Annotated in this window: 58 protein-coding genes and 4 tRNA genes (2 of these 62 running past the window's edge); 50 read left to right on the forward strand and 12 right to left on the reverse strand. The window is 69.1% G+C overall.

What is annotated here, in order from left to right:
• The 5 genes from IG84_RS0102640 to IG84_RS0102660 form a co-directional block, all read right to left on the reverse strand.
• A protein-coding gene (locus IG84_RS0102640) for a 2-oxoacid:ferredoxin oxidoreductase subunit beta (RefSeq protein WP_031050854.1) crosses the window boundary here: on the reverse strand, positions 1–630 show its 5' portion. 465 nt of this gene lie to the left of the window's left edge; 630 of the gene's 1095 nt are visible here — the first part of the coding sequence; the start codon lies at positions 628–630; the stop codon falls past the left edge of the window.
• Positions 623–2590 carry a 2-oxoacid:acceptor oxidoreductase subunit alpha gene (locus IG84_RS0102645; protein ID WP_031050857.1) on the reverse strand — a complete coding sequence of 656 codons (1968 nt, stop codon included), beginning with the start codon at positions 2588–2590 and terminating at the stop codon, positions 623–625. The genes IG84_RS0102640 and IG84_RS0102645 overlap by 8 nt, the downstream gene beginning before the upstream one ends.
• 332 nt (positions 2591–2922) lie before the next feature.
• Entirely contained in the window at positions 2923–3582 is a 660-nt protein-coding gene (locus IG84_RS0102650) for a response regulator transcription factor (protein ID WP_031050860.1), read from the reverse strand.
• A 353-nt stretch (positions 3583–3935) separates the two neighbouring features.
• Positions 3936–5282 (reverse strand): sensor histidine kinase, encoded by a 1347-nt coding sequence (locus tag IG84_RS0102655; protein WP_031050861.1) that lies wholly within the window; start codon positions 5280–5282, stop codon positions 3936–3938.
• 132 nt (positions 5283–5414) lie between these two features.
• The gene (locus IG84_RS0102660) at positions 5415–6608 is read right to left on the reverse strand and encodes a sensor histidine kinase (protein ID WP_078648566.1); all 1194 of its coding nucleotides are present in this window, start codon (positions 6606–6608) and stop codon (positions 5415–5417) included.
• A 242-nt stretch (positions 6609–6850) separates the two neighbouring features.
• Between IG84_RS0102660 and IG84_RS0102665 the strand changes: the two genes are divergently transcribed.
• The 12 genes from IG84_RS0102665 to IG84_RS0102720 all read left to right on the forward strand — a co-directional run bounded on the left by IG84_RS0102665 (position 6851) and on the right by IG84_RS0102720 (position 18546).
• Positions 6851–7252 (forward strand): NADH-quinone oxidoreductase subunit A, encoded by a 402-nt coding sequence (locus IG84_RS0102665; protein WP_031050865.1) that lies wholly within the window; start codon positions 6851–6853, stop codon positions 7250–7252.
• Positions 7243–7938: an NADH-quinone oxidoreductase subunit B gene (locus IG84_RS0102670; RefSeq protein WP_031050868.1), complete on the forward strand. Its 696-nt coding sequence runs from the start codon at positions 7243–7245 to the stop codon at positions 7936–7938. The genes IG84_RS0102665 and IG84_RS0102670 overlap by 10 nt, the downstream gene beginning before the upstream one ends.
• Positions 7935–9290, forward strand: a complete 1356-nt coding sequence (locus IG84_RS0102675) for an NADH-quinone oxidoreductase subunit C (RefSeq protein ID WP_051861313.1) — start codon at positions 7935–7937, stop codon at positions 9288–9290. The genes IG84_RS0102670 and IG84_RS0102675 overlap by 4 nt, the downstream gene beginning before the upstream one ends.
• Entirely contained in the window at positions 9287–10252 is a 966-nt protein-coding gene (locus IG84_RS0102680; RefSeq protein WP_031050874.1) for a complex I subunit 1/NuoH family protein, read from the forward strand. The genes IG84_RS0102675 and IG84_RS0102680 overlap by 4 nt, the downstream gene beginning before the upstream one ends.
• Entirely contained in the window at positions 10252–10884 is a 633-nt protein-coding gene (locus IG84_RS0102685) for a NuoI/complex I 23 kDa subunit family protein (RefSeq protein WP_031050877.1), read from the forward strand. Before IG84_RS0102680 ends, IG84_RS0102685 begins: the two co-directional genes overlap by 1 nt.
• Positions 10881–11474 carry an NADH-quinone oxidoreductase subunit J family protein gene (locus tag IG84_RS0102690; protein ID WP_031050880.1) on the forward strand — a complete coding sequence of 198 codons (594 nt, stop codon included), beginning with the start codon at positions 10881–10883 and terminating at the stop codon, positions 11472–11474. Before IG84_RS0102685 ends, IG84_RS0102690 begins: the two co-directional genes overlap by 4 nt.
• Entirely contained in the window at positions 11474–11839 is a 366-nt protein-coding gene (gene nuoK, locus IG84_RS0102695; RefSeq protein WP_031050882.1) for an NADH-quinone oxidoreductase subunit NuoK, read from the forward strand. The genes IG84_RS0102690 and nuoK overlap by 1 nt, the downstream gene beginning before the upstream one ends.
• Entirely contained in the window at positions 11836–13869 is a 2034-nt protein-coding gene (locus tag IG84_RS0102700; protein WP_031050884.1) for an NADH-quinone oxidoreductase subunit 5 family protein, read from the forward strand. Before nuoK ends, IG84_RS0102700 begins: the two co-directional genes overlap by 4 nt.
• Positions 13870–13886: 17 nt before the next feature.
• Positions 13887–15551: a complex I subunit 4 family protein gene (locus IG84_RS0102705; protein ID WP_031050887.1), complete on the forward strand. Its 1665-nt coding sequence runs from the start codon at positions 13887–13889 to the stop codon at positions 15549–15551.
• Positions 15551–17134, forward strand: coding sequence for an NADH-quinone oxidoreductase subunit N (locus tag IG84_RS0102710; protein ID WP_051861314.1), 1584 nt, complete (start codon positions 15551–15553; stop codon positions 17132–17134). The genes IG84_RS0102705 and IG84_RS0102710 overlap by 1 nt, the downstream gene beginning before the upstream one ends.
• Positions 17135–17293: 159 nt before the next feature.
• Complete coding sequence (gene htpX / locus IG84_RS0102715; protein ID WP_031050893.1) at positions 17294–18157, forward strand: zinc metalloprotease HtpX; 864 nt, start codon at positions 17294–17296, stop codon at positions 18155–18157.
• On the forward strand, positions 18154–18546 hold the full coding sequence (locus tag IG84_RS0102720; RefSeq protein ID WP_031050896.1) for a YccF domain-containing protein: 393 nt from the start codon (positions 18154–18156) through the stop codon (positions 18544–18546). Before htpX ends, IG84_RS0102720 begins: the two co-directional genes overlap by 4 nt.
• A 112-nt stretch (positions 18547–18658) precedes the next feature.
• Here the strand turns inward: IG84_RS0102720 and IG84_RS0102725 are convergent, their stop codons facing one another.
• The gene (locus tag IG84_RS0102725) at positions 18659–19147 is read right to left on the reverse strand and encodes a YajQ family cyclic di-GMP-binding protein (protein ID WP_030620005.1); all 489 of its coding nucleotides are present in this window, start codon (positions 19145–19147) and stop codon (positions 18659–18661) included.
• A 199-nt stretch (positions 19148–19346) separates the two neighbouring features.
• Here IG84_RS0102725 and IG84_RS0102730 point away from each other — a divergent pair.
• Positions 19347–19428: transfer RNA gene (locus IG84_RS0102730), tRNA-Tyr, on the forward strand.
• 67 nt (positions 19429–19495) lie between these two features.
• Here the strand turns inward: IG84_RS0102730 and IG84_RS0102735 are convergent.
• Together IG84_RS0102735 and IG84_RS0102740 are read right to left on the reverse strand one after the other, a co-directional pair.
• On the reverse strand, positions 19496–20158 hold the full coding sequence (locus tag IG84_RS0102735; RefSeq protein WP_031050899.1) for an NAD(P)H-binding protein: 663 nt from the start codon (positions 20156–20158) through the stop codon (positions 19496–19498).
• A gap of 192 nt (positions 20159–20350) precedes the next feature.
• Positions 20351–21610 carry an amidohydrolase family protein gene (locus IG84_RS0102740; RefSeq protein WP_031050900.1) on the reverse strand — a complete coding sequence of 420 codons (1260 nt, stop codon included), beginning with the start codon at positions 21608–21610 and terminating at the stop codon, positions 20351–20353.
• Positions 21611–21783: 173 nt separating this feature from the next.
• On the opposite strand from IG84_RS0102740, the gene IG84_RS0102745 reads away from it, so the two are divergent.
• From IG84_RS0102745 to IG84_RS0102770, 6 genes are all read left to right on the forward strand, one after another.
• Positions 21784–21856: transfer RNA gene (locus IG84_RS0102745), tRNA-Thr, on the forward strand.
• 46 nt (positions 21857–21902) lie between these two features.
• Positions 21903–21975: transfer RNA gene (locus tag IG84_RS0102750), tRNA-Met, on the forward strand.
• A gap of 88 nt (positions 21976–22063) precedes the next feature.
• Positions 22064–22228 carry a 50S ribosomal protein L33 gene (rpmG, locus tag IG84_RS0102755; protein ID WP_006604855.1) on the forward strand — a complete coding sequence of 55 codons (165 nt, stop codon included), beginning with the start codon at positions 22064–22066 and terminating at the stop codon, positions 22226–22228.
• Between the two features lie 106 nt (positions 22229–22334).
• Positions 22335–22790: a MaoC family dehydratase N-terminal domain-containing protein gene (locus tag IG84_RS0102760; RefSeq protein ID WP_031050905.1), complete on the forward strand. Its 456-nt coding sequence runs from the start codon at positions 22335–22337 to the stop codon at positions 22788–22790.
• A gap of 5 nt (positions 22791–22795) precedes the next feature.
• Entirely contained in the window at positions 22796–23230 is a 435-nt protein-coding gene (locus IG84_RS0102765; RefSeq protein ID WP_030262731.1) for a MaoC family dehydratase, read from the forward strand.
• Between the two features lie 63 nt (positions 23231–23293).
• On the forward strand, positions 23294–24349 hold the full coding sequence (locus IG84_RS0102770) for a UDP-N-acetylmuramate dehydrogenase (RefSeq protein WP_031050909.1): 1056 nt from the start codon (positions 23294–23296) through the stop codon (positions 24347–24349).
• Between the two features lie 59 nt (positions 24350–24408).
• Here the strand turns inward: IG84_RS0102770 and IG84_RS0102775 are convergent, their stop codons facing one another.
• A complete protein-coding gene (locus IG84_RS0102775; protein WP_031050912.1) occupies positions 24409–25041 on the reverse strand; it encodes an NAD(P)-dependent oxidoreductase in 633 nt (210 codons plus the stop codon).
• Between the two features lie 61 nt (positions 25042–25102).
• Here IG84_RS0102775 and IG84_RS0102780 point away from each other — a divergent pair, with 61 nt between their 5' ends.
• Positions 25103–25699, forward strand: coding sequence for a TetR/AcrR family transcriptional regulator (locus tag IG84_RS0102780; protein ID WP_031050915.1), 597 nt, complete (start codon positions 25103–25105; stop codon positions 25697–25699).
• Positions 25700–25742: 43 nt separating this feature from the next.
• On the opposite strand, the gene IG84_RS0102785 is transcribed toward IG84_RS0102780, so the two are convergent.
• A complete protein-coding gene (locus IG84_RS0102785) occupies positions 25743–26762 on the reverse strand; it encodes an adenosine deaminase (RefSeq protein WP_031050918.1) in 1020 nt (339 codons plus the stop codon).
• Between the two features lie 156 nt (positions 26763–26918).
• Entirely contained in the window at positions 26919–28154 is a 1236-nt protein-coding gene (locus tag IG84_RS0102790; RefSeq protein WP_031050920.1) for a pyridoxal phosphate-dependent aminotransferase, read from the reverse strand.
• A 183-nt stretch (positions 28155–28337) separates the two neighbouring features.
• On the opposite strand from IG84_RS0102790, the gene IG84_RS0102795 reads away from it, so the two are divergent.
• The 14 genes from IG84_RS0102795 to tuf all read left to right on the forward strand — a co-directional run bounded on the left by IG84_RS0102795 (position 28338) and on the right by tuf (position 46237).
• Positions 28338–28410 (forward strand) — tRNA-Trp (locus tag IG84_RS0102795).
• Between the two features lie 111 nt (positions 28411–28521).
• On the forward strand, positions 28522–28815 hold the full coding sequence (secE, locus tag IG84_RS0102800; protein ID WP_030262752.1) for a preprotein translocase subunit SecE: 294 nt from the start codon (positions 28522–28524) through the stop codon (positions 28813–28815).
• Positions 28816–28888: 73 nt separating this feature from the next.
• Complete coding sequence (gene nusG, locus IG84_RS0102805) at positions 28889–29749, forward strand: transcription termination/antitermination protein NusG (RefSeq protein WP_031050922.1); 861 nt, start codon at positions 28889–28891, stop codon at positions 29747–29749.
• Between the two features lie 228 nt (positions 29750–29977).
• Positions 29978–30412, forward strand: a complete 435-nt coding sequence (gene rplK / locus IG84_RS0102810) for a 50S ribosomal protein L11 (RefSeq protein WP_030262765.1) — start codon at positions 29978–29980, stop codon at positions 30410–30412.
• A gap of 106 nt (positions 30413–30518) precedes the next feature.
• Positions 30519–31241, forward strand: coding sequence for a 50S ribosomal protein L1 (rplA, locus tag IG84_RS0102815; RefSeq protein ID WP_031050924.1), 723 nt, complete (start codon positions 30519–30521; stop codon positions 31239–31241).
• Positions 31242–31663: 422 nt separating this feature from the next.
• A complete protein-coding gene (gene rplJ, locus IG84_RS0102820; RefSeq protein WP_030262771.1) occupies positions 31664–32191 on the forward strand; it encodes a 50S ribosomal protein L10 in 528 nt (175 codons plus the stop codon).
• A gap of 123 nt (positions 32192–32314) precedes the next feature.
• Entirely contained in the window at positions 32315–32701 is a 387-nt protein-coding gene (rplL, locus tag IG84_RS0102825; protein ID WP_030262775.1) for a 50S ribosomal protein L7/L12, read from the forward strand.
• A gap of 614 nt (positions 32702–33315) precedes the next feature.
• Positions 33316–36798 (forward strand): DNA-directed RNA polymerase subunit beta, encoded by a 3483-nt coding sequence (rpoB, locus tag IG84_RS0102830; RefSeq protein ID WP_030262779.1) that lies wholly within the window; start codon positions 33316–33318, stop codon positions 36796–36798.
• 96 nt (positions 36799–36894) lie between these two features.
• Positions 36895–40794: a DNA-directed RNA polymerase subunit beta' gene (locus IG84_RS0102835; RefSeq protein WP_031050927.1), complete on the forward strand. Its 3900-nt coding sequence runs from the start codon at positions 36895–36897 to the stop codon at positions 40792–40794.
• A 207-nt stretch (positions 40795–41001) separates the two neighbouring features.
• Positions 41002–41475 (forward strand): DUF1707 and DUF4190 domain-containing protein, encoded by a 474-nt coding sequence (locus tag IG84_RS0102840; protein ID WP_037799179.1) that lies wholly within the window; start codon positions 41002–41004, stop codon positions 41473–41475.
• Between the two features lie 399 nt (positions 41476–41874).
• Positions 41875–42246: a 30S ribosomal protein S12 gene (gene rpsL / locus IG84_RS0102845; RefSeq protein WP_003948652.1), complete on the forward strand. Its 372-nt coding sequence runs from the start codon at positions 41875–41877 to the stop codon at positions 42244–42246.
• Between the two features lie 2 nt (positions 42247–42248).
• Entirely contained in the window at positions 42249–42719 is a 471-nt protein-coding gene (gene rpsG, locus IG84_RS0102850; protein ID WP_030262788.1) for a 30S ribosomal protein S7, read from the forward strand.
• 39 nt (positions 42720–42758) lie between these two features.
• A complete protein-coding gene (gene fusA / locus IG84_RS0102855; RefSeq protein ID WP_031050934.1) occupies positions 42759–44879 on the forward strand; it encodes an elongation factor G in 2121 nt (706 codons plus the stop codon).
• Between the two features lie 164 nt (positions 44880–45043).
• Complete coding sequence (gene tuf, locus IG84_RS0102860; protein ID WP_030262794.1) at positions 45044–46237, forward strand: elongation factor Tu; 1194 nt, start codon at positions 45044–45046, stop codon at positions 46235–46237.
• Positions 46238–46353: 116 nt separating this feature from the next.
• Here tuf and IG84_RS0102865 read toward each other — a convergent pair whose 3' ends face one another.
• Positions 46354–46668, reverse strand: coding sequence for an RpnC/YadD family protein (locus tag IG84_RS0102865; protein ID WP_051861316.1), 315 nt, complete (start codon positions 46666–46668; stop codon positions 46354–46356).
• 200 nt (positions 46669–46868) lie between these two features.
• Between IG84_RS0102865 and IG84_RS0102870 the strand changes: the two genes are divergently transcribed.
• The 16 genes from IG84_RS0102870 to rplE all read left to right on the forward strand — a co-directional run.
• A complete protein-coding gene (locus IG84_RS0102870) occupies positions 46869–47465 on the forward strand; it encodes a Uma2 family endonuclease (protein ID WP_031050941.1) in 597 nt (198 codons plus the stop codon).
• Between the two features lie 107 nt (positions 47466–47572).
• Entirely contained in the window at positions 47573–47998 is a 426-nt protein-coding gene (gene panD, locus IG84_RS0102875; RefSeq protein WP_031050943.1) for an aspartate 1-decarboxylase, read from the forward strand.
• Positions 47999–48443: 445 nt separating this feature from the next.
• Positions 48444–48752, forward strand: coding sequence for a 30S ribosomal protein S10 (gene rpsJ, locus IG84_RS0102880; protein WP_014054162.1), 309 nt, complete (start codon positions 48444–48446; stop codon positions 48750–48752).
• 17 nt (positions 48753–48769) lie between these two features.
• Positions 48770–49414, forward strand: coding sequence for a 50S ribosomal protein L3 (gene rplC / locus IG84_RS0102885; RefSeq protein ID WP_030262803.1), 645 nt, complete (start codon positions 48770–48772; stop codon positions 49412–49414).
• Between the two features lie 8 nt (positions 49415–49422).
• Positions 49423–50073, forward strand: a complete 651-nt coding sequence (gene rplD / locus IG84_RS0102890) for a 50S ribosomal protein L4 (protein ID WP_030262805.1) — start codon at positions 49423–49425, stop codon at positions 50071–50073.
• Entirely contained in the window at positions 50073–50396 is a 324-nt protein-coding gene (gene rplW, locus IG84_RS0102895) for a 50S ribosomal protein L23 (protein WP_030262807.1), read from the forward strand. The genes rplD and rplW overlap by 1 nt, the downstream gene beginning before the upstream one ends.
• A gap of 40 nt (positions 50397–50436) precedes the next feature.
• Complete coding sequence (gene rplB, locus IG84_RS0102900) at positions 50437–51273, forward strand: 50S ribosomal protein L2 (protein ID WP_030262808.1); 837 nt, start codon at positions 50437–50439, stop codon at positions 51271–51273.
• 12 nt (positions 51274–51285) lie between these two features.
• The gene (rpsS, locus tag IG84_RS0102905) at positions 51286–51567 is read left to right on the forward strand and encodes a 30S ribosomal protein S19 (protein ID WP_030262810.1); all 282 of its coding nucleotides are present in this window, start codon (positions 51286–51288) and stop codon (positions 51565–51567) included.
• A gap of 44 nt (positions 51568–51611) precedes the next feature.
• Positions 51612–51959: a 50S ribosomal protein L22 gene (gene rplV / locus IG84_RS0102910; RefSeq protein ID WP_037799123.1), complete on the forward strand. Its 348-nt coding sequence runs from the start codon at positions 51612–51614 to the stop codon at positions 51957–51959.
• Entirely contained in the window at positions 51959–52780 is an 822-nt protein-coding gene (rpsC, locus tag IG84_RS0102915) for a 30S ribosomal protein S3 (protein WP_030262814.1), read from the forward strand. Before rplV ends, rpsC begins: the two co-directional genes overlap by 1 nt.
• A 5-nt stretch (positions 52781–52785) precedes the next feature.
• The gene (gene rplP, locus IG84_RS0102920) at positions 52786–53205 is read left to right on the forward strand and encodes a 50S ribosomal protein L16 (protein WP_004571829.1); all 420 of its coding nucleotides are present in this window, start codon (positions 52786–52788) and stop codon (positions 53203–53205) included.
• Positions 53205–53429: a 50S ribosomal protein L29 gene (gene rpmC / locus IG84_RS0102925; protein ID WP_004950453.1), complete on the forward strand. Its 225-nt coding sequence runs from the start codon at positions 53205–53207 to the stop codon at positions 53427–53429. Before rplP ends, rpmC begins: the two co-directional genes overlap by 1 nt.
• Positions 53429–53710 carry a 30S ribosomal protein S17 gene (gene rpsQ, locus IG84_RS0102930; RefSeq protein WP_030262818.1) on the forward strand — a complete coding sequence of 94 codons (282 nt, stop codon included), beginning with the start codon at positions 53429–53431 and terminating at the stop codon, positions 53708–53710. Before rpmC ends, rpsQ begins: the two co-directional genes overlap by 1 nt.
• A 127-nt stretch (positions 53711–53837) precedes the next feature.
• Positions 53838–54206, forward strand: a complete 369-nt coding sequence (rplN, locus tag IG84_RS0102935) for a 50S ribosomal protein L14 (RefSeq protein ID WP_003974257.1) — start codon at positions 53838–53840, stop codon at positions 54204–54206.
• 3 nt (positions 54207–54209) lie between these two features.
• Complete coding sequence (rplX, locus tag IG84_RS0102940) at positions 54210–54533, forward strand: 50S ribosomal protein L24 (RefSeq protein ID WP_019888758.1); 324 nt, start codon at positions 54210–54212, stop codon at positions 54531–54533.
• On the forward strand, positions 54533–54621 hold the 5' end (the start) of the coding sequence (gene rplE / locus IG84_RS0102945) for a 50S ribosomal protein L5 (protein WP_030262823.1). It continues 472 nt past the right edge of the window; 89 of the gene's 561 nt are visible here — the first part of the coding sequence; the start codon lies at positions 54533–54535; its stop codon lies off the right edge, out of view. The genes rplX and rplE overlap by 1 nt, the downstream gene beginning before the upstream one ends.

A 54621-nucleotide genomic window follows, 5' to 3' on the forward strand; every position in this document is an offset into this window, starting at 1 on the left:
GTGCGCCGCGGCCTGGCGCAGCACGCTCGTCAGGTGCTTGCGGTCGGAGTCGACGGTGCGCGCGACGAAGGACGCCTCGGCGCCGATCGCCAGCGAGACCGGGTTGAAGGGCGCGTCCAGCGAACCCATCGGCGTCGACTTGGTGATCTTGCCGACCTCGGAGGTGGGCGAGTACTGGCCCTTGGTCAGCCCGTAGATCCGGTTGTTGAACAGCAGGATCTTGAGGTTGACGTTGCGGCGCAGGGCGTGGATGAGGTGGTTGCCGCCGATGGAGAGCGCGTCGCCGTCACCGGTGACCACCCACACCGACAGGTCGCGCCGCGAGGAGGCCAGGCCCGTGGCGATGGCCGGGGCGCGGCCGTGGATGGAGTGCATCCCGTAGGTGTTCATGTAGTACGGGAAGCGGGAGGAACAGCCGATGCCGGAGACGAAGACGATGTTCTCCTTCGCCAGGCCGAGCTCGGGCATGAAGCCCTGCACGGCGGCGAGGACGGCATAGTCGCCGCAGCCGGGGCACCAGCGCACTTCCTGATCGGACTTGAAGTCCTTCATGGACTGCTTGGCCTCGGCCTTGGGCACCAGGGAAAGCGCCTCGATCTGCGCCGCACCCTCCGCGATCGTCTCAGTCATTGATGGCCTCCTTCGGGCCCTGCTTCATTACCTCTTCGAGGTGGGCGGCGAGCTGCTCTGCCTTGAAGGGCATCCCGCTGACCTGGGTGTGCGACTGGGCGTCCACGAGGAACTTCGCCCGCAGCAGCGTCGCGAGCTGGCCCAGGTTCATCTCGGGGACGACCACCTTGTCGTAACGCCCCAGCACCGCACCGAGATTCCCCGGGAAGGGATTGAGGTGGCGCAGATGCGCCTGGGCGATCTGCCCGCCCGCGCGGCGCACCCGGCGCACGGCCGCGGTGATCGGGCCGTACGTCGAACCCCAGCCGATGACCAGCGTGTCGGCGTCCCCTGACGGGTCGTCGACCTCCAGGTCGGGCACCTCGATGCCGTCGATCTTGGCCTGCCGGGTGCGGACCATGAAGTCGTGGTTGGCCGGGTCGTAGGAGATATTGCCCGTGCCGTCCTGCTTCTCGATGCCGCCGATGCGGTGCTCCAGACCCGGAGTGCCGGGAACCGCCCAGGGGCGGGCCAGGGTCTGCGCATCGCGCTTGTACGGCCAGAAGGCCTCGGTGCCGTCCGCCAGCTCATGGTTGGCCGAGGTGGCGAACTGCACGCGCAGGTCCGGCAGTTCGTCGACCTCCGGGATGCGCCAGGGCTCGGAGCCGTTGGCCAGGTAACCGTCGGAGAGCAGGAAGACCGGCGTGCGGTACGACAGCGCGATACGGGCCGCGTCCAGCGCCGCGTCGAAGCAGTCCGCCGGGGTCTTCGGCGCGACGATCGGCACCGGCGCCTCGCCGTTTCGCCCGTACATCGCCTGCAGCAGGTCGGCCTGCTCGGTCTTGGTCGGCAGACCCGTCGACGGGCCGCCGCGCTGGATGTCCACGATCAGCAGCGGCAGTTCCAGGGAGACGGCCAGACCGATCGTCTCCGACTTCAGCGCCACGCCGGGGCCGGAGGTGGTGGTCACCGCGAGCGAGCCGCCGAACGCCGCGCCCAGCGCCGCGCCGATGCCCGCGATCTCGTCCTCCGCCTGGAAGGTCCGCACGCCGAAGTTCTTGTGCTTGGACAGCTCGTGCAGGATGTCGGAGGCCGGGGTGATCGGGTACGAGCCGAGGTAGACCGGCAGGTCCGCCTGGCGGCCCGCGGCCACCAGGCCGTAGGACAGCGCCAGATTGCCCGAGATGTTGCGGTACGTGCCCGTCGGGAACGCCTTGGTCGCCGGCGCCACCTCGTAGGAGACCGCGAAGTCCTCGGTGGTCTCGCCGAAGTTCCAGCCCGCCCGGAAGGCGGCCACATTCGCCTCGGCGATGTCCGGCTTCTTGGCGAACTTCTGCCGCAGGAACGCCTCGGTGCTCTCCGTCGGACGGTGGTACATCCACGACAGCAGGCCCAGCGCGAACATGTTCTTGGAGCGCTCGGCCTCCTTCCGGGACAGGCCGAAGTCCTTCAGCGCCTCGATCGTCAGCGTTGTCAGCGGGACCGGATGGACGTTGTACGCCTCCAGCGAGCCGTCCTCCAGCGGGCTGGTGACGTAACCGACCTTCGCCATCGGGCGCTTGGTGAACTCGTCGGTGTTCACGATGATGTCCGCGCCGCGCGGCACGTCCGCGAGGTTGGCCTTCAGCGCCGCCGGGTTCATCGCGACCAGGACGTTGGGCGCGTCGCCGGGCGTGAGGATGTCGTGGTCGGCGAAGTGCAGCTGGAAGCTGGACACACCGGGCAGCGTGCCGGCGGGGGCCCGGATCTCGGCGGGGAAGTTCGGCAGGGTCGACAGGTCGTTGCCGAACGAGGCCGTCTCGGAAGTAAAACGGTCACCCGTGAGCTGCATGCCGTCACCGGAGTCGCCCGCGAACCGGATGATCACCCGGTCCAGCCTGCGGACCTCCTTGCCGGCGCCGTTCTCCGTGGCAGGGGTACACGGTTCCCCTGCGAGCGCACCGTCGGTCTTGTCGGCTGGGCTACTGACCTGGCTGGTCACTGCTTCGGACCTCCCTCGGGGCCTGGGGTGTCCCCGCCGTGGGCAGGGAATCCGGGACGCAACGTGCGGACCTGTCGTCCCATGGCCATCGTACGTGGGTAAGGGTCGCCTTCCTTGAGGCGATCACATGCTGGACGTGAACGTGAGACGCTGCGCTCACATGGTGGACGCAGGAGCGAGACGCCGCTCTGTCGTATTTCGCCATGAATCATCCGCCCCCCGCGGCTTCTTCTGTAGGACGCTCCGTGCTTCAACGGTTGATCAGCGCTCCGTACTCCCGTGCCGGAGTGACGCCCCGCACCGGCACCGTCGGCTGACAGCCTGTCAGGTGGTCAGGAGTTGAGGTAGGTGAGCACTGCTAGTACGCGACGGTGATCCCCGTCACTCGGGGCGAGGCCAAGCTTGTGGAAGATGTTGCTGACGTGCTTCTCCACCGCACCGTCACTCACCACCAACTGCCGGGCTATCGCGGAGTTCGTCCGTCCCTCGGCCATCAGTCCCAGCACCTCGCGCTCCCGCGGGGTGAGGCCGGCCAGTACGTCCTGCCGACGGCTGCGGCCCAGCAACTGGGCGACGACCTCCGGGTCGAGCGCCGTGCCGCCTTCGGCGACCCGCACCACCGCATCGACGAACTCACGGACTTCTGCTACCCGGTCCTTGAGCAGATAGCCGACGCCCCGGCTCGAACCGGCCAGCAGCTCCGTCGCGTACTCCTCCTCGACGTACTGCGACAGCACCAGTACGCCCAGGTCGGGGTGGTCCCGGCGCAGCCGGACCGCGGCGCGCACCCCCTCGTCCGTGTGCGTCGGCGGCATGCGGACGTCCGCGACGACCACATCCGGCAACGCCCCCTCCTCGGCCAGCTCCCCGATGGCCTTGATCAGCGTCTCCCCGTCGCCGACTCCGGCGACGACCTCATGCCCCCGATCGGTCAGCAGCCGCGTCAGGCCCTCTCTCAGCAGCACTGAATCCTCGGCGATGACCACCCGCACGCTGTTCTCCACGATCTTCGGCTCCCCCACCCGTTCTCGGTTCGACGCTCTTCAGCATCCCAGGATTCGGACGCGCGCGTCGGATCACCGTGCGGGTTGTGGATAACTCGGAATGGCCGATTGCGGACGGCCGCGGAAGTGCCGCGCGGACCTGCAGGATCTCCGCGCGGTAGGCGCGGTACGACGATCGGCGGAGGCGCCGGCGGCACCGCCCCGGCCGCCTCCGCCGCGCCCCGCTCGCCGCCTCCGCCGCGCCCTGTCCGTCGGCCACCGGTCGGCCCCGTCGGCCGTCTACGCCGCGCCCGCCCGCCGGTCCGTCGGTCGCGCTCCGCCCGCCGTCCGCCCGTCGGCCGTCAGTCGCGCCAGGGCAGCTCCGCCGTGATCGCCGTCGGGCCGCCCGCCGGTGAGTCGATGACCAGCAGCCCGTCCACCGCGTCCAGCCGCTCGGCCAGGCCGGCCAGTCCGCTGCCCGGCCCGGTGTGCGCCCCGCCCCGGCCGTTGTCGGAGACCAGCACCATCAGCCGGTCCCCGGACCGCCACACGTCCACCGACGCGCTGCTCGCCCGCGCGTGCTCGGAGACGTTCCGCAGCAGCTCGGAGACCGTGAAGTACGCGATCCCCTCGATCGCGGCGGCGGGCCGCGCCGCCAGGTCCACGCTGACCCGCACCGGCACCTCGCAGCGCGCGGCGAGCGCGGAGAGCGCCGGGCCCAGGCCGCGGTCGGTGAGGATCGCCGGGTGGATGCCGCGGGCCAGGTCGCGCAGCTCCTGGAGCGCGATCTTCACCTCGCCGTGCGCCTCGTCCACCATCCGGGCGGCGGCCTCCGGGTCCTCCCGCAGCCTCTCCTTGGCGAGCCCCAGGTCCATGGCGAGCGCGACGAGCCGGGCCTGGGCCCCGTCGTGCAGATCGCGCTCTATCCGCCGCAGGTCCGCGGCCGCGGTCTCGGACACCGCCGTACGGTCCGACTCCAGCTCCGTCACCCGGCCGGCCAGCCGGGACGGGCCCAGCAGCCCGCGCACCAGCAGCCGGTCCACCTGGCTGAGACCGCGCACGGCCCCGCCCCAGACCAGGACGAACAGCAGCCCGACGACGCAGGACACGGCTATCTCGAAGGGGGTGTCCAGGTAGAAGCCGTGCGTCTCGTCCCCGTACAGCTGGATGCCGTCCTGGCCGAGGTACATCGGGAAGGTCCAGCGCCACAGCGGATACGTGAGCAGGCCCCAGCCGAGCGACCACAGCGTCACCGAGACGGTGAACGCGAAGACCGCCCACGGGAAGTGCAGCAGGCAGTACAGGAGATGGCGCCAGGACGCGCCGCTCTTCAGGATCCCGCCGACCCGGCCCATCAGGCTCGGCTTGGCGGCGCCGACCGGTTCGGGGGCGCGCACCTCCAGGCCGAGCAGGGCGCGCGCCCGTACCCGCTCCAGTGCGCCGAGACCGCGGCAGCCGACGAGGCCGGCGGCCAGCACGGGTATGCCGAGGAACGTGATCAGCAAGCCGGCGCCGAGCGACGTCATCGTGACGGCACAGGTGAACATCACGATGGCGATCGGCAGGCCGATCAGCAGATGGAGGAACTCCCGCCAGGTCCGGCCGGAGAACGGGGCGCGCAGCACGAAGGGGACGCGGTGCGGGCCGGGGCCCTCGGAAGCGTGCGGGGCACGCGGCGCAGGGGACGGCGAACCGTATGCGGTGTCCATGGTGTCCAGCCTGTCCGCTCCGGGCCGTACCGGACATGGAGCCGGTCGGCGTCTTGACCCTCGGGTTTTCCCCACCTCTTTCGAGTGACCGCCCCCGTCAGGCAGCGCGCCCGCCCCCGGAGGCAGCGCCCGCTACGGCGCGCTGCGCCACGGCAGCTCGGCCGTGATCTGCGTCGGCCCGCCCGCGGGCGAGTCGAGGACGAACAGCCCGTCGACCGAGCCCAGGCGTTCGGAGAGCCCGGCCAGCCCGCTGCCCGCGGCCGGCCGCGCGCCGCCGCACCCGTCGTCGCGCACCTGTATGAGCAGCCGGTCCTCGGCCCGCCACACGTCCACCGAAGCGCTGCGCGCCTGCGCGTGCTTGGAGACGTTCTGCAGCAGCTCGGAGACCGTGAAGTACGCGATGCCCTCGATGGCCGGCGCGGGCCGGGTGCCGAGGTCCGCGGTCACGGTGACGGGCACCGTGCAGCGCGCGGCCAGCGCCGAGAGCGCCGGGCCCAGGCCGCGGTCGGTGAGGATCGCCGGATGGATGCCGCGGGCCAGGTCGCGCAGCTCCTGGAGAGCCAGCTTCACCTCGCCGTGCGCCTCGTCCACCATCCGCGCCGCCGCGTCCGGGTCCTCCAGCAGCTTCTCCTTGGCCAGCCCCAGCCCCATGGCGAGCGCCACGAGCCGGGCCTGTGCGCCGTCGTGCAGATCACGCTCGATGCGCCGCAGGTCGGCCGCCGCGGTGTCCACGACCGTGCCGCGCCCCGACTCCAGCTCGGCGATCCGCCGCTCCAGCTCGTCCGAGGGCGACAGCAGCCCCCGTACCAGCGCGCGGTCCACGTTCGTCAGCCCGCGCGCCACCCAGGGCAGCGCAGGCCAGGCCACGAAGAGCGACACGAAGGTGAGCGCGAAGCTGAGGATGCCCCAGGGCAGCCGCACGAAGACGTAGAGCGCGTGTCGCCACCCGACCGGGTCCTTCAGACGCGCCCACAGCCAGGGGAAGAAGCCCCGTTCGAGGGCGCGCGGCGGACTGGGCTCGTCGACGCGTACCCCGAGGAGCGCGCGGGCCCTGGCCCGCTCCAGCTTCCCGTACTGCCGGCAGCCCCCGAGGACCAGCGCGAGCAGCGGCAGTCCGATGACTGTGACCGACAGGCCCAGGCTCGCCGCCAGCCAGCTCACCAGCAGCGCGAAGGCCACCACGTCCAGCGGGAAGTTGCACAGCAGGTGCGTGATCTCGCGCCAGGTCCCGGCGCTCAAGGGGGAGCGGGGCGGGGGAGGAACCGGGACGATTCCGTCGTCGTGGCCGTCGTGGGCGCGCCTGCCCGGGGCGGAGGTCACCGTCATGGAGGCCAGCTTGCCGGGCCGCGCGGCCCGCGGCCATGGGGTGGATAGGTGGGGCGAAGTGGGGATATCCCCACCTCCCAGCCGGTGGGACTGCTCGGTCCCACCCCTGCAGGGCCTAGACTCCCGTCCGTACAGATCGTCGAAAAATTTCGGCGAAAGCGGTTGCAGAGGGGTGGCCCTGCGCGTACGGCGCGTACGAGGCGGCCCGCTGCACACGAGCAGTCAGGGAGCGAGGGGCGGACGTGCCGGACGCGACCGTACGCACCATCAGCGCCGCGGACTATTTCCAGGGCTATTCGGCCGTCGGGCTCATCGCCGTGATCGGCGTGCTCTTCGTGGCCGTCGCCTTCGGGTCCGCACGCCTGATGCGGCCTGTGGTGCCCACACCCGAGAAACTGCTCACGTACGAATGCGGAGTGGATCCCGTAGGGGAGGGCTGGGCGCACACCCAGGTCCGCTACTACGTATACGCGTTTCTGTACGTCATCTTTGCCGTCGACTCGATCTTCCTGTTCCCTTGGGCGACGGTCTTCGCCGCACCCGGTTTCGGCGGCATCACGCTGGTGGAGATGTTCATCTTCCTCGGCTTCCTCGCTGTCGGCCTGCTCTACGCATGGAAGAAGGGCGTCCTGGAATGGACGTGACCCCCGCCTCCGCGGCCAACGGAGCCTCGCCGGGCCCCGAGCTCCTGCCCGAGCCGCGCCGCCTCGGCCCGCTGGCCCGCCTCGCCCCCGAACCGATGAAGGTGGTCCTGAACTGGGGCCGCCGCTACAGCCTGTGGGTCTTCAACTTCGGGCTCGCCTGCTGCGCGATCGAGTTCATCGCCGCGTCCATGGCGCGGCACGACTTCATCCGGCTCGGTGTGATCCCCTTCGCGCCCGGCCCGCGCCAGGCCGACCTGATGGTCGTGTCCGGCACGGTCACGGACAAGATGGCGCCCGCCGTGAAGCGGCTGTACGAACAGATGCCCGAGCCGAAGTACGTGATCTCCTTCGGGGCCTGCTCCAACTGCGGCGGCCCCTACTGGGACTCGTACTCCGTCACGAAGGGCGTCGACCAGATCATCCCGGTGGACGTGTACGTACCGGGCTGCCCGCCGCGCCCCGAAGCGCTGCTGCAGGGCATCCTCAAGCTCCAAGAGAAGATCGCCCAGGAGTCGCTGGCGGAGCGGTACGGCCGCGGCGCCGAGTCCGGCAAGGGCGCGGGCCGGCCGTCGGCCAAGGCGCTGCGGAGCGGGCTGGTGACCCCGCCGGCGCCGCCCGCCGCCGGGTCCGGGCAGTCGTCCACCGAGCAGCCGCCGTCCGAGCAGACCGGGGAGGACACCCGATGACGGCCCAGCCGCCCGAGCCGGGTACGCCCGAGGAAGCGACGCCCGCTGCACCCGAAGGTGCGGCCGCAGCACCTGAAGCGGCGTCCGCAGCATCTGAAGGCGCGCCCGCAGCACCTGAAGGGGCGACCGCCGCCGTTTCTGAGACCGCGTCCGAGGCCGCTCCCGAGGCCGAGCCCGCGGCACCCGTGGGGTGGCTGCCGGAGCCGGCCGAGCAGATCTTCGGTGTCGGGGCCACGGCCGAGGAGGCGTACGGCCTGCTCACCGTGGACGTACCGGCCACGGCCTGGACCGACGCCCTGACCGCTGCCCGGGACGTCCTGGGCTGCACGTATTTCGACTGGCTGAGCGCCGTCGACGAGCCCGGCACCGGGTTCCGCGTCTGCGCGCACGTCGCCGACGTGTCCCGTACCGGTGACATCCGGCGGCTCCTCGTACGGACCACCGTGCCGCACGAGGCGGCCGCGCTGCCCACCGCCGTCGGCGTGTACGCGGGCGCGGGCTGGCACGAGCGCGAGACGCACGAGATGTTCGGCGTCGACTTCACCGGCCACCCGGGCCTCACACCGCTGCTGCTGCCCGAGGGCTTCGAAGGGCACCCGCTGCGCAAGGACTTCGTGCTCGCCGCGCGGGTCGCCAAGGCGTGGCCGGGCGCGAAGGAGCCGGGCGAGTCCGAGCACGGCGGTCCCAAGCGACGCCAGATGCTGCCGCCGGGCGTGCCCGACCCGAACGAGTGGGGCCCGCTCAAGGGCCAGCTTCCGCCCGTTCCGGCCCGTCCTGCGCGCGGAGCGGCCCGGGGTGCCCGGGCTGCCGGTGCGGCGGGGCGTGCTGCCGGGGCCGGCCGCGCGGCCGGCGCGGGTCGTGAGGCCGCGGCAGGCGCGGCGGGTGCCGCCGGGGAGCGTCCGGCCCGCCGGACGCGGAGCGTGAGCGCCGGGTCCGCGAGCCAGCAGGCCGCTGCGGACGCCGAGAAGCCCGAGTCCAAGGGCGTCGAACCGCCGAAGGACACGGAGGCCCCGAAGGCCGCCGAGGCCGCCAAGGAGGCGGCCGCCGACACGGCTGGTAAGACGGCGCCGACGGGACCGGACACCACGGCGTCCGCCCCGCGGACCGCGCCGCGCTCTTCGGACGCACCGTGGCACCATGCGCGTCCCGCGTTCGACGGCGAGCCGTCACCCGAGGGCTCCGGGGACAAACCGTCCCCCGAGGGCGAGACCCCGAAGGCGCAGCGCGACCAGAAGGCCGAGCCCACCCCGAAGGCCGAGGACGGCGCCCGTGAGGACGCACCGGCCGACGCCAACGGACGTACCGACGACACCGAACGCACCGACGACGAGACAGGAGGCGGCACCGCATGAGTGACACGCTCGCGATCGTCCTCCGCGTCCTCGCCGTCTTCGTGATCTTCCTGGTCTTCCCGCTCGTCATCGGCCAGACCGAGCACAAGGTCATGGCGCACATGCAGGGCCGGCTCGGCCCGATGTACGCGGGCGGCTTCCACGGCTGGGCGCAGCTGGTCGCCGACGGCGTGAAGTTCGCGCAGAAGGAGGACATCGTCCCGGCGGGCGCCGACCGGCGGATCTTCCAGCTCGCGCCGGCCGTCGCCCTGCTGCCGTACCTGCTCGTCCTGATCGCCATCCCGGTCGGCCCGGGCAACGCGGTCGGCCAGGCGCTCGACGCGGGCGTCTTCTTCGTGCTCGCCGTGATGGGCGTCGGCGTCCTCGGCTCCCTGATGGCGGGCTGGGCCTCGGCGAACAAGTTCTCCCTGCTCGGTGGTCTCCGTACGGCCGCGCAGCTGCTGGCGTACGAGCTGCCGATGCTGCTCGCCGCCGCGTCCGTCGCGATGGCCGCCGGCACGCTCTCGCTGCCCGGCATCCTCGACGCCTTCCACTGGTGGTGGGTGCCGTGGCAGATCGTCGGCGGGCTGGTGTTCTTCACGGCCGGGCTCGCGGAGCTGCAGCGGCCGCCGTTCGACATGCCGGTGGCCGACTCCGAGATCATCTTCGGCGCGTACACCGAGTACACCGGACTGCGCTTCGCGCTCTTCCTGCTGGCCGAGTACGCCGGCATCGTCGTCCTCTGCGCGCTGACCGCCGTCCTCTTCCTGGGCGGCTGGCACGGCCCCTTCGGCGCCGACGGGCTGGGCTGGCTCTGGATGCTCCTGAAGACCGTCGTACTGGCCTTTGGCGTCATCTGGCTGCGGGTCAGCTACCCGCGGCTCCGCGAGGACCAGCTGCAGAAGCTCGCCTGGACCTGCCTCATCCCGCTCGCTCTCGCCCAGATCGCCCTCACCGGCGTCATCAAGGTGGTGATCTCCTGATGGGCATCCCCGGTTCCGGCCTCGCCAAGGGCCTGGCCGTCACGCTCCGGACCATGACGAAGCGCACGGTCACCGAGCAGTACCCGGACGTCCAGCCCGAGCTGCCGTCCCGCACCCGTGGAGTCATCGGGTTGTTCGAGGAGAACTGCACGGTCTGCATGCTGTGCGCCCGCGAGTGCCCGGACTGGTGCATCTACATCGACTCCCACAAGGAGACGGTGCCGCCGGCCGCGCCCGGAGGCCGCGAGCGCAGCCGTAACGTGCTCGACCGCTTCGCCATCGACTTCTCGCTGTGCATGTACTGCGGCATCTGCATCGAGGTGTGTCCGTTCGACGCCCTCTTCTGGTCGCCGGAATTCGAGTACGCCGAGACCGACATCCACGAACTGACCCACGAGCGCGACAAGCTGCGCGAGTGGATGTGGACGGTGCCTGAGCCGCCCCCGCTCGACCCGGGCGCGGAGCAGCCCAAGGAGATCGCCGCCGCCCAGAAGGCCGCCGACAAGCTGGCAGCCCAGCAGGCCAAGGAGGCCGAAGAGGCCGCGGCGGCCCAGCAGGCCGAATCGGCGCAGGCCGAATCCGGGCAGGCCGGGGAAGCCCCGCAGGCCAAGGACGCAGGGGAGGAAGCGTGACGCTCGCCGCCGCAAGCCACGGCTTCCTGACGCCCAGCGGCGTGGAGATCGCGTTCCTCCTCGTCGGCCTGGTCACCCTCGGCGCGGCCGTGGTCACCGTCACCACCAAGCAGCTGGTGCACGCCGCGCTGTGGCTGGTGGTCGCCCTCGGCGGGATCGCCGTGGAGTACCTCCTGCTCACCGCGGAGTTCATCGCCTGGGTGCAGGTGCTCATCTATGTCGGTTCCGTGGTCGTCCTCCTTCTCTTCGGACTGATGCTGACCAAGGCGCCCATCGGCCGCTCGCCGGACGCCGACTCCGGCAACCGCTGGGCCGCGCTCCTGGTGGCCGTGGCCTCCGCCGCGGTCCTCGTCTGGGTCGTCGTCGACGCCTTCCGCGCGTCCTGGATCGACCTCGACGGCGCCGCCCAAGGCTCCACCGAGGTCTCCGGACGCAGCCTCTTCCAGCACTGGGTGCTGCCCTTCGAGGCGCTGTCCGTACTCCTGCTGGCCGCGCTGGTCGGCGCGATCGTGCTCTCCCGCAGGAACGGGGAGGGCCCCCAGGAGACCGGCCGCGCCGCGGCCCCCGTAAGCCGAGAGGGACAGCGCTGATGCATCTCGCCTACCCCGCCGTCCTCGCCGTCCTCCTCTTCTGCGTCGGCCTCTACGGCGTCCTCGCCCGGCGCAACGCGATCCTGGTCCTGATGTCCGTCGAGCTGATGCTCAACGCCGTCAATCTCAACCTCGTCGCCTTCGACGTCTGGCTGCGCGACACGCTCCACGCAGGCCAGGCGCTCACCCTCTTCACGATCGCCGTCGCCGCCGCCGAGATCGGCATCGGCCTCGCGATCGTCCTGCTCGTCTACCGCAACCGCGGCAGCTCCGACGTCGACAAGCTCACCGACCTCGCCGAGCGCTCCGCGGAGGACGAGCAGGCGCACCCGCAGTCCCAGCAGCAGGCGGAGGCCGCCGCGTGACGACCACGACCACCGCCGTCCTCGTCCCCCTCCTGCCGTTCCTCGGCGCCGCCTTCGGCCTCCTCCTGGGGCGGCGTGCACCCGGCTTCGTACGGCCGCTCGCCGTCCTGCCGACCCTCGCCGCGGCCGTACTGGCCGTCGTCGTGGCCGCACGGCAGGGCGGGGGAGCGGCGCTCGACGCGGCGACGGAGCTGACCCCGACCGGCTCGGTCCCCATCGAGCTGGCCCTGCACATCGACGGCTTCGCCGCCCTGGTCGCGGTGCTCGTCGGCGTCGTCGCCACATGCGTGCAGCTCTACTCCACCGGCTATTTGCGCGACGACCCGCGCTACGCCTCGTACGCCGCGCTGGTCTCCCTCTTCACCTCCGCGATGCTGCTCGTCGTCTACTCCGGCGACCTGATGGTGCTGCTGGTCGGCTGGGAGATCATGGGCATCTGCTCGTACTTCCTGGTCGGCCACTACTGGGAGACCGAGGCCGCCCGGTCCGCGTCCCTCAAGGCGTTCCTGGTCACCAAGCTCGGCGACGTCCCCTTCCTGTTCGGTCTCTTCGCGCTCGCCGCGGACGCCGGCACCTTCCGCATCACCGGCGTACTGAACGCCGTCACCAGCGGCGACCTGCACCACCCGACGCTGATCGCGCTGCTCCTGCTCGCCGGTGTGGCGGGCAAGTCCGCGCAGTTCCCGCTGCACACGTGGCTGCCCGACGCGATGGCCGGCCCCACGCCGGTCTCCGCGCTGATCCACGCCGCCACGATGGTCGCGGCCGGTGTCTACTTCATCGCCCGGCTCCTCCCGGTCTTCGCGGCCTCCGCCGCCGCGCTGGTCGTACTCGCCGTGATGGCCGCCGTGACCATGGTCGGCTCGGCGCTCGCGGCCCTCGCCCAGGACGACATCAAGCGCGTCCTGGCGTACTCCACGGTCGGCCAGCTCGGCTACATGACCGGCGCGCTGGCCGTCGGCGACCGCAGTGCGGCCGTCTTCCACCTCCTCTCGCACGGCGCCTTCAAGGCGCTGCTCTTCCTCGGCGCCGGCGTGATCATCCACGCCGCCGGCACCAACTCGCTCGCCGCCATGTCGCGGATGCGCGGTCTGTCCAAGCGCATCCCCGACGCCTTCTGGACGGTGACGGTCGCGCTCCTCGCGCTCGCCGCCATCCCGCCGTTCGCCGGCTTCTTCTCCAAGGAAGCCGTCCTCGGCGCCGCCGAGCACGCCGCCGTCGGCGAGGCCCACCTCGCGCTCGGCGGAGCCCACGGCCACCTCGGCTCCGTACCGTCCGCCGCCGGCTGGACCGTCCTGATCGCCGGCCTGCTCACCGCCCTCCTCACGGCCGCCTACGCGACCCGCCTGTGGCTGCTCGCCTTCTTCGGCCGCGGCCCCGAGGAGGCCCCCGACCACGGCAAGCAACCGTTCGCGATGAACGCCGTGCTGTGGGTGCTGTTCATCCCCACCGCCGCGTTCGGCATCGCCGCGCCCGTCCTCCCGGACTGGTTCGACGGCAACGAACTGACGCCGACCCTGGTCACCTCCGTCCTCGGCACCGGCCTCGCACTGGCCGGCGCGCTGATCATGTACGGCGCCTGGCGGCATACGACCGCCGTGGCCGCCCGCGCCCCCCTCGGCGCGGTCGCGGTGGACCCGGACGCGGCACCCGCGGTCTCCGAGGAAGAGGCCATCGCCACGCACGCCGCTGCCTACGGCGACAACGCCGGAGCGCCGGACCCGGCCGACCCTGGCCGTCTGCTGCTCGGCCCGCTGCACGCCCCGGCGACCTGCGGCTTCCACCTGGACGCCGTGTACGCCGCGCTCTTCGTCCGGCCCGTACGCGCCGCCGCCCGGCTCGTCCGCTTCCTCGACCGCGAGGTCGTCGACACGTACGTGCACGGCGCCGGTACCGGAGCCCGCTGGCTGGGCTCGGCCGTCCGCCGGGCACAGACCGGCAACGTGCAGACCTACCTCGGCGCGCTGCTCGCGGGCTCACTCGTGCTGGCCGTCGCCGCCGTCCTCGTCGCTACGGGCACGGGAGCCTGATCGTGAACCACACCGTCATGCAGATCCTCCTCGCGGGCGTCGTCGTCCTCCCGCTGATCGGAGCCCTCGCGGCGCTGCTCCCGGCGCCGCCCGGTCTGAAGGGCCGCAACCCGGACCAGGCCGTGCTCCGCCACGGCGTGACCGTCACCGGCGTCGTCCTGGCCGCGTCCATCGCGCTCGCGGCCGGCTTCGACCACGGCGCCCCCGCCCGGATGCAGGCTCAGACCGATATCGGCTGGATCTCGGCGCTCGGCATCCGTATCCACCTCGGCATCGACGGCATCTCGCTCCCCCTCGTCGTCCTGACCGCGCTGCTGACGTTCCTCTGCGCGCTCTACAGCTACTTCAAAATGCCGGCGGGCCCGTCCCCCAAGGCATTCGTCGCGCTGATCCTCGTGCTCGAGTCCGGCACCCTCGCCACCTTCGCCGTCCTCGACCTGATGCTCTTCTTCCTCGCCTTCGAGATGGTCCTCATCCCGATGTACTTCCTGATCAACCGCTGGGGCGGCGAGAACAGGCAGTACGCCGCTTGGAAGTTCATCCTCTACACGCTGCTCGGATCCGTCGTGATGCTGCTGGGCCTCCTCCTCATCGGCCTGAAGTCCGGCACTTTCGACATGGTGGCACTCGCCACTGACAACGGCCCGAAATCCCAGCTCAGCCACACGGTTCAGCTCGTGGCGGTGCTCGCGATCGGCATCGGCCTGGCGGTCAAGGCGCCGATGTGGCCGCTGCACAGCTGGCTGCCCGACGCCCACACCGCGGCCCCCACCGTCGGCTCGGTCCTGCTCGCCGGCGTCCTGCTGAAGATGGGCACGTACGGGTTCGTCCGCATCGCGCTGCCCATCGCGCCGGACGGCATGCACACCTTCGCGCCGTACCTCGCCGCCTTCGCCGCGGTCGGGATCGTCTACGGCTCGCTCGCCTGCCTCGCGCTCGCCCGCCGCGGCGCCAAGGGCGACCTCAAGCGCCTGATCGCGTACAGCTCGGTCGGCCACATGGGCTTCGTGCTGCTCGGCATCGCGTCCATGACGCCCACCGGCATCAACGGCGCGCTCTTCGCCAACATCGCCCACGGCCTCATCACCGGCCTCCTCTTCTTCCTGGTCGGCGCGCTCAAGGACCGCTACGGAACCACCGACCTGGACCGGCTCGCCGGCCGGACCGGCGCCGCGCTCTACGGACGCGCGCCCCGCTTCGGCGGCCTGCTCGCCTTCGCCGCGATCGCCTCGCTCGGCCTGCCCGGCCTGGCCGGCTTCTGGGGCGAGATGCTCGCGATGTTCGGTGCCTTCAAGCCCGCCGACGGCCTCAGCCGCCCCGCCTTCCTGACCTTCATGGCGCTGGCGGGCCTCGGCACCCTGCTGACCGCCGCGTACCTCCTCGTCGTCGTCCGCCGGGTCTGCATGGGGAGCAAGGAGACCGCCGAGCAGGACGCGCTGGCCGCCACCGCCCACGAGGGCGCGACCGCCGGGGTCACCCCCGGTCCGGCCGGCGCGACCACCGCCGCCACGGCCCCCACCGCGGTCAAGGAGAAGGCCCCCGCCATCCCCGACATCGCCCCCTACGAGTACGTGGCCTGGACCCCGCTGGCCGCCCTCACCGTCCTCGCCGGTCTCTGGCCCGCGGCCCTGCTGGGCCTCACCGACCCGGCCGTGCAGAACCTCCTCGGAGGCGGTAGCTGATGTTGACTGTCCTCGCAGCGAGCGCCGGGAGCGCAGCGGCCGGCGGGACCGCCACGCCTGCGGCGGGCGGCGTGACGAGCCTCGTCCAGTCCGTGGACTGGCTCGCCATCGCCCCGCCCACCCTCGCCGCCGTCTTCGCCCTGATCGTCCTCGTCGCCGATCTCTTCCTCTCGGAGCGCCGCAAGCCGCTCCTCGGGTGGCTCAGCGTCGTGGGCCTCGTCCTGGCCGGTCTGTCGCTGCTGCCGCTCCTGAAGGGCGACCGCACCACCTTCTGCCTCACCGCGCACCCCGAGGTGTGCAGCTACGAGGCCGACCACTTCGCGATCGTCGTCCAACTGCTGGTCCTCGGTGGCGCGCTGCTCACCGCCCTGCTCTCGGTCAACCCGGTCAAGGACGAGAAGCTGCCCGGCGGGGAGTTCTGGTTCCTGCTGCTGTCCTCGGCGGCCGGTGCCGCCCTGCTGCCGGCCTCCCGGGACCTCGCCACGCTGGTCATCGCCCTCGAAGTGGCCTCGCTGCCCGCGTTCGCCCTCGTGGGCATCAGGCGTGGCGACCGGCTCTCCTCCGAAGCGGCGCTGAAGTTCTTCCTCTCCTCGGTCACCGCGACCGCCGTCATGCTGCTCGGCGTCAGCTTCGTGTACGCCGCCACCGGCAGCCTGCACCTCGCCCAGGTGGCCGAGGCCCTCACCCACCCGGACCCGCAACTGGACGTGCTGGCCAAGGCGGGTGTCGCGCTCACCCTCGTGGGCTTCGCCTTCAAGACGGCCGCCGCGCCGTTCCACTTCTGGGTGCCCGACACGTATGTGGGCGCGCCGCTCCCGGTGGCCGCGTACCTCTCCGTGGTCGGCAAGGCCGTCGGCTTCTCCGGCCTGATCGTCGTCACTGTGAAGGCGTTCCCCTCGTACAGCGAGGTCTGGGGTCCGGTCCTCGCCGTACTGGCCGCGCTCACCATGACGGTCGGCAACGTCGCCGCGCTGCGCCAGCGCCCCGACCGTGCGCACAGTGCCGTACGCCTGCTGGCCTGGTCCTCCGTAGGCCAGGCCGGGTATCTCCTGGTGCCGATCGCGTCCGCCGCGTACTCCGATGACGCCGCACACGCCATCGGGTCGACGGTGGCGTACGCCCTCATGTACGCGGCGGTGAACCTCGGGGCCTTCGCGGTCGCCGCCCTCGTGGCCCGCACGCACCCGGGGAACCGCATCGCCGACTATCGGGGCCTCTACGCCGCGCACCCCGTATACGCGCTCGCCCTCGGCTTCTTCCTGCTGTGCCTGGCCGGCCTGCCGCCGGGCATCATCGGGCTGTTCGCCAAGGTCACGGTCTTCTCCGCGGCCGTGGACGCGGGCCTGGCCTGGCTGGCCGTCGTGATGGCCGTCAACGTCGTGATCGCGCTCTACTACTACCTGCAGTGGACGGCGGTCCTCTTCCGCGCGCCGGAGGGCGCCCCCGAGGGCGAGGCCCGGCCCGCCCGGCCGCGCATCCCGGCCCCGCTCGCCACCGCCGTCGGCCTCACCGCGCTCGTCGGCATCGCGCTCTCCGGCGCCCCGCAGCTCGTGCTGCGCTTCGCCTCGGGCGCGCTGCTCTAGTAGCCCCCGACAGCCACACCCGAACGGACGAATGCCCCCCTCCAGGGGCCGAGGGAACCACGCTCCGCCGTCTGGCGTTGACCAGAAACGGAGGGTCCACTGAAAAGTGGACACGTAATCGCAATGGGTTCCCCTGCCGCACGACCTGGAGGGCGTACCGTGCACCGCCGGCACAACGGGCTCAGGACCGCAGTACTCCTCGGGGGGCTGTCCGCGCTCATCATCGTCATCGGCAGCCTGTTCGGCCGTACGGGCCTGATCGTCGCGGTCCTCGTCGCACTGGGCACCAACGCTTACGCGTACTGGAACAGCGACAAGCTCGCCCTGCGCGCCATGCGGGCGCGCCCCGTCAGCGAGTTCCAGGCGCCCGAGCTCTACCGCATGGTCCGCGAGCTCTCCACGGCAGCGCGCCAGCCCATGCCCCGCCTGTACATCTCGCCGACCCAGGCCCCGAACGCCTTCGCCACCGGCCGCAATCCGCGCAACGCCGCGGTGTGCTGCACCGAGGGCATCCTCCAGCTTCTGGACGAGCGCGAGCTGCGCGGCGTGATCGGGCACGAGCTCAGCCATGTCTACAACCGCGACATCCTGATCTCCTCCGTCGCGGGCGCGCTCGCCTCCGTGGTGATGTTCCTGGTGAACTTCGCCTGGCTGATCCCCATCGGCAGATCGGACGACGACGAGGGGCCCGGGCTGTTCGGCATGCTGCTGATCATGATCCTCGGGCCGGTCGCCGCGTCCCTCATCCAGCTCGCCGTCAGCCGCTCCCGGGAGTACGAGGCGGACGCCTCCGGCGCCCGGCTCACGGGTGACCCGCTGGCCCTCGCCTCGGCCCTGCGGAAGCTGGAGTACGGCACGCAGCAGGCCCCGCTGCCGCCGGAGCCGCGCCTGGAGACGGCGAGCCACATGATGATCGCGAATCCGTTCCGGGCCGGTGAGGGCCTCTCCAAGCTCTTCTCGACCCACCCGCCGATGCGCGAGCGCATCAGCCGCCTGGAGGAACTGGCAGGGTACAAACCGTGAAAACCATCCTGAACATCATCTGGCTCGTGCTGTCCGGCTTCTGGCTGTTCCTCGGCTACGCCCTGGCCGGCGTGATCATGTGCATCCTGATCGTCACGATCCCGTGGGGCATAGCGTCCTTCAGGATCGGTGTGTACGCCCTCTGGCCGTTCGGCTACACCGCGGCCGAGCGGCAGGACGCGGGCGCCGCGTCCTGCCTGGGCAACGGCATCTGGCTGTTGCTCGCGGGCTGGTGGCTGGCGCTCGGGCACATCGTCACGGGGATCGCCCTGTGCGTCACGATCATCGGCATCCCCTTCGGTATCGCGAACTTCAAGCTGATCCCGGTGTCGCTGCTCCCGCTGGGCCGCGAGATCGTCCGTACGGACCAGCCGTTCGCGGCGCGCTGAAATGTCTCGGCCGGCAGCCGGACGCCGGCCCGGCCGTAGGTACGCCGACGGGGCGGCGCGCCGTGTGCGTGCCGCCCCGTCCGGTGTGTCCGTCGCCCCGTAGGCGCAGCGCCTACCGGTAGTTCACGAACTGGAGGGCGAAGTCCAGGTCCTTGCCCTTCAGGAGCTGCTGGACGGCCTGCAGGTCGTCCCGGCTCTTGGAGGAGACGCGCAGTTCGTCGCCCTGCACCTGCGCCTTGACGCCCTTGGGGCCCTCATCGCGGATGATCTTGGCGACCTTCTTCGCGTTCTCCTGGGAGATGCCCTCCTGGAGCGAGGCGAAGATCTTGTACTCCTTGCCGGAGGGCTGCGGCTCGCCGGCGTCCAGCGCCTTGAGCGAGATCCCGCGCTTGACCAGCTTGGACTGGAAGATGTCGAGGACGGCCTTCACGCGCTCCTCGGCGTTGGCGCGCATCTCGATCTTCTCGCCGGACCAGGCGATCGAGGCGTCGACGCCCTTGAAGTCGTACCGCTGCGAGATCTCCTTGGCGGCCTGGTTGAGGGCGTTGTCGACCTCCTGCCGCTCGACCTTCGAGACGATGTCGAAACTGGAGTCGGCCATGTTGAGTTGGCTCCTCGTGCGTAGATCGTCAGGGACGCGGCCCGTCCCGGACCGCCCCGCAAGCCTAGCCACCCGGGCAGCGGCCCCGGCCATGATCGGGTCGCGCGGAACCGAGTGGCGGACCACCCCCTGCCATCGGGTATGGTTTACGTCGTTGCCACGGAGCACCGCCCAGGCGGGGTTCCCGGCAGCAATCCCAGGCGGTGTGCCCGAGCGGCCAAAGGGAGCAGACTGTAAATCTGCCGGCTCAGCCTTCCCAGGTTCGAATCCTGGCGCCGCCACAGGAGAGCGAAAGGCCCCCACGGAAGTGGGGGCCTTTGCGTGTGTGCTGTGCGGTTGTCCGCGCGCTCAGCTGCTTGCCGCGTCGCGTACCGCGTCCTCGACCGGTACGTCGCCGCCGATCAGCTCCAGCGTCCGGCCGGCCGTCTTCGGCTCGTCCAGCAGGGCCACCAGTACCGCCGCCACGTCGTCCCGGGTGACGTCGCCCCGCCCGGTCGACTCCTCCAGCCGCACCCGCTCCGTGCCCGCGTCGTCCGTCAGCCGCCCCGGACGCAGGATCGTCCAGTCCAGGCCCGCCCTGGCCCGTACGTCCGCGTCCGCCGCGCCCTTGGCGCGCAGATAGGCGGCGAACACCGGGTCCGTGCCCTCCGGCGGTTCGCGGTCCGCTCCCATGGCGGAGATCACCAGGAACCGCCGTACGCCCGCGGCCTCGGCGGCGTCGGCGAAGAGCGTGGCGGCGCCCCGGTCGACGGTCTCCTTGCGTTCGGCGCCGCTGCCGGGGCCCGCGCCCGCGGCGAAGACCGCGGCGTCCGCGCCCTCCAGATGCCGCGCGACCTCCTCGACCGTGGCCGACTCCAGGTCGCACACGACCGGTTCGGCGCCGGCGGCCAGGAGATCCCCGGCCTGCTCGGGCCGCCGGACGATGCCGGCGACCTCGTCCCCGCGCGCGTGGAGCAGCCGCTCCAGCCGCAGCGCGATCTGACCATGTCCTCCTGCGATGACAATGCGCATGATCCCGACCGTACGCCCGCGCGCCGCGGGCCGGGCGCCGAAGCCCCGCACACGCCGCCGGGTGGGGGCGTTCCACGCCATCCGGCGCACAGCGCGCACCGGAAGCGCGGCCGAAAAGCCCGTGCCCGGAGCGCTCCTGGGGGGCGTCCGAAAAGCCCGCGTCCGGGGCGCTGAGCACGCACCCGCGTGCCCTCAGCGCTGCGACTGCCGCGGCAGCTCCAGCGCCACCGTCGCCTCCGAGTCGCAGTACTCGCGGACCGCGCTCGTACGGGCCACCACCCGCCCCCGGTGGACCACGATCCGGCTGTACGCCAGGGACAGCGCGGCCGCGATGCCGTCGCCGCGCACGGCCAGCAGCTCGGCCGGGAAGCCCGCCTCCACGCGGACCTCCGGGAGGCCCAGCGTCTCCCGTGCCGCCGCGCTCACCGCGTCGTACGCGCCCTCCGGGCTCGCCTCGCCGCGCGCCGCCAGCAGGTAGGCGGCCTCCAGCGGATCGCCCCGGCCGACCGGATTCGCCGCGTCCCGGAGCGCGCCGCTGCCCGCCGTGACCCGCACCCCGGCCGCCCGCAGCAGCCGCACCGGCGCCGGGCCCGTCACCTGCGAGGACGGCCGTTCCAGGCCCGCACAGTCGCCCTGCGGCAGGCAGACGACCGTCACCCCGGCCGCCGCCAATTGCTCCGCGGCGCGCGCGGCGACCCGCCACGGCATCCGGGCCAGCCCCGCGCACGGCCCGATGGCCACGCCGGGCCGCAGCCCACCGGCCATCGCCGCCAGCCGGCCCAGCCGGGCCGGATCGTCCCCGTCGGTGTGCAGATCGACCGCGCAGCCGAACTCGGCGGCCAGCTCCAGGACCGTTTCCGCGTAGCCCGCCGGGTCGGGGTCCAGGTCGGGGCAGCCGCCGAGCACCGTGGCGCCCATCTTCACGGCGTCCCGCAGCATCGCCTGCCCGTCCGCGCCCGCCGCGCCGGTCAGCAGCCGCGGCACGGCCACCGCGGTGAGGTCGGCGAGCCCGTGCAGGGTCCGCCGGGCCTGCAGTACGGCCCCCAGGGAGCGCAGCCCGGAGACGTCCCCGATCCGTACGTGCGTCCGCAGCGCCGTCGCGCCGTGCCCGAGGTGCAGCAGCGCCGACTCCGTAGTGCGGCGCTGCACGTCGTCCGGGTCGTCGGAGGCGGGACCGCCGCAGTCGGCGGTCAGCGCCGTGTCGCAGTGCGCGTGCGGTTCGGCGGGGGCCGGCAGCAGCAGATAACCGTGCAGGTCGATGCGGGGTCCTTGGGTGTCGAGGCTGCCGGTCGTGCCGACCGCCTCGATGCGCCCGCCACCGAGCCGTACGTCCACCGTCCGGCCGTCGGCCAGCCGGGCGCCGCACAGCACCAGGGAGCCCGCGTCGGGCCGCTCGGACCGGCCGGCCCCGTGGGGCTTCCCCGGCATCGGCTGCTGACTGCTGTCGGCCATCGCGCTCCTAGGGGGTGCAAGATCACGCAGCGTGGTCCGAGCCTAGGGCGCGGTACGGGCGCCTTCGAGCAGGCGCGGAATAGTCGTACCGGTGTGGTGTACGTGGCAGTTGTGGCGACGGGCCGATACGGATTTCACGTTTGGCTGTCGGCCGTGTAATGTCTTCATCGCTCGCCCCAATAGCTCAGTCGGCAGAGCGTCTCCATGGTAAGGAGAAGGTCTACGGTTCGATTCCGTATTGGGGCTCTGGTGTGTGAGGTACCCGCCTTCGGGTGGGTCCCGCTCGCATCACAGCGGTGTAGCTCAGTCGGTAGAGCAAGCGGCTCATAATCGCTGTGTCACCGGTTCAAGTCCGGTCACCGCTACATACAGTAGCCGATTGTGGGGTCGGTCCTCCGATCGGCTACTATTCATGCGTTAATCCGTCCAACTTGTTCGTCAAGGAGCACTCACGTGGCTGCCACCGACGTCCGCCCGAAGATCACGCTGGCCTGCGTGGAGTGCAAGGAGCGGAACTACATCACCAAGAAGAACCGGCGTAATGACCCGGACCGTCTTGAGATGAAGAAGCACTGCCCCCGTTGCAACTCGCACACCGCGCACCGCGAGACGCGATAACAACAAAGGCACTGCTCAGATAAGCAGTTACTACGAGGCCGCCCCCACATTCGGGGGCGGCCTCGTAGCGTTGGAGCCCGCGTGACACCCCTGGAGGTTGCGAGCCATGGCGCTCGACCAGTCCTTTGTCGGACGGACCTACCCGCCCACCGAGCCCTATGAAGTGGGCCGCGAGAAGATCCGGGAATTCGCCGAGGCGATCGGTGACGCGAACCCGGCGTACACCGACACCGAAGCCGCCAAGGCGCTCGGTCACCCCGATGTGATCGCCCCGCCGACCTTTGTCTTCGCGATCACCTTCAAGGCCGCGGGCCAGGTGGTCCAGGACCCGCAGCTCGGGCTGGACTACAGCCGGGTGGTGCACGGCGACCAGAAGTTCGCCTACAGCCGTCCGGTGCGCGCCGGCGACCGGCTGACCGTGACCTCCACCATCGAGTCGATCAAGTCCCTCGCGGGCAACGACGTCCTCGACATCCGGGGCGAGGTGCACGACGAGGCCGGTGAGCACGTGGTGACCGCGATCACCAAGCTGGTGGCCCGCGCGGCCGACGAGGAGGCTTGAGAGCGATGACGGCGAAGATCTCTTACGACGACGTCGAGGTCGGCACGGAGCTGCCCGCACAGTCGTTCCCGGTGACACGCGCCACTCTTGTCCAGTACGCGGGCGCCTCCGGCGACTTCAACCCGATCCACTGGAACGAGAAGTTCGCCAAGGAGGTGGGCCTCCCGGACGTCATCGCGCACGGCATGTTCACGATGGCCGAGGCGGCCCGTGTGGTGACGGACTGGGCAGGCGACCCGGCGGCGGTGGCCGAGTACGGCGTGCGCTTCACCAAGCCGGTGGTCGTGCCCAACGACGACCAGGGCGCGGTGATCGAGGTGTCGGGGAAGGTCGCGGCGAAGCTGGATGACGACGCGCGGACGGTGCGGGTCGACCTGACGGCCGTGAGTGCGGGGCAGAAGGTGCTGGGGATGTCGCGGGCCGTGGTCCGGCTCGCCTGAGGCGCCCGTTACGCAAGGGGCCGCTCCCGGCCGGTGCCGGGGGCGGCCCCGTACTCTGGGGGCGTGCAGGAACTTCACGACGCCCCCCTCGCCCCCCTGACCACCTTTCGGCTCGGCGGGAACGCCGCGCGGCTCGTCACGGCCACGACCGACGACGAGGTGATCGCCGCCGTCCGCGCGGCCGACGCGAGCGGCACCCCGCTGCTGATCATCGGCGGCGGCTCCAACCTCGTCATCGGCGACAAGGGCTTCGAGGGCACCGCGCTGCGCATCGCGACCCGCGGCTTCGACCTGGACGGCACGGCGCTGACCCTGGCCGCCGGTGAGAACTGGTCCGAGGCCGTGGCCCGTACGGTCGAGGCGGGCCTCGCGGGCGTCGAGTGCCTGGCCGGCATCCCCGGTTCGGCGGGCGCCACGCCGATCCAGAACGTGGGCGCGTACGGCCAGGAAGTGTCGGCCACCATCACCGAAGTGATCGCTTTCGATCGCCAGGCGGACGAGACGGTGACGCTGACGAACGCCGAGTGCGACTTCTCGTACCGGCACAGCCGCTTCAAGGAGCACCCCGACCGGTACGTCGTGCTGCGCGTGCGCTTCGCCCTGGAGGACGCGGACGGGCTGTCCGCACCCATCAAGTACCCCGAGACGGCCCGCGTGCTCGGCGTCGAGGCCGGGGACCGGGTGCCCGCCGCGACCGCCCGCGAGACGGTGCTCAAGCTGCGCGCCGGCAAGGGCATGGTGCTGGACCCGGAGGACCACGACACCTGGTCGGCGGGGTCCTTCTTCACCAATCCGATCCTCACGGCGGAGGAGTACCGGGAGTTCGTCGACCGGGTGCACGAGCGGCTCGGCGCCGATGTCATGCCGCCCGCGTTCCCCACAGGGGACGGGCGTACGAAGACGTCGGCTGCCTGGGTGATCGACAAGGCCGGCTTCACCAAGGGGTACGGCGAAGGCCCGGCCCGCATCTCCACCAAGCACACGCTCGCGCTCACCAACCGGGGCGCGGCGACGACGGAGGACCTGCTCGCGCTGGCCCGTGAGGTGCGCGACGGGGTGCGCGCGGCCTTCGGGGTGACGCTGGTGAACGAGCCGGTGATGGTGGGTGTCGGCCTCTGAGGGCCGCGACGTGGCCCTTGTAGGCGGCCGCCGCGCGCTTCAGTAGGCCCGCGCGCGCCCTAGTAGGCCACGCCCACGCCCTGCTTCACCGTTGCCGGGTCGCCGGCCATCGCCAGCATCGCGTGGGCCACGTCGGCGCGCGAGATCGTGCGGCCGCTGCGCGGAGTGCCGCCGACGACCGTGCGGTACGTGCCGGTCATGGGCCCGTCGGTCAGCTTCGGCGGGCGGACGGCGGTCCAGTCCGTCGCGGAGCGGGCCAACTCGGCCTCCATGGTGGTGAGGTCGGTGTAGATGTCCTTCAGGAGCGTGCCGATCACCGCCCGTACGGCGCGGTCGAGAGCCGGCTCGCCTCCGGGCACGGGGCCGACCGGCGCGGCGCTCACCACCAGGAGCCGCCGCACGTCCGCCGCCTCCAGGGCACGCAGCACAGGAACGGTCACCCGGGTGGCGGTCCCCGCGTCCTTACGGGAGCGCGCGCCCAGCCCGGAGAAGACCACGTCCCGCCCCGCCACCGCGGGGCGCAGCGCCTCGGGGTCCGCGAGGTCCGCGCGGAACACCTCCAGGCCCGTCCCCGAGACCGTCAGCCGCGCCGGGTCGCGGACCACGGCCGTCACCTCGTGGCCCGCCGCCAGCCCTTGCCTGACGATCTCCTGACCGATGCCGCCGGTCGCCCCGAAGACCGTGAGCTTCAGCGTCATGATGTCCGCACCTCCTGGGGTGGGTAAGTACTCACTCACCCCTTAGAGTGAGTGAATGCCCACCCCGAAGTCAACGCCCGCCAGGATCCTCGACGCCGCCCACGAACTGCTGCGTACGACCGGACTCGCGCGCACCACCACCAAGGAGATCGCGCGCGCCGCCGGCTGCTCCGAGGCGGCGCTCTACAAGCACTTCGCGAACAAGGAAGAGATCTTCGTGCGGGTCCTGAAGGAGCGGCTGCCCGGCGTCGGCCCGCTCCTGGAGGAGCTCACCGCCGACCCGGGGGAGCGCACCGTCGAGGAGTGCCTGACCGCCGTCGCCCGCCGGGCCATGGACCTCTATGCGCAGACGCTGCCGATCGCCGGCTCGCTCTTCGCCGAGCCCGCGCTGCTGCGGCGGCACCGGGAGGGCCTGGCAGAGCTGGGCACGGGACCGCACGAACCGCGCGACCAGCTCGCCCGCTATCTGCGCCGGGAGCGCGACCGCGGCCGCATCCGCCCGGACGCCGACCCCGAAGCAGCCGCCGCGCTGCTGCTCGGCGCCTGCTTCCAGCGCGCCTTCTTCACCGCCTTCGCGGAGGGCACGGGGACGGAACCCACGGGCGACTTCGCGGCGGAGGCGGCCCGGACGGTCCTCACAGGCATCGGCTGAGGCGCTACGGGGGCCTGCGGGCCTTACAGGGGCGCGCGGCGCCTCAGTCGGCCAGCCACGCGTCGATGTCCGCCAGCATGCGCCGCTGCTCCTCCAGGGGCGCGCGCGAGCCGCGTACCGACTGCCGGGCCAGCTCGGCCAGTTCGGCGTCCGAGAAGCCGTGGTGCTCGCGGGCGATCTCGTACTGCGCGGCCAGCCGCGCCCCGAAGAGCAGCGGGTCGTCGGCCCCAAGGGCCATCGGCACCCCGGCGTCGAACAGCGCCCGTAGAGGCACGTCCTCGGGCTTCTCGTACACGCCCAGCGCCACGTTCGAGGCCGGACAGACCTCGCAGGTCACCCCGGAGTCCGCGAGCCGCTTCACCAGGTACGGGTCCTCCGCCGCCCGTACACCGTGCCCGACCCGGCCCGCGTGCAGGTCGTCCAGGCAGTCCCGGACGCTGGCGGGGCCCGACAGCTCGCCGCCGTGCGGCGCGGCCAGCAGCCCGCCGTCCCGGGCGATCGCGAAAGCCCGGTCGAAGTCGCGTGCGAAACCGCGCCGTTCGTCGTTGGAGAGGCCGAAACCGACCACCCCGTGGTCGGCGTAGCGCACCGCGAGCCGGGCCAGCGTGCGGGCGTCCAGGGGGTGTTTCATGCGGTTCGCGGCGACCACGACGCGCATCCCGAGACCGGTCTCGCGGGAGGCGGTCGCCACCGCGTCGAGAATGACCTCCAGCGCCGGGATCAGCCCGCCCAGCCGGGGCGCGTACGAGGTGGGGTCCACCTGGATCTCCAGCCAGCGGGAGCCGTCCCTGACGTCCTCCTCGGCCGTCTCGCGCACCAGCCGCTGGATGTCCTCGGGCGATCTCAGGCAGGACCGCGCGATGTCGTACAGCCGCTGGAATCTGAACCAGCCCCGCTCGTCGGTCGCCCGGAGCCTCGGCGGCTCGCCGCTGCTGAGCGCCTCCGGCAGGTGGACGCCGTACTTGTCGGCGAGCTCCAGCAGGGTCGAGGACCGCATGGACCCCGTGAAGTGCAGATGGAGATGGGCCTTGGGCAGCAGACGGAGATCTCGGACACGCACCATTCCAGGATCTTGCCGCACGCAACCGCCGATCCGGTAGGCCCAGCCTCGAACGAAGGATTGTGTGAACATGCGAACGGCGGATCCCGGACAACTTCCGGGACCCGCCGTTTCAGCCGCCCCAAGTGTGGCGCCTGTACCTCCGGAAATCCGGAGGTGTTACTTCGCTTCCGCCAGCAGTCGCTGGATGCGCGACACGCCCTCGACGAGGTCCTCGTCGCCCAGCGCGTACGAAAGGCGCAGGTAGCCCGGGGTGCCGAACGCCTCGCCCGGGACGACCGCGACCTCGGCCTCCTCCAGGATGACCTCGGCCAGCTCGACGCTGGTCTCCGGCCGCCTGCCGCGGATCTCCTTGCCGAGCAGGCCCTTGACCGAGGGGTACGCGTAGAACGCGCCCTCGGGCTCGGGGCAGACGACGCCCTCGATCTCGTTGAGCATCTCGACGATCTTCCGGCGGCGGCGGTCGAAGGCGACCTTCATCTCGTCGACGGCCTTCAGGTCGCCGGAGACGGCCGCGATGGCGGCGGCCTGGGAGACGTTGGCGACGTTCGACGTGGCGTGCGACTGGAGGTTCGCCGCTGCCTTGATCACGTCCTTCGGGCCGATCACCCAGCCCACCCGCCAGCCCGTCATCGCGTACGTCTTGGCCACGCCGTTGACGACGATGCACTTGTCGCGCAGCTCGGGCACCACGACCGGCAGCGAGGAGAACTCCGCGTCGCCGTAGACCAGGTGCTCGTAGATCTCGTCCGTCATGACCCACAGGCCGTGCTCGGCGGCCCAGCGGCCGACCGCCTCGACCTGCTCGCGGCTGTAGACCGCGCCGGTCGGGTTGGACGGCGAGACGAAGAGCACCACCTTGGTGTTCTCCGTACGGGCCGCCTCCAGCTGCTCCACGCTCACCCGGTAGCCGGTGGTCTCGTCGGCCACGACCGGGACCGGGACGCCGCCCGCGAGCTGGATCGACTCGGGGTAGGTGGTCCAGTACGGGGCCGGGACGATGACCTCGTCACCCGGGTCGAGGATCGCCGCGAACGCCTCGTAGATGGCCTGCTTGCCGCCGTTGGTCACCAGGATGTTGGCGGCCTCGACCTCGTAGCCGGAGTCGCGCAGCGTCTTCTCGGCGATCGCGGCCTTGAGCTCGGGCAGGCCGCCGGCCGGGGTGTACCGGTGGAACTTGGGGTTGCGGCAAGCCTCGACGGCGGCCTCGACGATGTAGTCGGGCGTCGGGAAGTCGGGCTCACCGGCGCCGAAGCCGATCACCGGGCGCCCGGCGGCCTTGAGGGCCTTCGCCTTGGCGTCCACGGCCAGCGTGGCGGACTCCGAGATCGCGCCGACGCGGGCCGACACACGACGCTCGGTAGGGGACTGTGCGGGTGGAGTAGCAGCACTCATACCTGCATCGTCGCAGACCGGCCGGGCGCCCGGCACGGCGGTTTGTCCCGGCGGGCCCGGGGGTTTCCGTTCGACGCCCGGCCGCCGAGCACGTACACTCGACCACCGTTGGCTCCCCGACGGGTCGTCGGCGGCCGCGCACACAGTGCACCGGTCGCATGCTGTAGGTTGGGGAAACCACAAAGGGTCGTAGCTCAATTGGTAGAGCACTGGTCTCCAAAACCAGCGGTTGGGGGTTCAAGTCCCTCCGGCCCTGCTACACGCACTTGATTCACCAGGGTGCGTGCACGCGTACGTAAGGCAATGCACCGCCGTGCGGGCTCTACCGGGCGCGGCACGGCCACGACCCGGATTCAGGTGAGGACGAGTGACGGACGCCCTGGGCTCCATCGACATGCCTGAGCGTGGCCGTTCCGATGACGACGCGACCGAGTCCAAGAAGCCCCGCCGTGGCGGAAAGCGCGGCAAGAAGGGCCCCCTCGCGCGGCTCGCACTGTTCTACCGCCAGATCATCGCGGAACTCCGCAAGGTCGTCTGGCCGACGCGGAATCAGCTTTCGACGTACACCACCGTGGTGATCGTCTTCGTAGTCATCGTCATCGGTCTCGTAACCGTGATTGACTTGGGAATCAAGGAAGTCGTCGATTACGTCTTCGCCTGATCCCGCGATGGGCGCCTGAAGCGGGCGCCCGTTCGCATGTTCAACCCCTTGAAGCCAGGAAGAAGCAGCCACAGTGTCTGACCCGAACCTGAACGAGCCCGCCGAGCCCGTCGCGGCGGCAGCGGCCGACGTCGACGCGGCGGCTACGGCCGAGGTCGAGGGCGACGACACCCCGCAGGAGATCGTCGAGGGCGCCGACGCCATCGACGAGCTCGACGCGGAGGACGCTGCCGCCGGCGAGCCCGCCGAGGAAGCCGCGGTGCGTACCGAGTCCGCCGAGGAGGCCGAAGAGGCCGCCGAGGAGGACGCGGAGCCCGTCGACCCGATCGCGGCGCTGCGCGAGGAGCTGCGCGGCCTGCCCGGCGAGTGGTACGTCATCCACACCTACGCGGGCTACGAGAAGCGCGTGAAGGCCAACCTGGAGCAGCGCGCCGTCTCGCTCAACGTCGAGGACTTCATCTACCAGGCCGAGGTGCCCGAGGAAGAGATCGTCCAGATCAAGAACGGCGAGCGGAAGAACGTCCGTCAGAACAAGCTCCCGGGCTACGTGCTCGTGCGCATGGACCTGACGAACGAGTCCTGGGGCGTCGTCCGCAACACCCCGGGCGTCACCGGCTTCGTGGGCAACGCCTACGACCCGTACCCGCTCACGCTGGACGAGATCGTCAAGATGCTCGCCCCGGAGGCCGAGGAGAAGGCCGCCAAGGAGGCCGCCGAGGCCGAGGGCAAGCCGGCGCCGTCGCGTAAGGTCGAGGTCCAGGTGCTGGACTTCGAGGTGGGCGACTCGGTCACCGTCACCGACGGCCCGTTCGCCACGCTGCAGGCCACGATCAACGAGATCAACGCCGACTCGAAGAAGGTCAAGGGCCTCGTCGAGATCTTCGGCCGCGAGACCCCGGTCGAGCTGAGCTTCGACCAGATCCAGAAGAACTGACGGTTCTCCTGGAACAGCCGCTTCCGAGCAGGTCAGGCAGGTCCTCACGGGCCGCCTGACCTGCTCGGTTTTTGGCCGCACCTCTATACCCGTTATCGTTGTGCGGTATGCCTGCATCCGGATGACCGGATGGCATGGCGAAACACCTCTCACAGCCGCGTGAGCCGAAGGGGACGCCGGATCTGGTCCCCCGGGGGCGAGCGCGGAATACCAGGACCCGGAGAGAGCATGCCTCCCAAGAAGAAGAAGGTCACGGGGCTCATCAAGCTCCAGATCCAGGCCGGTGCCGCGAACCCGGCTCCGCCGGTCGGCCCCGCGCTGGGTCAGCACGGCGTCAACATCATGGAGTTCTGCAAGGCCTACAACGCCGCGACCGAGTCGCAGCGCGGTTGGGTCATCCCGGTGGAGATCACGGTCTACGAGGACCGTTCCTTCACCTTCATCACGAAGACCCCGCCGGCCTCCAAGATGATCCTGAAGGCCGCGGGCGTGGAGAAGGGCTCCGGCGAGCCGCACAAGACCAAGGTCGCCAAGATCACGGCCGACCAGGTCCGCGAGATCGCCACCACCAAGATGCCCGACCTGAACGCCAACGACCTGGACGCCGCGTCGAAGATCATCGCCGGCACCGCCCGTTCCATGGGCATCACGGTCGAGGGCTGATCGAGCCTCGTAAGGCCAACGTGGCAGGGCCAGGCGCTGGCCCGGACCACGACTCCACCTGCCAGGCGGCACGAGCCGCATGGCGTAACTGCATTCAGGAGCAGCAGTGAAGCGCAGCAAGACTCTTCGCAACGCGGACGCGAAGATCGACCGGGAGCGTCTGTACGCCCCGCTCGAGGCCGTCCGTCTCGCCAAGGACACCTCCTCGGCCAAGTTCGACGCGACCGTCGAGGTTGCCATGCGTCTGGGCGTCGACCCGCGCAAGGCCGACCAGATGGTCCGTGGCACCGTGAACCTCCCGCACGGCACCGGTAAGACCGCCCGGGTCCTGGTCTTCGCGACCGGCGACCGTGCTGCGGCCGCGGAAGCCGCCGGCGCCGACATCGTCGGCGCGGACGAGCTGATCGACGAGGTCTCCAAGGGCCGCCTGGACTTCGACGCCGTCGTCGCCACCCCGGACCTCATGGGCAAGGTCGGCCGCCTCGGCCGCGTGCTCGGTCCCCGTGGTCTGATGCCGAACCCGAAGACCGGCACCGTCACCCCGGATGTCGCCAAGGCTGTCACCGACATCAAGGGCGGCAAGATCGAGTTCCGCGTGGACAAGCACGCGAACCTCCACTTCATCATCGGCAAGGTGTCCTTCGACGACACCAAGCTGGTGGAGAACTACGCCGCGGCGCTCGAGGAGATCAACCGCCTCAAGCCGTCCGCCGCCAAGGGCCGGTACATCAAGAAGGCCACCATCACCACCACGATGGGCCCCGGCGTTCCGCTGGACGCCAACCGCACCCGCAACCTCCTCGTCGAGGAGGACCCGGCCGCGGTCTGAGCCTGACGGCTCGCGCGTACGCGTGAGGCCGGGCCCCGCACCGAACTTCGGTGCGGGGCCCGGCCTCTTTGTGTCGCCCTGTACGGCCCTGAAGGGGCCATTCCGGCTCTCCGGGGCCGGCGCCCGGCCGGAGCAGCGGCGCGCGGCCGTACGGCCGTCCTGCGGCGATTTGCCTGCGCGCTCCTGGTTCGCGTACCGTAACGGAGAAGCCAAAGACCGCTGGTTGTCTCTGTGCGCCCGTCCGGGTGTGCGGTGGCCGAAGGATCCGCTAGCTGCGGACGGCCTGCGCAGGTGAATGAGGAGTAACTCCCGGAACGGTTTCCGTGCCCGGTCGAGTCACGCCCCGTGCGCCTGCGCCGGGGCGTTTGTTTTGCCCAGCCCCTTCTGCGCGGTCCTCATCACCCGGAAGGAGGCCGAGGCTCATGGCAAGTCCTGACAAGGTCGCAGCTGTCGAGGAGATCACGGACAAGTTCCGTAACTCCAACGCCGCTGTCGTCACCGCGTACACCGGACTTACTGTCGCGCAGATCAAGGATCTGCGTCGTTCGCTCGGTGACAACGCTCAGTACCGTGTGGTGAAGAACACGCTGACCAAGATCGCGGCCCAGGAGGCCGGGATCTCCGTGCTGGACGAGCACCTCGTGGGCTCGACGGCCGTCGCCTTCGTGACCGGTGACCCGGTCGAGGCGGCGAAGGGTCTTCGTGACTTCGCCAAGGAGAACCAGAACCTCGTCATCAAGGGCGGTGTCTTCGAAGGGAAGGCACTCTCCGCTGACGACATCAAGAAGCTTGCGGACCTTGAGTCCCGCGAGGTTCTGCTCGCCAAGCTGGCGGGTGGCATGAAGGCGTCCATGGCCAAGGCCGCGGCGACCTTCCAGGCCCCGCTCACGAAGTTCGCCCGCACCGCGGACGCGCTTCGCAGCAAGGCCGAGCAGGGCGGTGCCGAGTAATTCGGCTCGCACATTGGCAGCTCTTGCCTAGGCATGCCTAGGCAGGGAGGCCACAGCGGGCCAAACGTACGCCCGCCGACATGTACATCCGGCACCAGCCGATTTAGTGGAAGGACCGCCACCATGGCGAAGCTCAGCCAGGAAGACCTGCTCGCGCAGTTCGAGGAGATGACCCTCATCGAGCTCTCCGAGTTCGTGAAGGCCTTCGAGGAGAAGTTCGACGTCGAGGCTGCCGCCCCGGTCGCCGTTGCCGCCGCCGGCGCCCCGGGTGCCCCGGCCGCCGAGGCCGCTGAGGAGCAGGACGAGTTCGACGTCATCCTCACCGGTGCGGGCGACAAGAAGATCCAGGTCATTAAGGTCGTGCGTGAGCTGACCTCCCTGGGTCTGAAGGAGGCCAAGGACCTCGTGGACGGCACCCCGAAGCCGGTCCTCGAGAAGGTCGCCAAGGACGCCGCTGACAAGGCCAAGGAGGCCCTCGAGGGCGCCGGCGCCTCGGTCGAGGTCAAGTGACCTCTGTCAGTCGCTGACTGAACACCTCCGGGATCCCGGGCTTCGCCTGGTCCCGTGCCAAGGGCGATCACCCATGCGGGTGATCGCCCTTCGGCGTTCCGATGTCCTTGCCGGGTTGCCGCGCACTCCCGTGCGAGTATGGTGATCTTCGTTGTCCGGCCGTGCGCCTCGTGACGATCTCCCTGGGGTGGGGGGCCTTGACGAACAGCACGCGGCGCGCAATTCTCAGGACGCGACGTCAGAAGCGATCCGGAGTCCGAGGCATGGATCGCCGACGAAGAGGGCAGTATCGATGTGCGCCCAGGGGCGCACGGCATGCAGCAGGCGCTTGAGCGTGAAGAACTACAACGAGGGGTACCCCTGCTAGAGGGAGCCTTCCGGAGGAGAGATTGGGTGCAGAGCCGGTCTCCGAAAACCCGGTCTGGACATCAGTGTGCCGAGTGGCTACACTGACCCTTTGCGCTGCCTGTTAGCTGCTCCCTGCCCGTCACCAGGGGCATACCCACCTCTCAGCACTGCGGACGTCACCTCCCTGACCAGGGATTTCTTCCGTTGTGTGCGGACGTGGGACCGGTACGCGCGTAGTGAGTCCGAGCCCTCGGAAGGACCCCCTCTTGGCCGCCTCGCGCAACGCCTCGACTGCCAATACGAACAACGGCGACAGCACCGCCCCGCTGCGCATCTCTTTTGCGAAGATCAAGGAGCCCCTCGGGGTTCCGAACCTCCTTGCGCTGCAGACCGAAAGCTTCGACTGGCTGCTCGGCAACGCCGCATGGAAGGGTCGCGTCGAGGCTGCGCTGGAGTCCGGTCAGGACGTCCCCACCAAGTCCGGTCTGGAGGAGATCTTCGAAGAGATCTCCCCGATCGAGGACTTCTCCGGGTCGATGTCGCTGACTTTCCGCGACCACCGCTTCGAGCCCCCGAAGAACAGCATCGACGAGTGCAAGGAGCGCGACTTCACGTACGCGGCTCCGCTCTTCGTCACCGCCGAATTCACCAACAACGAGACCGGCGAGATCAAGTCCCAGACGGTCTTCATGGGCGACTTCCCGCTCATGACCAACAAGGGCACCTTCTGCATCAACGGCACCGAGCGTGTCGTCGTCTCGCAGCTGGTCCGCTCGCCGGGTGTCTACTTCGACAGCCAGATCGACAAGACGTCCGACAAGGACATCTTCTCCGCCAAGATCATCCCGTCCCGGGGTGCCTGGCTGGAGATGGAGATCGACAAGCGTGACATGGTCGGTGTCCGCATCGACCGCAAGCGCAAGCAGTCGGTCACCGTGCTGCTCAAGGCCCTCGGTTGGACGACCGAGCAGATCCTCGAGGAGTTCGGCGAGTACGAGTCCATGCGCGCCACCCTGGAGAAGGACCACACCCAGGGCCAGGACGACGCGCTGCTCGACATCTACCGCAAGCTGCGCCCGGGCGAGCCGCCGACGCGCGAGGCCGCGCAGACGCTGCTGGAGAACCTGTACTTCAACCCGAAGCGCTACGACCTCGCCAAGGTCGGCCGCTACAAGGTCAACAAGAAGCTCGGCGGCGACGAGCCGCTGGACGCCGGCGTTCTCACCACCGACGACATCATCGCCACGATCAAGTACCTGGTGAAGCTGCACGCCGGTGAGACCGAGACGATCGGTGAGAACGGCACGGAGATCGTCGTCGAGACCGACGACATCGACCACTTCGGCAACCGCCGTCTGCGCAATGTCGGCGAGCTGATCCAGAACCAGGTCCGTACGGGTCTCGCCCGTATGGAGCGCGTCGTGCGTGAGCGCATGACGACCCAGGACGTCGAGGCGATCACGCCGCAGACCCTGATCAACATCCGGCCGGTCGTCGCCTCCATCAAGGAGTTCTTCGGCACCAGCCAGCTGTCCCAATTCATGGACCAGACCAACCCGCTGTCGGGTCTGACCCACAAGCGTCGTCTCTCGGCGCTGGGCCCGGGTGGTCTCTCCCGTGAGCGGGCCGGCCTGGACGTCCGTGACGTGCACCCGTCGCACTACGGCCGTATGTGCCCGATTGAGACCCCTGAGGGTCCCAACATTGGTCTGATCGGTTCGCTCGCCTCGTACGGCCGTGTCAACGTCTTCGGCTTCATCGAGACGCCGTACCGCAAGGTCGTCGACGGCCAGGTCACCGAAGAGGTCGTCTACCTCACGGCCGACGAAGAAGACCGCTTCATCATCGCCCAGGCCAACGCCCCGCTGACCGACGACATGCGCTTCGCGGAGCAGCGTGTCCTGGTCCGCCGGCGTGGCGGCGAGGCCGACCTCGTCACGGTCGACGAGGTGGACTTCATGGACGTCTCGCCGCGCCAGATGGTGTCGGCCGCGACCGCCATGATCCCGTTCCTCGAGCACGACGACGCCAACCGCGCGCTCATGGGCTCGAACATGATGCGCCAGGCCGTGCCGCTCATCAAGGCCGAGGCCCCGCTGGTCGGCACCGGCATGGAGTACCGCTGCGCGGTCGACGCCGGCGACGTCATCAAGGCCGAGAAGGACGGTGTGGTCCAGGAGGTCTCCGCGGACTACATCACCGTCGCCAACGACGACGGCACGTACACCACGTACCGCGTCGCCAAGTTCACCCGCTCCAACCAGGGCACCTCCTTCAACCAGAAGGTCGTCGTGGACGAGGGCGCGCGGGTCATCGAGGGCCAGGTCCTCGCCGACGGTCCGTCCACGGACGAAGGCGAGATGGCGCTCGGCAAGAACCTGCTCGTGGCGTTCATGCCGTGGGAGGGTCACAACTACGAGGACGCGATCATCCTGTCGCAGCGCCTCGTGCAGGACGACGTCCTCTCCTCGATCCACATCGAGGAGCACGAGGTCGACGCCCGTGACACCAAGCTGGGCCCCGAGGAGATCACCCGGGACATCCCGAACGTCTCCGAGGAGGTCCTCGCCGACCTCGACGAGCGCGGCATCATCCGCATCGGTGCCGAGGTCGTCGCCGGCGACATCCTGGTCGGCAAGGTCACGCCCAAGGGTGAGACCGAGCTGACCCCGGAGGAGCGCCTGCTCCGTGCGATCTTCGGTGAGAAGGCCCGTGAGGTCCGTGACACCTCGCTGAAGGTGCCGCACGGCGAGACCGGCAAGGTCATCGGCGTCCGCGTCTTCGACCGCGAGGAGGGCGACGAGCTGCCCCCGGGCGTGAACCAGCTGGTTCGCGTGTACGTGGCGCAGAAGCGCAAGATCACCGACGGTGACAAGCTCGCCGGCCGCCACGGCAACAAGGGCGTCATCTCGAAGATCCTGCCGGTCGAGGACATGCCGTTCCTGGAGGACGGCACCCCGGTCGACATCATCCTCAACCCCCTGGGTGTCCCGTCCCGAATGAACCCGGGACAGGTCCTGGAGATCCACCTCGGCTGGCTGGCCAGCCAGGGCTGGAAGGTCGAGGGCAACGAGGAGTGGCAGCAGCGGCTGCAGGCCATCGGCGCCGACGACGTCGCGCCGCGGACCAACGTCGCCACGCCGGTCTTCGACGGTGCGCGCCAGGACGAGCTGCAGGGTCTGTTCGACTCCACGCTGCCGAACCGCGACGGCGACCGGATGGTCAAGGACACCGGCAAGGCCCGGCTGTTCGACGGCCGCTCCGGCGAGCCGTTCCCGGACCCGATCTCGATCGGGTACATGTACATCCTCAAGCTGCACCACCTGGTCGACGACAAGCTCCACGCCCGCTCGACCGGTCCGTACTCGATGATCACCCAGCAGCCGCTGGGTGGTAAGGCCCAGTTCGGTGGCCAGCGCTTCGGTGAGATGGAGGTGTGGGCGCTGGAGGCATACGGCGCCGCTTACGCCCTCCAGGAGCTGCTGACGATCAAGTCCGACGACGTGACCGGCCGCGTGAAGGTCTACGAGGCCATCGTCAAGGGCGAGAACATCCCCGAGCCCGGCATTCCCGAGTCCTTCAAGGTGCTCATCAAGGAAATGCAGTCGCTGTGCCTGAACGTGGAGGTGCTGTCCTCGGACGGCATGTCCATCGAGATGCGCGACACCGACGAGGACGTCTTCCGCGCGGCGGAGGAGCTCGGTATCGACCTGTCCCGGCGCGAGCCGAGCAGCGTCGAAGAGGTCTGACGGGTCTGGCCGGGACCTCCCTGTGAGGTCCCGGCCCCACCCCGGACCCCCTCAGACCATGATTGAGACTCGACCCTGAAAGAGGGATTGACGACAGTGCTCGACGTCAACTTCTTCGACGAGCTGCGGATCGGCCTTGCCACCGCTGACGACATTCGTCAGTGGTCCCACGGCGAGGTCAAGAAGCCGGAGACCATCAACTACCGCACCCTCAAGCCCGAGAAGGACGGCCTCTTCTGCGAGAAGATCTTTGGCCCCACTCGGGACTGGGAGTGCTACTGCGGTAAGTACAAGCGCGTCCGCTTCAAGGGCATCATCTGCGAGCGCTGCGGCGTCGAGGTCACTCGCGCCAAGGTGCGCCGTGAGCGGATGGGCCACATCGAGCTGGCCGCCCCCGTCACGCACATCTGGTACTTCAAGGGCGTTCCGAGCCGGCTGGGCTACCTGCTGGACCTCGCCCCCAAGGACCTCGAGAAGGTCATCTACTTCGCCGCCTACATGATCACGTGGGTGGACGAGGAGCGCCGTACGCGTGACCTGCCCTCGCTGGAGGCGCACGTCTCCGTCGAGCGTCAGCAGATCGAGCAGCGCCGCGACGCCGACCTCGAGGCCCGCGCCAAGAAGCTCGAGACCGACCTGGCCGAGCTGGAGGCCGAGGGCGCCAAGGCCGACGTGCGCCGCAAGGTGCGCGAGGGTGCCGAGCGCGAGATGAAGCAGCTGCGCGACCGTGCGCAGCGCGAGATCGACCGCCTGGACGAGGTCTGGAACCGCTTCAAGAACCTCAAGGTCCAGGACCTCGAGGGCGACGAGCTGCTCTACCGCGAGCTGCGTGACCGCTTCGGCACGTACTTCATGGGCGGCATGGGTGCGGCTGCCCTGCAGAAGCGCCTGGAGTCTTTCGACCTCGACGAAGAGGCCGAGAAGCTCCGCGAGATCATCCGTACCGGCAAGGGCCAGAAGAAGACCCGTGCGCTCAAGCGCCTGAAGGTCGTCTCCGCGTTCCTGCAGACCCGCAACAGCCCCAACGGCATGGTGCTGGACTGCATCCCGGTCATTCCGCCGGACCTGCGTCCGATGGTGCAGCTGGACGGTGGCCGCTTCGCGACCTCCGACCTGAACGACTTGTACCGCCGTGTGATCAACCGCAACAACCGCCTCAAGCGTCTCCTTGACCTCGGTGCCCCCGAGATCATCGTGAACAACGAGAAGCGGATGCTGCAGGAGGCCGTCGACGCGCTGTTCGACAACGGCCGCCGCGGTCGCCCGGTCACCGGTCCCGGTAACCGCCCGCTGAAGTCCCTCAGCGACATGCTGAAGGGTAAGCAGGGCCGTTTCCGTCAGAACCTGCTCGGTAAGCGTGTGGACTACTCCGCGCGTTCCGTCATCGTCGTCGGCCCGCAGCTCAAGCTGCACCAGTGCGGTCTGCCGAAGGCCATGGCGCTGGAGCTCTTCAAGCCGTTCGTGATGAAGCGCCTGGTCGACCTGAACCACGCGCAGAACATCAAGTCGGCGAAGCGGATGGTCGAGCGCGGCCGCACGGTCGTGTACGACGTCCTCGAAGAGGTCATCGCCGAGCACCCGGTTCTGCTGAACCGTGCGCCCACCCTGCACCGCCTCGGTATCCAGGCGTTCGAGCCGCAGCTCGTCGAGGGCAAGGCCATTCAGATTCACCCGCTCGTCTGCACCGCGTTCAACGCGGACTTCGACGGTGACCAGATGGCCGTGCACCTGCCGCTGTCCGCGGAGGCGCAGGCCGAGGCCCGCATCCTGATGCTGTCCTCGAACAACATCCTCAAGCCCGCCGACGGCCGTCCGGTCACCATGCCGACCCAGGACATGGTGCTGGGCCTGTTCTTCCTCACCACCGACGAGGAGGAGCGCAAGGTCATCGGTGAGGGCCGCGCGTTCGGCTCGGTCGCCGAGGCGATCATGGCGTTCGACGCCAAGGAGCTCTCGCTCCAGGCGAAGGTCGACATCCGCTTCCCGATCGGCACGGTTCCGCCCCGCGGCTGGACCCCGCCGGCTCCGGAGGAGGGCGAGCCCGAGTGGCAGCAGGGTGACAGCTTCCGGCTGCGCACGACCCTGGGCCGCGCGCTCTTCAACGAGCTGCTGCCCGAGGACTACCCGTTCGTCGACTACTCGGTGGGCAAGAAGCAGCTCTCCGCGATCGTCAACGACCTGGCCGAGCGCTACCCGAAGGTCATCGTCGCGCAGACGCTGGACAACCTGAAGGCGGCCGGCTTCCACTGGGCCACCCGCTCCGGCGTCACCGTCGCCGTCTCCGACATCGTCGTGCCGGAGGCCAAGAAGGAGATCGTCGCGGGCTACGAGGCCCAGGACGAGAAGGTCCAGAAGCAGTACGAGCGCGGTCTGATCACCAAGGACGAGCGCACTCAGGAACTGATCAACATCTGGACCAAGGCGACCAACGAGGTCGCCGAGGCGATGAACGACAACTTCCCCAAGACGAACCCCATCTTCATGATGGTTGACTCGGGTGCCCGAGGAAACATGATGCAGATGCGGCAGATCGCCGGTATGCGTGGTCTGGTGTCGAACGCGAAGAACGAGACCATCCCGCGACCCATTAAGGCGTCGTTCCGTGAGGGTCTCTCCGTGCTGGAGTACTTCATCTCCACCCACGGTGCCCGTAAGGGTCTCGCGGACACCGCCCTCCGTACCGCCGACTCGGGTTACCTCACCCGTCGTCTCGTGGACGTCTCCCAGGACGTCATCATCCGCGAGGAGGACTGCGGCACCGAGCGCGGTCTGAAGCTGCGGATCGCCAGCAAGGGCGCCGACGGCGTGCTGCGCAAGGCGGACGACGTCGAGTCCAGCGTGTACGCCCGGATGCTCGCCGAGGACGTCGTCGTCGACGGCAAGGTCATCGCCTCGGCGAACGTGGACCTCGGTGACGTGCTCATCGACCAGCTGGTCGCGCACGGCGTCGAGGAGGTCAAGACCCGCTCGGTCCTGACCTGTGAGTCCGCGGTCGGCACCTGTGCCTTCTGCTACGGCCGTTCGCTGGCCACCGGCAAGCTGGTCGACATCGGTGAGGCCGTCGGCATCATCGCGGCCCAGTCCATCGGTGAGCCCGGTACCCAGCTGACGATGCGTACCTTCCACACCGGTGGTGTGGCGGGTGACGACATCACCCTGGGTCTGCCGCGAGTCGTCGAGCTCTTCGAGGCCCGTACGCCCAAGGGTGTCGCCCCGATCTCCGAGGCCGCCGGCCGCGTGCGGATCGAGGAGACCGAGAAGACCAAGAAGGTCATCGTCACGCCGGACGACGGCAGCGACGAGACGTCCTACGGCGTCTCCAAGCGTGCCCGTCTGCTGGTGGGCGAGGGCGACCACGTCACGGTCGGCCAGCCGCTGACCGTCGGTGCGATCAACCCGCACGACGTGCTGCGCATCCTCGGCCAGCGTGCGGTCCAGGTCCACCTGGTCGGCGAGGTCCAGAAGGTCTACAACAGCCAGGGCGTGGCGATCCACGACAAGCACATCGAGATCATCATCCGGCAGATGCTGCGCCGCGTGACGATCATCGAGTCCGGCGACGCGGAGCTGCTGCCGGGCGAGCTCGTGGAGCGCTCGAAGTTCGAGGGCGAGAACCGTCGCGTCGTGGCGGAGGGTGGCCACCCGGCCTCCGGCCGTCCGCAGCTGATGGGTATCACCAAGGCTTCGCTGGCCACCGAGTCGTGGCTGTCGGCGGCGTCCTTCCAGGAGACGACCAGGGTCCTGACCGACGCGGCGATCAACGCCAAGTCGGACTCCCTGATCGGCCTCAAGGAGAACGTCATCATCGGTAAGCTCATCCCGGCCGGTACGGGCCTGTCCCGCTACCGCAACATCCGGGTCGAGCCGACCGAGGAGGCCAAGGCCGCGATGTACTCGGCCGTCGGCTACGACGACATCGACTACTCGCCGTTCGGCACCGGCTCCGGCCAGGCCGTCCCGCTGGAGGACTACGACTACGGTCCGTACAACCAGTAAGCGGTAGCCGGCGGCGGCCGGTCCCGTAAGGGCGAAAACGCGAACTGCAGGGCGGTCATCCTCATGTTGGGTGACCGCCCTGCGGTGTGTGAGGGATGATGGGGCCATCATCGCTCCGGCCGGGGGGAGGTCTCACAGGTGGCGTTCGAACCGTGGCAAGGGGGCCGGCCGGCCCATCCGCCTCGTCAGATGCCCGCCATGCCCGCCATGCGCGCGGCGCACGCGGACCGGGAGCGGGCGGTCGATGTACTGAAGGCGGGGTTCGCCGAGGGGCGGCTCTCGCAGAGTGAGTACGAGGAGCGGGTGGAGCGCGCGTATCAGGCGCTGACCTACGGCGACCTGCAGTTACTGGTGGGGGACCTGCCCCAGGGGCCGGTACCGCAGCCGCCGATGCTGCTGCCGCAGCCGATGGTCCCGCCGACGTTCCTGCCGATGCCTCAGCCGCGGACCAACCCGTCCGCGACCGGCTCCATGATCTGCGGCCTGCTCACCCCGCTGACCTGGGGAGTGAGCGCGATCCCGGCGGTGATCCTGGGGCACAAGGCGCGGACGGAGATCCGGCGGAGCGGCGAGCGGGGCGACGGCATGGCGCTGACCGGCGTCGTGCTGGGCTGGCTGGCCATCGGGGGCTGGTGCCTGGTGATGCTGGTGACACTGCTGGCGTTGCTGCCGAAGACCTGAAGGGCGGGGGCGACGGTCCGCGCGGGCCGTGGGACACGCCGTGGCGCTCGGCCGTAACGGGGCCGGTGACCTTCTTCCGTCTGCGCGATGAGCGCACTACGGTGGCGGCAGCGCCGAAGGAGTCCGGCGTGTCCTACGCGTGTGCATTTGTTTTGACCGCAGCCCATGCGGTAGGTACGCTCTGACCTTGTGCCTGGGGTGTCCCTGGCCTGCCGTGCGCGCATCTCCCTCAGCCTTCGGGCGGGCGGTGCCGGTGCGCACGAAGCCGGGTCTCGACACCGTAATCCGCTGCTCCTCGTCCCAGCGAGGGTTCTGCGGTATTCGACACACCCGACCTCGTGGGTCGGCGAAGTTCCAGGTTAGCTTTACCGAGACTGGCACACAGAAACCGGAGAAACGGTGCCTACGATCCAGCAGCTGGTCCGCAAGGGCCGGCAGGACAAGGTCGAGAAGAACAAGACGCCCGCACTTGAGGGTTCTCCTCAGCGCCGCGGCGTCTGCACGCGTGTTTTCACCACCACCCCGAAGAAGCCGAACTCGGCCCTGCGTAAGGTCGCGCGTGTGCGTCTGACCAGCGGCATCGAGGTCACCGCTTACATTCCGGGTGAGGGCCACAACCTCCAGGAGCACTCGATCGTGCTCGTGCGTGGCGGTCGTGTGAAGGACCTGCCGGGTGTTCGGTACAAGATCATCCGCGGCTCCCTCGACACGCAGGGCGTCAAGAACCGCAAGCAGGCTCGCAGCCGCTACGGCGCCAAGAAGGAGAAGTAAGAATGCCTCGTAAGGGCCCCGCCCCGAAGCGCCCGGTCATCATCGACCCGGTCTACAACTCTCCTCTGGTGACCTCCCTCATCAACAAGGTGCTGCTGAACGGAAAGCGCTCCACCGCTGAGCGCATCGTTTACGGCGCCATGGAGGGTCTGCGTGAGAAGACCGGCAACGACCCGGTCATCACGCTGAAGCGCGCGCTGGAGAACATCAAGCCGACCCTCGAGGTCAAGTCCCGCCGTGTCGGTGGCGCGACCTACCAGGTTCCGGTCGAGGTCAAGCCGGGTCGCGCGTCGACCCTGGCGCTGCGCTGGCTCGTGGGCTACTCCCGCGCCCGCCGCGAGAAGACCATGACCGAGCGCCTCATGAACGAGCTGCTGGACGCCTCGAACGGCCTCGGCGCTTCGGTCAAGAAGCGCGAGGACACGCACAAGATGGCCGAGTCCAACAAGGCCTTCGCGCACTACCGCTGGTAGTCGCTACCCACATCGAGACCGAGAGAAGACGAAAGCCTTATGGCTACCACTTCACTTGACCTGGCCAAGGTCCGCAATATCGGGATCATGGCCCACATCGACGCGGGCAAGACGACGACCACCGAGCGGATCCTGTTCTACACCGGTGTTTCGTACAAGATCGGTGAGGTCCACGACGGCGCCGCCACGATGGACTGGATGGAGCAGGAGCAGGAGCGTGGCATCACGATCACCTCTGCTGCCACCACCTGTCACTGGCCGCTGGAGAACGTCGACCACACCATCAACATCATCGACACCCCGGGGCACGTCGACTTCACCGTTGAGGTGGAGCGCTCCCTGCGCGTGCTCGACGGTGCGGTGACGGTGTTCGACGGCGTTGCCGGCGTTGAGCCCCAGTCCGAGACGGTGTGGCGTCAGGCGGACCGCTACGGCGTGCCGCGTATCTGCTTCGTCAACAAGCTCGACCGCACCGGCGCCGAGTTCCACCGCTGCGTCGACATGATCGTGGACCGCCTCGGCGCGACCCCGATCGTCATGCAGCTGCCGATCGGCACCGAGGCGGACTTCAAGGGCGTCGTCGACCTGGTCCGCATGAAGGCCCTGGTCTGGTCCGCCGAGGCCGCCAAGGGCGAGATGTACGACACCGTCGACATCCCGGACACCCACATCGAGGCTGCCGAGGAATGGCGCGGCAAGCTCCTCGAGACGGTCGCCGAGAACGACGAAGAGCTGATGGAGCTGTACCTGGAGGGCCAGGAGCCCACCGAGGAGCAGCTGTACGCGGCGATCCGCCGCATCACCATCAACTCGGGCAAGGGCGGCGACACCACCGTCACCCCCGTGTTCTGTGGCACCGCCTTCAAGAACAAGGGTGTCCAGCCGCTGCTGGACGCGGTCGTGCGCTACCTCCCCTCGCCGCTGGACGTCGAGGCCATCGAGGGCCACGCGGTCAACAACGCCGACGAGGTCATCAAGCGCCGTCCCTCCGAGGACGAGCCGCTGGCCGCGCTCGCGTTCAAGATCGCGAGCGACCCGCACCTCGGCAAGCTCACCTTCATCCGGGTCTACTCGGGTCGCCTGGAGTCCGGCACGCAGGTGCTGAACTCCGTCAAGGGCAAGAAGGAGCGCATCGGCAAGATCTACCGGATGCACGCGAACAAGCGTGAGGAGATCGAGTCGGTGGGTGCCGGTGACATCGTCGCCGTCATGGGTCTGAAGCAGACCACCACCGGTGAGACCCTCTGCGACTCCTCCAACCAGGTGATCCTGGAGTCGATGGAGTTCCCGGCCCCGGTCATCCAGGTCGCCATTGAGCCCAAGTCCAAGGGCGACCAGGAGAAGCTGGGTGTCGCCATCCAGCGCCTCGCCGAGGAGGACCCGAGCTTCCAGGTCCACACCGACGAGGAGACCGGCCAGACCATCATCGCGGGTATGGGCGAGCTGCACCTCGACGTGCTGGTCGACCGTATGAAGCGTGAGTTCCGGGTCGAGGCCAACGTCGGTAAGCCGCAGGTCGCGTACCGCGAGACGCTGCGGAAGACCGTCGACAAGATCGACTACACGCACAAGAAGCAGACTGGTGGTTCCGGCCAGTTCGCGAAGGTGCAGATCTCGGTCGAGCCTCTTGAGGGCGATGGCTACGAGTTCGAGAACAAGGTCACGGGTGGCCGCATCCCGCGGGAGTACATCCCGTCCGTGGACGCGGGCTGCCAGGAGGCCATGGAGTTCGGTGTTCTCGCCGGCTACCCGCTGACCGGTGTGCGCGTCACGCTCCACGACGGTGCCTTCCACGAGGTCGACTCCTCCGAGATGGCGTTCAAGATCGCCGGTTCGATGGCCTTCAAGGAGGCCGCGCGCAAGGCTTCCCCGGCCCTGCTCGAGCCGATGATGAAGGTCGAGGTCACCACGCCCGAGGACTACATGGGCGACGTGATCGGCGACATCAACTCCCGCCGTGGACAGATCCAGTCCATGGAGGACCGCCACGGTGCCAAGCTCGTCACGGGCCTGGTTCCGCTCTCGGAGATGTTCGGCTACGTCGGAGACCTCCGCAGCAAGACGTCGGGTCGCGCGAGCTACTCGATGCAGTTCGACTCCTACGCCGAGGTTCCGCGGAACGTCGCCGAGGAGATCATCGCGAAGGCCAAGGGCGAGTAAGACCCGTCTCGTCAGAGTCGGACCCCGACACGCTTTAGGCTTGACACCGACCGGTGGGGCAAACCGCGTTTATCGCGTGGAATGCCCCGCCGGCCGGCACCCCAGCAAAGATCACCTGGCGCCGATGAGTAAGGCGTACAGAACCACTCCACAGGAGGACCCCAGTGGCGAAGGCGAAGTTCGAGCGGACTAAGCCGCACGTCAACATCGGCACCATCGGTCACATCGACCACGGTAAGACGACCCTTACCGCGGCGATCACCAAGGTGCTGCATGACGCGTTCCCGGACCTGAACGAGGCCTCGGCCTTCGACATGATCGACAAGGCGCCGGAAGAGCGCCAGCGTGGTATCACCATCTCCATCGCGCACGTCGAGTACCAGACGGAGAACCGTCACTACGCCCACGTCGACTGCCCCGGTCACGCGGACTACATCAAGAACATGATCACGGGTGCGGCGCAGATGGACGGCGCCATCCTCGTGGTTGCCGCCACCGACGGCCCGATGCCGCAGACCAAGGAGCACGTGCTCCTGGCCCGCCAGGTCGGCGTTCCCTACATCGTTGTCGCCCTGAACAAGGCCGACATGGTGGACGACGAGGAGATCCTGGAGCTCGTCGAGCTCGAGGTCCGTGAGCTCCTCTCCGAGTACGAGTTCCCGGGCGACGACGTCCCGGTCGTCAAGGTCTCGGCGCTGAAGGCGCTCGAGGGCGACGCCGAGTGGGGCAAGTCGGTCCTGGACCTGATGAAGGCTGTCGACGAGGCCATCCCGGCCCCGGAGCGCGACACCGACAAGCCGTTCCTGATGCCGATCGAGGACGTCTTCACCATCACCGGTCGCGGTACGGTCGTCACCGGCCGTATCGAGCGCGGTGTGCTGAAGGTCAACGAGAACGTCGACATCATCGGCATCAAGACCGAGAAGACCTCCACCACGGTCACCGGCATCGAGATGTTCCGGAAGCTGCTGGACGAGGGTCAGGCCGGTGAGAACGTCGGTCTGCTGCTTCGCGGTATCAAGCGCGAGGACGTCGAGCGCGGCCAGGTCATCATCAAGCCCGGTTCGGTCACCCCGCACACCGAGTTCGAGGCCCAGGCCTACATCCTGTCGAAGGACGAGGGTGGCCGTCACACCCCCTTCTTCAACAACTACCGCCCGCAGTTCTACTTCCGTACCACGGACGTGACCGGCGTCGTGACCCTCCCCGAGGGCACCGAGATGGTCATGCCGGGCGACAACACCTCCATGTCCGTCCAGCTGATCCAGCCGGTCGCCATGGAGGAGGGCCTGAAGTTCGCCATCCGTGAGGGTGGCCGGACCGTCGGCGCCGGCCAGGTCACCAAGATCAACAAGTAAGCTCACTTACTTGTCGGTCGGGGAGACCCGGCGCTCCTAGCGAGCGAGGGCCCCGCACACCTTCTGGTGTGCGGGGCCCTTTGTCGTGTGTACGGGTGGCTGGGCGGCCGTCAGCCCTACTGGGCGGCCTCGGCACTGGTCTCGGTGCCGGCCTCGACGTCGTCGGCGAAGAGCTCGTCGGCTTCCTGCGCGGTGAGCGCACGGTCGAACCAGCGGTCGAGGACGTCCAGCTCGGTGCACCCGGTGATCCGCGCCCGCGCCTCCTCGGAGACGGCGATACCGCGCCCTTCCAGGAGCCGCAGAATCAGCGTGACCCGTCCGTCGGCTTCACCTTCGGCCCTGCCTTCTGCCTTGCCCTCGGCCTTCCCCTCCAGGTACGTCTCCTCGACGATCGTGCCGCGTCCGGGGAAGTAGCTTCCGTTGACCTTCATGAGTTCGAACGTAGGGTCGCCGAGCAGAGGAAGAACAGAACATTCCTCTGGCATATGACCGCTCGATCGAGTGATGTGGTGGGGCTGTCAGGGGCGCCGGGGTCGAGTGGCGTCAATGCCGTGCAGGTGTTCCCGCTCCTTCGGGCGGTGTCCGGCCGTATCGGGGCACTACCGTGGGTACACGGGCCACGCTCTCGTCCATGGGAGGAATCATGACCGCCGAACCGCAGCACACCTGGCCGGTGCCGCCGCCGGACGGTTACACCGTGGACGACCTCTTCGCTCTGCCCGATCTCCCGCCGCACACCGAGTTGATCGACGGGAGCCTGGTCTTCGTGAGCCCGCAGCGGGATTTCCATACGATTGCGATGTACCTGTTGGAAGCCGGTCTGCGGCGGACCGTGCCGGAGCGCTTCCGGGTGCGGCGGGAGATGGCCGTCGTCCTGGACGCCCGGAACGCTCCGGAGCCCGATCTCCTTGTGCTGCATGCGGAGGCCGTGCAAGGACGGCGACAGACACGGTATGAGCCGGCCGACGTGGTGCTCGCCGTGGAAGTCGTGTCGCCGGACTCCGAGGCCCGGGACCGGGACAGTAAGCCCGGGAAGTACGCCGCGGCCGGCATCCCGCATTTCTGGCTGGTCGAGATGGCGGGGGAGAAGGACCATCCGGCGGTGCACACCTACGAGCTGGACCCGGTCACCAAGGCGTACGGACTCACGGGCATCCATCACGAGCGGTTGAAGGTGACGGTGCCCTTCACCATCGACATCGATCTCGCGGAGGTCGATCACCTGTAGGGAGACGGTCGTCACTCTTCGGTCTTGCCGGTCGGGCGCTTAGCATGGCTGCGTTGGCGCGCACCTTGGTACGAGGGCGCGACCCCTTTCTTTCGGGAGTGACGGCAATGCTGCGCACCATGTTCAAGTCGAAGATCCATCGGGCCACCGTGACGCAGGCCGATCTGCATTACGTGGGGTCGGTGACGGTTGACGCCGAGTTGATGGACGCTGCCGATCTGCTGCCGGGCGAGCTGGTGCACATTGTCGACATCACCAATGGGGCCCGGCTGGAGACCTACGTCATCGAGGGGGAGCGGGGATCCGGCGTCATTGGGATCAATGGCGCGGCCGCGCACCTCGTGCACCCCGGTGACCTGGTGATTCTCATCAGCTACGCGCAGGTCGAGGACGCCGAGGCGCGGGCGATGAAGCCGAGCGTGGTGCATGTCGACGCCGCGAACCGGATCGTGGCGCTGGGGAGCGACGCCTCGGCTCCGGTGCCCGGGAGCGAGCAGGAGCGGAGTCCGCAGGCGGTCGTTCCGGCCGGCTGACGGCCGGCCGAAGATCGACTCGGGGCGGGCCCGGGGATTCGCAGGGTGTGGCGTGGGGTACTCTCTCCCCTTCGGTTGGCCAGCCGTGTGCCCCATATGGCACACTAGCCAAGTTGCTCGGTTGAGTGCCGATGCTGCGCGCCTCCCGCCGGGAGGACTGGAAGCGAGTCCTAGGTATTCGTCGCCTCTTATCAGGGGCGGAAGTACGGGAATCTTCCGGGAAGCGTCAGCGGGGTGCCTCAGCCAGGCGCCCGGTGGGTGTCCATGACCCCACGTTCTCCTTCTCGAAGGATCTCCCCTGCGGAGATATGCGGGAGGGGATGCGACACGCCCGACCGCGTGGGTCGGCGAAGAGCGAGAGCGTGGCGGATGTGGGCCGTGTCTCCGAAAGGCACAAGCACACCGGGTCCCAGAGCGTTACGAGACAAAGGACTACACAGTAGCCATGGCGGGACAGAAGATCCGCATCCGGCTCAAGGCCTACGACCACGAGGTCATCGACAGCTCGGCGAAGAAGATCGTCGAGACGGTGACCCGCACTGGTGCGTCGGTCGCGGGCCCGGTGCCGCTGCCCACTGAGAAGAACGTGTACTGCGTCATCAAGTCGCCGCACAAGTACAAGGACGCGCGCGAGCACTTCGAGATGCGGACGCACAAGCGCCTGATCGACATTCTCGACCCGACGCCGAAGACCGTTGACTCCCTGATGCGACTCGACCTTCCGGCCGGCGTCGACATCGAGATCAAGCTCTGAGGGTCGGTGAGTCAAGAATGACTAAGCAGATCAAGGGCCTCCTGGGCGAGAAGCTCGGCATGACCCAGGTCTGGGACGAGAACAACCGTGTCGTCCCGGTCACCGTGGTCAAGGCCGGCCCCTGTGTCGTTACCCAGGTGCGCACCGCAGACCAGGACGGTTACGACTCCGTCCAGATCGCCTTCGGCGAGATCGACCCGCGCAAGGTGAACAAGCCCCTCAAGGGCCACTTCGCCAAGGCCGATGTCACCCCCCGTCGTCACCTCGTCGAGGTCCGTACCGCCGACGCCGGCGAGTACACCCTCGGCCAGGAGATCAATGCCGAGGTCTTCGACTCCGGCATCAAGGTGGACGTGACCGGCAAGACCAAGGGCAAGGGCACCGCCGGTGTCATGAAGCGTCACGGCTTCCACGGCGGCAAGGCTTCGCACGGTGCGCACCGCGTACACCGCAAGCCGGGCTCCATCGGTGGCTGCGCCACCCCGGGCCGTGTCTTCAAGGGCATGCGCATGTCCGGCCGTATGGGCAACGAGCGGGTCACCACCCAGAACCTGACCGTCCACGCCGTTGACGCGGAGAAGGGACTGCTGCTCATCAAGGGCGCCGTCCCCGGTCCGAACGGCGGCCTCGTCCTGGTCCGTACCGCGGCCAAGGGGGCCTGAGGTAACCGATGAGCACCATTGACATCCTTTCGCCGGCAGGCGACAAGGCCGGGACCGTCGAGCTCCCCGCGGAGATCTTCGACGCGAAGGTCAGCGTTCCGCTGATCCACCAGGTCGTTGTTGCACAGCTGGCCGCTGCCCGTCAGGGCACGCACAAGACCAAGACCCGTGGCGAGGTCCGCGGCGGTGGCAAGAAGCCGTACCGCCAGAAGGGCACCGGCCGCGCGCGTCAGGGTTCGACCCGTGCGCCGCAGTTCGCCGGCGGTGGCATCGTCCACGGCCCCGTGCCGCGTGACTACTCGCAGCGGACCCCGAAGAAGATGAAGGCCGCCGCCCTGCGCGGTGCCCTCACCGACCGGGCCCGCAACTCGCGCATCCACGTCGTTTCCGGCGTGGTCGAGGGTGCGACCTCCACGAAGGCCGCCAAGGCTCTTCTCGGCAAGATCAGCGAGCGCAAGAACGTGCTCCTGGTCGCCGAGCGCAGCGACGAGGCCGCGTGGCTGTCCGCCCGCAACCTGCCCCAGGTTCACATCCTGGAGCCGGGCCAGCTGAACACGTACGACGTGCTCGTCTCGGACGACGTGGTCTTCACCCAGACCGCTTTCGAGTCCTTCGTGTCTGGCCCCAAGGCCGTTGAGACCGAAGGGAGCGACGCCTGATGAGTGAGGCCGTCGTCACCAGCAAGACCTTCACGGACCACCGTGACGTGCTGAAGAAGCCCGTCGTGTCCGAGAAGAGCTACGCGCTGCTGGACGAGAACAAGTACACGTTCATCGTCGACCCGCGTGCCAACAAGACCCAGATCAAGCAGGCCGTCGAGGCGGTCTTCTCGGTCAAGGTCACCGGGGTGAACACGATCAACCGGCAGGGCAAGCGCAAGCGCACCCGCACCGGTTTCGGCAAGCGCGCTGACACCAAGCGCGCCATCGTGACCCTCGCCGAGGGCGACCGCATCGACATCTTCGGCGGTCCGACCGCCTAACGGCGGTCTGGATCGTCCGGAATCGGACGAGGACTGAGAAATGGGTATCCGCAAGTACAAGCCGACGACCCCGGGCCGTCGTGGCTCCAGCGTCGCCGACTTTGTCGAGATCACGCGGTCCACGCCGGAGAAGTCGCTGGTTCGCCCGCTGCACAGCAAGGGCGGCCGTAACAACGCCGGTCGTGTGACCGTTCGCCACCAGGGTGGTGGCCACAAGCGCGCCTACCGCGTGATCGACTTCCGTCGTCACGACAAGGACGGCGTGCCGGCCAAGGTCGCGCACATCGAGTACGACCCGAACCGCACCGCGCGCATCGCGCTCCTGCACTACGCGGACGGCGAGAAGCGCTACATCATCGCCCCCCGCGGCCTGTCGCAGGGTGACCGGATTGAGAACGGCCCTGGCGCCGACATCAAGCCCGGCAACAACCTGGCGCTGCGCAACATCCCGGTCGGTACGACCATCCACGCCATCGAGCTGCGGCCCGGCGGCGGCGCGAAGTTCGCCCGTTCCGCGGGTGCCTCCGTGCAGCTGCTGGCGAAGGAGGGCACCATGGCCCACCTTCGTATGCCGTCGGGTGAGATCCGCCTGGTCGACGTCCGCTGCCGCGCCACTGTCGGCGAGGTCGGCAACGCCGAGCAGTCGAACATCAACTGGGGCAAGGCCGGCCGCATGCGCTGGAAGGGCGTCCGCCCGACCGTGCGTGGTGTCGTGATGAACCCCGTCGACCACCCGCACGGTGGTGGTGAGGGCAAGACCTCCGGTGGTCGCCACCCGGTCTCGCCGTGGGGTCAGAAGGAGGGTCGTACGCGTTCGCCTAAGAAGGCTTCGAACAAGTACATCGTCCGCCGCCGCAAGACGAACAAGAAGCGCTAGGAGCGGGTTTAGATGCCGCGCAGTCTCAAGAAGGGGCCCTTCGTCGACGACCACCTGATCAAGAAGGTGGATGTCCAGAACGAAGCCGGCACCAAGAACGTCATCAAGACCTGGTCCCGTCGCTCCATGATCGTGCCGGCCATGCTCGGCCACACGCTGGCGGTGCACAACGGCAAGACCCACGTCCCGGTGTTCGTCACCGAGTCGATGGTCGGCCACAAGCTCGGCGAGTTTGCGCCGACCCGCACCTTCCGCGGCCACGAGAAGGACGACCGCAAGTCGCGTCGTCGCTGATCGGCGGAAGAGCGAAGACTATGACTGACACCGAAGGGACAACCATGGAAGCCAGGGCCCAGGCGCGCTACGTGCGTGTCACGCCCATGAAGGCCCGCCGCGTGGTGGACCTTGTCCGTGGCATGAGCGCCACGGAGGCTCAGGCGGTCCTGCGTTTCGCCCCGCAGGCCGCGAGCGTGCCGGTGGGCAAGGTGCTGGACAGCGCCATTGCCAACGCCGCGCACAACTACGACCACACGGACGCCAACTCGCTGTTCATCAGCGAGGCGTACGTCGACGAGGGCCCGACCCTGAAGCGGTTCCGTCCGCGTGCTCAGGGCCGTGCCTACCGGATCCGCAAGCGGACCAGCCACATCACTGTGGTCGTCAGCAGCAAGGAAGGAACCCGGTAATGGGCCAGAAGGTAAACCCGCACGGGTTCCGGCTCGGCATCACCACCGACTTCAAGTCGCGCTGGTACGCCGACAAGCTGTACAAGGACTACGTCAAGGAAGACGTCGCCATTCGTCGCATGATGACGAAGGGCATGGAGCGCGCCGGTATCTCGAAGGTGGAGATCGAGCGCACCCGTGAGCGCGTCCGCGTTGACATCCACACCGCCCGTCCGGGCATCGTCATCGGCCGCCGCGGCGCCGAGGCCGACCGCATCCGCGGTGAGCTGGAGAAGCTCACCGGCAAGCAGGTCCAGCTGAACATCCTCGAGGTCAAGAACCCCGAGACGGATGCCCAGCTGGTCGCGCAGGCCGTCGCGGAGCAGCTGTCCTCGCGCGTCTCCTTCCGTCGCGCCATGCGTAAGAGCATGCAGTCGACGATGAAGGCCGGCGCCAAGGGCATCAAGATCCAGTGCGGCGGTCGTCTCGGCGGCGCCGAGATGTCCCGCTCGGAGTTCTACCGCGAGGGCCGCGTGCCCCTGCACACGCTCCGTGCGAACGTCGACTACGGCTTCTTCGAGGCCCGCACGACCTTCGGCCGCATCGGCGTGAAGGTCTGGATCTACAAGGGCGACGTCAAGAACATCGCCGAGGTTCGCGCCGAGAACGCCGCTGCCCGTGCGGGTAACCGCCCGGCCCGCGGTGGCAACGACCGCCCGCGCCGTGGTGGCGAGCGTGGCGGCCGCGGCCGCAAGCCGCAGCAGCAGAACGCCGCTGCCGAGGCCCCCAAGGCCGAGGCCGCTGCCGCTGCTCCGGCTGAGAGCACCGGACAGGAGGCCTGACCGACATGCTGATCCCTCGCAGGGTCAAGCACCGCAAGCAGCACCACCCGAAGCGCAACGGCATGGCCAAGGGTGGCACCGAGCTGGCCTTCGGTGAGTACGGCATCCAGGCCGTCACCCCGGCTTACGTGACGAACCGGCAGATCGAGTCCGCTCGTATCGCCATGACCCGTCACATCAAGCGTGGCGGCAAGGTCTGGATCAACATTTACCCGGACCGCCCGCTGACGAAGAAGCCGGCCGAGACCCGCATGGGTTCCGGTAAGGGTTCTCCGGAGTGGTGGGTCGCGAACGTCAAGCCCGGTCGGGTGATGTTCGAGCTGTCCTTCCCGAACGAAAAGGTTGCGAAGGAGGCGCTCACCCGCGCCGCCCACAAGCTTCCGATGAAGTGCCGCATCGTGCGGCGCGAGGCAGGTGAGTCGTGATGGCGGCCGGTACCAAGGCGACCGAGCTGCGCGAGCTGAACAACGAGGACCTCGTTGCCAAGCTTCGTGAGGCCAAGGAGGAGCTGTTCAACCTCCGCTTCCAGGCGGCGACCGGACAGCTCGAAAACCACGGCCGGCTGAAGGCCGTCCGCAAGGACATCGCCCGGATCTACACCCTGATGCGGGAGCGCGAGCTCGGCATCGAGACGGTGGAGAGCGCCTGATGAGCGAGACGAATGTGACTGAGAAGAACGAGCGCGGCTTCCGCAAGACCCGTGAGGGTCTGGTCGTCAGCGACAAGATGGACAAGACCGTCGTCGTCGCCGTCGAGGACCGCGTCAAGCACGCGCTGTACGGCAAGGTCATCCGTCGTACGAACAAGCTCAAGGCGCACGACGAGCAGAACGCCGCGGGCGTGGGCGACCGTGTCCTCCTCATGGAGACCCGGCCGACCTCCGCGACGAAGCGCTGGCGCGTCGTCGAGATCCTCGAGAAGGCCAAGTAATTCCCGCTGGGGAATTGCGGCAAGCACATCCCCCCGAGGGGGATTCCCTCGGAAAAGTTCCGCCAGGCTCGGCAGGGGTTTCACGTGAAACCCCTGCCGGGAACCGGCAGACGATCAGGAGATAGACGTGATCCAGCAGGAGTCTCGGCTGCGCGTCGCCGACAACACGGGTGCGAAGGAAATTCTCACCATCCGTGTTCTCGGTGGCTCGGGCCGACGCTACGCGGGCATCGGTGACGTCATCGTCGCCACCGTGAAGGATGCGATCCCCGGTGGCAACGTGAAGAAGGGTGACGTCGTCAAGGCGGTCATCGTGCGCACCGTGAAGGAGCGCCGCCGTCCCGACGGTTCGTACATCCGCTTCGACGAGAACGCGGCCGTCATCCTCAAGAACGATGGCGACCCCCGCGGCACCCGTATCTTCGGCCCCGTGGGCCGTGAGCTGCGCGAGAAGAAGTTCATGAAGATCATCTCGCTCGCGCCGGAGGTGCTGTAACCGATGAAGATCAAGAAGGGCGACCTGGTCCAGGTCATCACCGGTAAGGACAAGGGCAAGCAGGGCAAGGTCATCGCGGCCTTCCCCCGCGAGGACCGTGTTCTGGTCGAGGGTGTCAACCGGGTCAAGAAGCACACCAAGGCCGGTCAGACCGCTCGCGGTTCGCAGACCGGCGGCATTGTGACGACCGAGGCCCCCATCCACGTCAGCAACGTTCAGCTGGTTGTGGAGAAGGACGGCAACAAGGTTGTCACCCGCGTCGGGTACCGCTTCGATGACGAAGGCAACAAGATCCGCGTTGCCAAGCGGACCGGTGAGGACATCTGATGACTGCCACCACCAACGCGCCGCGCCTCAAGCAGCGCTACCGCGAAGAGATCGCCGGGAAGCTGAAGGACGAGTTCTCGTACGAGAA

Source organism: Streptomyces ochraceiscleroticus (assembly GCF_000720485.1).
Taxonomy (GTDB): Bacteria; Actinomycetota; Actinomycetes; order Streptomycetales; family Streptomycetaceae; genus Streptomyces; species Streptomyces ochraceiscleroticus.

Excerpts from the sequence above, each read along its gene's own strand:
- IG84_RS0102655 (WP_031050861.1), bottom strand. The coding sequence starts at position 5,282 with ATGGACACCGCATACGGTTCGCCGTCCCCTGCGCCGCGTGCCCCGCAC.
- IG84_RS0102660 (WP_078648566.1), bottom strand. The coding sequence starts at position 6,608 with ATGACGGTGACCTCCGCCCCGGGCAGGCGCGCCCACGACGGCCACGAC.
- IG84_RS0102670 (WP_031050868.1), top strand. The coding sequence starts at position 7,243 with ATGGACGTGACCCCCGCCTCCGCGGCCAACGGAGCCTCGCCGGGCCCC.
- IG84_RS0102675 (WP_051861313.1), top strand. The coding sequence starts at position 7,935 with ATGACGGCCCAGCCGCCCGAGCCGGGTACGCCCGAGGAAGCGACGCCC.
- IG84_RS0102680 (WP_031050874.1), top strand. The coding sequence starts at position 9,287 with ATGAGTGACACGCTCGCGATCGTCCTCCGCGTCCTCGCCGTCTTCGTG.
- IG84_RS0102685 (WP_031050877.1), top strand. The coding sequence starts at position 10,252 with ATGGGCATCCCCGGTTCCGGCCTCGCCAAGGGCCTGGCCGTCACGCTC.
- nuoK (WP_031050882.1), top strand. The coding sequence starts at position 11,474 with ATGCATCTCGCCTACCCCGCCGTCCTCGCCGTCCTCCTCTTCTGCGTC.
- IG84_RS0102705 (WP_031050887.1), top strand. The coding sequence starts at position 13,887 with ATGCAGATCCTCCTCGCGGGCGTCGTCGTCCTCCCGCTGATCGGAGCC.
- IG84_RS0102710 (WP_051861314.1), top strand. The coding sequence starts at position 15,551 with ATGTTGACTGTCCTCGCAGCGAGCGCCGGGAGCGCAGCGGCCGGCGGG.
- IG84_RS0102725 (WP_030620005.1), bottom strand. The coding sequence starts at position 19,147 with ATGGCCGACTCCAGTTTCGACATCGTCTCGAAGGTCGAGCGGCAGGAG.
- IG84_RS0102735 (WP_031050899.1), bottom strand. The coding sequence starts at position 20,158 with ATGCGCATTGTCATCGCAGGAGGACATGGTCAGATCGCGCTGCGGCTG.
- IG84_RS0102740 (WP_031050900.1), bottom strand. The coding sequence starts at position 21,610 with ATGGCCGACAGCAGTCAGCAGCCGATGCCGGGGAAGCCCCACGGGGCC.
- IG84_RS0102760 (WP_031050905.1), top strand. The coding sequence starts at position 22,335 with ATGGCGCTCGACCAGTCCTTTGTCGGACGGACCTACCCGCCCACCGAG.
- IG84_RS0102765 (WP_030262731.1), top strand. The coding sequence starts at position 22,796 with ATGACGGCGAAGATCTCTTACGACGACGTCGAGGTCGGCACGGAGCTG.
- IG84_RS0102780 (WP_031050915.1), top strand. The coding sequence starts at position 25,103 with ATGCCCACCCCGAAGTCAACGCCCGCCAGGATCCTCGACGCCGCCCAC.
- IG84_RS0102785 (WP_031050918.1), bottom strand. The coding sequence starts at position 26,762 with ATGGTGCGTGTCCGAGATCTCCGTCTGCTGCCCAAGGCCCATCTCCAT.
- IG84_RS0102790 (WP_031050920.1), bottom strand. The coding sequence starts at position 28,154 with ATGAGTGCTGCTACTCCACCCGCACAGTCCCCTACCGAGCGTCGTGTG.
- rplK (WP_030262765.1), top strand. The coding sequence starts at position 29,978 with ATGCCTCCCAAGAAGAAGAAGGTCACGGGGCTCATCAAGCTCCAGATC.
- rplJ (WP_030262771.1), top strand. The coding sequence starts at position 31,664 with ATGGCAAGTCCTGACAAGGTCGCAGCTGTCGAGGAGATCACGGACAAG.
- rplL (WP_030262775.1), top strand. The coding sequence starts at position 32,315 with ATGGCGAAGCTCAGCCAGGAAGACCTGCTCGCGCAGTTCGAGGAGATG.
- IG84_RS0102840 (WP_037799179.1), top strand. The coding sequence starts at position 41,002 with ATGCGCGCGGCGCACGCGGACCGGGAGCGGGCGGTCGATGTACTGAAG.
- rpsG (WP_030262788.1), top strand. The coding sequence starts at position 42,249 with ATGCCTCGTAAGGGCCCCGCCCCGAAGCGCCCGGTCATCATCGACCCG.
- fusA (WP_031050934.1), top strand. The coding sequence starts at position 42,759 with ATGGCTACCACTTCACTTGACCTGGCCAAGGTCCGCAATATCGGGATC.
- IG84_RS0102865 (WP_051861316.1), bottom strand. The coding sequence starts at position 46,668 with ATGAAGGTCAACGGAAGCTACTTCCCCGGACGCGGCACGATCGTCGAG.
- IG84_RS0102870 (WP_031050941.1), top strand. The coding sequence starts at position 46,869 with ATGGGAGGAATCATGACCGCCGAACCGCAGCACACCTGGCCGGTGCCG.
- panD (WP_031050943.1), top strand. The coding sequence starts at position 47,573 with ATGCTGCGCACCATGTTCAAGTCGAAGATCCATCGGGCCACCGTGACG.
- rpsJ (WP_014054162.1), top strand. The coding sequence starts at position 48,444 with ATGGCGGGACAGAAGATCCGCATCCGGCTCAAGGCCTACGACCACGAG.
- rplC (WP_030262803.1), top strand. The coding sequence starts at position 48,770 with ATGACTAAGCAGATCAAGGGCCTCCTGGGCGAGAAGCTCGGCATGACC.
- rplD (WP_030262805.1), top strand. The coding sequence starts at position 49,423 with ATGAGCACCATTGACATCCTTTCGCCGGCAGGCGACAAGGCCGGGACC.
- rplW (WP_030262807.1), top strand. The coding sequence starts at position 50,073 with ATGAGTGAGGCCGTCGTCACCAGCAAGACCTTCACGGACCACCGTGAC.
- rplB (WP_030262808.1), top strand. The coding sequence starts at position 50,437 with ATGGGTATCCGCAAGTACAAGCCGACGACCCCGGGCCGTCGTGGCTCC.
- rpsS (WP_030262810.1), top strand. The coding sequence starts at position 51,286 with ATGCCGCGCAGTCTCAAGAAGGGGCCCTTCGTCGACGACCACCTGATC.
- rplV (WP_037799123.1), top strand. The coding sequence starts at position 51,612 with ATGGAAGCCAGGGCCCAGGCGCGCTACGTGCGTGTCACGCCCATGAAG.
- rpsC (WP_030262814.1), top strand. The coding sequence starts at position 51,959 with ATGGGCCAGAAGGTAAACCCGCACGGGTTCCGGCTCGGCATCACCACC.
- rplP (WP_004571829.1), top strand. The coding sequence starts at position 52,786 with ATGCTGATCCCTCGCAGGGTCAAGCACCGCAAGCAGCACCACCCGAAG.
- rpmC (WP_004950453.1), top strand. The coding sequence starts at position 53,205 with ATGGCGGCCGGTACCAAGGCGACCGAGCTGCGCGAGCTGAACAACGAG.
- rpsQ (WP_030262818.1), top strand. The coding sequence starts at position 53,429 with ATGAGCGAGACGAATGTGACTGAGAAGAACGAGCGCGGCTTCCGCAAG.
- rplX (WP_019888758.1), top strand. The coding sequence starts at position 54,210 with ATGAAGATCAAGAAGGGCGACCTGGTCCAGGTCATCACCGGTAAGGAC.